41 protein-coding genes and 10 pseudogenes are annotated in these 54,851 nt (G+C 62.2%); 26 read left to right on the top strand and 25 right to left on the bottom strand.

All coding sequences use genetic code 11. The features are described from left to right. Positions 1 to 47: 47 nt before the first annotated feature. The 3 genes and pseudogenes from KUO17_RS21595 to KUO17_RS21585 all read right to left on the bottom strand — a co-directional run bounded on the left by KUO17_RS21595 (position 48) and on the right by KUO17_RS21585 (position 1,783). Positions 48 to 452 carry a DUF2946 family protein gene (locus KUO17_RS21595; RefSeq protein ID WP_217977556.1) on the bottom strand — a complete coding sequence of 135 codons (405 nt, stop codon included), beginning with the start codon at positions 450 to 452 and terminating at the stop codon, positions 48 to 50. A 256-nt stretch (positions 453 to 708) separates the two neighbouring features. Next, positions 709 to 831: pseudogene (locus tag KUO17_RS21590) on the bottom strand (LysR family transcriptional regulator); the annotation flags it as partial. A gap of 61 nt (positions 832 to 892) precedes the next feature. Further along, positions 893 to 1,783 (bottom strand): LysR family transcriptional regulator, encoded by an 891-nt coding sequence (locus KUO17_RS21585; protein WP_217977554.1) that lies wholly within the window; start codon positions 1,781 to 1,783, stop codon positions 893 to 895. A gap of 169 nt (positions 1,784 to 1,952) precedes the next feature. Here KUO17_RS21585 and KUO17_RS21580 point away from each other — a divergent pair, with 169 nt between their 5' ends. From KUO17_RS21580 to KUO17_RS27305, 11 genes and pseudogenes are all read left to right on the top strand, one after another. Further along, positions 1,953 to 3,035: a 4-oxalomesaconate tautomerase gene (locus tag KUO17_RS21580; protein ID WP_217977551.1), complete on the top strand. Its 1,083-nt coding sequence runs from the start codon at positions 1,953 to 1,955 to the stop codon at positions 3,033 to 3,035. 39 nt (positions 3,036 to 3,074) lie between these two features. Next, positions 3,075 to 3,284, top strand: a pseudogene (locus KUO17_RS21575) (cation:dicarboxylate symporter family transporter); the annotation flags it as partial. Positions 3,285 to 3,451: 167 nt separating this feature from the next. Continuing rightward, positions 3,452 to 4,755: pseudogene (locus KUO17_RS21570) on the top strand (CitMHS family transporter). Positions 4,756 to 4,840: 85 nt separating this feature from the next. Next, complete coding sequence (locus tag KUO17_RS21565) at positions 4,841 to 6,094, top strand: OprD family porin (RefSeq protein WP_217977550.1); 1,254 nt, start codon at positions 4,841 to 4,843, stop codon at positions 6,092 to 6,094. A gap of 431 nt (positions 6,095 to 6,525) precedes the next feature. Beyond that, entirely contained in the window at positions 6,526 to 8,199 is a 1,674-nt protein-coding gene (ggt, locus tag KUO17_RS21560; protein ID WP_217977548.1) for a gamma-glutamyltransferase, read from the top strand. A gap of 155 nt (positions 8,200 to 8,354) precedes the next feature. Beyond that, positions 8,355 to 9,353 carry a LacI family DNA-binding transcriptional regulator gene (locus KUO17_RS21555; protein ID WP_217977546.1) on the top strand — a complete coding sequence of 333 codons (999 nt, stop codon included), beginning with the start codon at positions 8,355 to 8,357 and terminating at the stop codon, positions 9,351 to 9,353. A 488-nt stretch (positions 9,354 to 9,841) separates the two neighbouring features. After that, positions 9,842 to 10,906 (top strand): annotated as a pseudogene (locus KUO17_RS27320) (methyl-accepting chemotaxis protein); the annotation flags it as partial. Next, entirely contained in the window at positions 10,901 to 11,764 is an 864-nt protein-coding gene (locus KUO17_RS27315) for a methyl-accepting chemotaxis protein (RefSeq protein ID WP_425274887.1), read from the top strand. The pseudogene KUO17_RS27320 and the gene KUO17_RS27315, both read left to right, overlap by 6 nt. A 19-nt stretch (positions 11,765 to 11,783) precedes the next feature. Continuing rightward, positions 11,784 to 14,381, top strand: a complete 2,598-nt coding sequence (locus tag KUO17_RS21545; RefSeq protein ID WP_255263720.1) for an EAL domain-containing protein — start codon at positions 11,784 to 11,786, stop codon at positions 14,379 to 14,381. Positions 14,382 to 14,422: 41 nt separating this feature from the next. Then, positions 14,423 to 15,199 (top strand): annotated as a pseudogene (locus tag KUO17_RS27310) (PAS domain-containing protein); the annotation flags it as partial. Next, on the top strand, positions 15,185 to 15,745 hold the full coding sequence (locus KUO17_RS27305) for a methyl-accepting chemotaxis protein (protein WP_425274886.1): 561 nt from the start codon (positions 15,185 to 15,187) through the stop codon (positions 15,743 to 15,745). The pseudogene KUO17_RS27310 and the gene KUO17_RS27305, both read left to right, overlap by 15 nt. 84 nt (positions 15,746 to 15,829) lie before the next feature. Here the strand turns inward: KUO17_RS27305 and KUO17_RS21535 are convergent, their stop codons facing one another. Further along, complete coding sequence (locus KUO17_RS21535) at positions 15,830 to 16,699, bottom strand: LysR family transcriptional regulator (protein WP_217977540.1); 870 nt, start codon at positions 16,697 to 16,699, stop codon at positions 15,830 to 15,832. Between the two features lie 170 nt (positions 16,700 to 16,869). On the opposite strand from KUO17_RS21535, the gene KUO17_RS21530 reads away from it, so the two are divergent. Then, on the top strand, positions 16,870 to 17,295 hold the full coding sequence (locus KUO17_RS21530; protein ID WP_217977539.1) for a VOC family protein: 426 nt from the start codon (positions 16,870 to 16,872) through the stop codon (positions 17,293 to 17,295). 112 nt (positions 17,296 to 17,407) lie between these two features. After that, positions 17,408 to 18,667, top strand: coding sequence for a cation:dicarboxylate symporter family transporter (locus tag KUO17_RS21525; protein WP_217977536.1), 1,260 nt, complete (start codon positions 17,408 to 17,410; stop codon positions 18,665 to 18,667). A gap of 32 nt (positions 18,668 to 18,699) precedes the next feature. Here KUO17_RS21525 and KUO17_RS21520 read toward each other — a convergent pair whose 3' ends face one another. Further along, positions 18,700 to 19,338: a TetR/AcrR family transcriptional regulator gene (locus tag KUO17_RS21520; protein WP_217977535.1), complete on the bottom strand. Its 639-nt coding sequence runs from the start codon at positions 19,336 to 19,338 to the stop codon at positions 18,700 to 18,702. A 132-nt stretch (positions 19,339 to 19,470) separates the two neighbouring features. On the opposite strand from KUO17_RS21520, the pseudogene KUO17_RS21515 reads away from it, so the two are divergent. Then, a pseudogene (locus KUO17_RS21515) lies at positions 19,471 to 19,629 on the top strand (TetR/AcrR family transcriptional regulator); the annotation flags it as partial. Positions 19,630 to 19,646: 17 nt separating this feature from the next. Beyond that, a pseudogene (locus KUO17_RS21510) lies at positions 19,647 to 20,360 on the top strand (oxidoreductase); the annotation flags it as partial. 17 nt (positions 20,361 to 20,377) lie between these two features. Here KUO17_RS21510 and KUO17_RS26800 read toward each other — a convergent pair. After that, positions 20,378 to 20,488: pseudogene (locus tag KUO17_RS26800) on the bottom strand (flavin reductase); the annotation flags it as partial. 136 nt (positions 20,489 to 20,624) lie between these two features. Beyond that, positions 20,625 to 21,008, bottom strand: coding sequence for a nuclear transport factor 2 family protein (locus KUO17_RS21505; protein ID WP_217977532.1), 384 nt, complete (start codon positions 21,006 to 21,008; stop codon positions 20,625 to 20,627). Between the two features lie 204 nt (positions 21,009 to 21,212). Here KUO17_RS21505 and KUO17_RS21500 point away from each other — a divergent pair, with 204 nt between their 5' ends. Then, positions 21,213 to 21,986, top strand: coding sequence for an ABC transporter ATP-binding protein (locus tag KUO17_RS21500; protein ID WP_217977530.1), 774 nt, complete (start codon positions 21,213 to 21,215; stop codon positions 21,984 to 21,986). A 20-nt stretch (positions 21,987 to 22,006) separates the two neighbouring features. Here KUO17_RS21500 and KUO17_RS21495 read toward each other — a convergent pair whose 3' ends face one another. The 4 genes from KUO17_RS21495 to KUO17_RS21480 all read right to left on the bottom strand — a co-directional run bounded on the left by KUO17_RS21495 (position 22,007) and on the right by KUO17_RS21480 (position 28,638). After that, positions 22,007 to 24,424 carry an efflux RND transporter permease subunit gene (locus tag KUO17_RS21495; RefSeq protein WP_341869640.1) on the bottom strand — a complete coding sequence of 806 codons (2,418 nt, stop codon included), beginning with the start codon at positions 24,422 to 24,424 and terminating at the stop codon, positions 22,007 to 22,009. Then, complete coding sequence (locus KUO17_RS21490) at positions 24,414 to 25,538, bottom strand: WD40/YVTN/BNR-like repeat-containing protein (RefSeq protein ID WP_217977527.1); 1,125 nt, start codon at positions 25,536 to 25,538, stop codon at positions 24,414 to 24,416. The genes KUO17_RS21495 and KUO17_RS21490 overlap by 11 nt, the downstream gene beginning before the upstream one ends. Positions 25,539 to 25,603: 65 nt before the next feature. Then, on the bottom strand, positions 25,604 to 26,956 hold the full coding sequence (locus KUO17_RS21485; RefSeq protein WP_217977525.1) for a DUF1329 domain-containing protein: 1,353 nt from the start codon (positions 26,954 to 26,956) through the stop codon (positions 25,604 to 25,606). 26 nt (positions 26,957 to 26,982) lie between these two features. Beyond that, the gene (locus tag KUO17_RS21480) at positions 26,983 to 28,638 is read right to left on the bottom strand and encodes a DUF1302 domain-containing protein (RefSeq protein ID WP_217977524.1); all 1,656 of its coding nucleotides are present in this window, start codon (positions 28,636 to 28,638) and stop codon (positions 26,983 to 26,985) included. A 287-nt stretch (positions 28,639 to 28,925) separates the two neighbouring features. On the opposite strand from KUO17_RS21480, the gene KUO17_RS21475 reads away from it, so the two are divergent. Continuing rightward, on the top strand, positions 28,926 to 29,612 hold the full coding sequence (locus tag KUO17_RS21475) for a GntR family transcriptional regulator (RefSeq protein ID WP_217977523.1): 687 nt from the start codon (positions 28,926 to 28,928) through the stop codon (positions 29,610 to 29,612). A gap of 354 nt (positions 29,613 to 29,966) precedes the next feature. Next, positions 29,967 to 31,550, top strand: coding sequence for a methyl-accepting chemotaxis protein (locus tag KUO17_RS21470; protein WP_217977522.1), 1,584 nt, complete (start codon positions 29,967 to 29,969; stop codon positions 31,548 to 31,550). A 47-nt stretch (positions 31,551 to 31,597) separates the two neighbouring features. Here KUO17_RS21470 and KUO17_RS21465 read toward each other — a convergent pair whose 3' ends face one another. From KUO17_RS21465 to KUO17_RS21455, 3 genes are all read right to left on the bottom strand, one after another. Then, positions 31,598 to 33,163: a bifunctional 3-(3-hydroxy-phenyl)propionate/3-hydroxycinnamic acid hydroxylase gene (locus tag KUO17_RS21465; RefSeq protein ID WP_217977521.1), complete on the bottom strand. Its 1,566-nt coding sequence runs from the start codon at positions 33,161 to 33,163 to the stop codon at positions 31,598 to 31,600. A 75-nt stretch (positions 33,164 to 33,238) separates the two neighbouring features. After that, on the bottom strand, positions 33,239 to 33,796 hold the full coding sequence (locus KUO17_RS21460; protein WP_217977519.1) for a VOC family protein: 558 nt from the start codon (positions 33,794 to 33,796) through the stop codon (positions 33,239 to 33,241). Positions 33,797 to 33,836: 40 nt separating this feature from the next. Beyond that, positions 33,837 to 34,688, bottom strand: coding sequence for a fumarylacetoacetate hydrolase family protein (locus KUO17_RS21455; RefSeq protein WP_217977516.1), 852 nt, complete (start codon positions 34,686 to 34,688; stop codon positions 33,837 to 33,839). Between the two features lie 119 nt (positions 34,689 to 34,807). Between KUO17_RS21455 and KUO17_RS21450 the strand changes: the two genes are divergently transcribed. The 4 genes from KUO17_RS21450 to KUO17_RS21435 all read left to right on the top strand — a co-directional run bounded on the left by KUO17_RS21450 (position 34,808) and on the right by KUO17_RS21435 (position 37,739). Next, positions 34,808 to 35,389: an amino acid synthesis family protein gene (locus tag KUO17_RS21450; protein ID WP_217977514.1), complete on the top strand. Its 582-nt coding sequence runs from the start codon at positions 34,808 to 34,810 to the stop codon at positions 35,387 to 35,389. A gap of 69 nt (positions 35,390 to 35,458) precedes the next feature. Continuing rightward, positions 35,459 to 36,574, top strand: a complete 1,116-nt coding sequence (locus KUO17_RS21445; protein WP_217977512.1) for an alcohol dehydrogenase catalytic domain-containing protein — start codon at positions 35,459 to 35,461, stop codon at positions 36,572 to 36,574. Positions 36,575 to 36,630: 56 nt separating this feature from the next. After that, positions 36,631 to 37,161, top strand: coding sequence for a cupin domain-containing protein (locus KUO17_RS21440; protein ID WP_217977510.1), 531 nt, complete (start codon positions 36,631 to 36,633; stop codon positions 37,159 to 37,161). Between the two features lie 26 nt (positions 37,162 to 37,187). Next, the gene (locus KUO17_RS21435) at positions 37,188 to 37,739 is read left to right on the top strand and encodes an NADPH-dependent FMN reductase (protein ID WP_217977509.1); all 552 of its coding nucleotides are present in this window, start codon (positions 37,188 to 37,190) and stop codon (positions 37,737 to 37,739) included. A gap of 86 nt (positions 37,740 to 37,825) precedes the next feature. Here the strand turns inward: KUO17_RS21435 and KUO17_RS21430 are convergent, their stop codons facing one another. The 4 genes from KUO17_RS21430 to KUO17_RS21415 all read right to left on the bottom strand — a co-directional run bounded on the left by KUO17_RS21430 (position 37,826) and on the right by KUO17_RS21415 (position 40,332). Next, on the bottom strand, positions 37,826 to 38,209 hold the full coding sequence (locus KUO17_RS21430) for a hypothetical protein (protein WP_217977507.1): 384 nt from the start codon (positions 38,207 to 38,209) through the stop codon (positions 37,826 to 37,828). A gap of 240 nt (positions 38,210 to 38,449) precedes the next feature. Next, on the bottom strand, positions 38,450 to 38,635 hold the full coding sequence (locus KUO17_RS21425) for a hypothetical protein (RefSeq protein WP_217977506.1): 186 nt from the start codon (positions 38,633 to 38,635) through the stop codon (positions 38,450 to 38,452). 268 nt (positions 38,636 to 38,903) lie between these two features. Then, positions 38,904 to 39,599 (bottom strand): tRNA (adenine(22)-N(1))-methyltransferase, encoded by a 696-nt coding sequence (locus KUO17_RS21420; protein ID WP_217977501.1) that lies wholly within the window; start codon positions 39,597 to 39,599, stop codon positions 38,904 to 38,906. A gap of 142 nt (positions 39,600 to 39,741) precedes the next feature. After that, a complete protein-coding gene (locus KUO17_RS21415) occupies positions 39,742 to 40,332 on the bottom strand; it encodes a hypothetical protein (RefSeq protein ID WP_217977499.1) in 591 nt (196 codons plus the stop codon). A 328-nt stretch (positions 40,333 to 40,660) separates the two neighbouring features. On the opposite strand from KUO17_RS21415, the gene katG reads away from it, so the two are divergent. Beyond that, positions 40,661 to 42,931 (top strand): catalase/peroxidase HPI, encoded by a 2,271-nt coding sequence (gene katG, locus KUO17_RS21410; RefSeq protein ID WP_217977497.1) that lies wholly within the window; start codon positions 40,661 to 40,663, stop codon positions 42,929 to 42,931. 52 nt (positions 42,932 to 42,983) lie between these two features. On the opposite strand, the gene KUO17_RS21405 is transcribed toward katG, so the two are convergent. Then, positions 42,984 to 43,610: a LysE family translocator gene (locus KUO17_RS21405; RefSeq protein ID WP_217977495.1), complete on the bottom strand. Its 627-nt coding sequence runs from the start codon at positions 43,608 to 43,610 to the stop codon at positions 42,984 to 42,986. A gap of 80 nt (positions 43,611 to 43,690) precedes the next feature. After that, positions 43,691 to 45,103 carry an aminotransferase-like domain-containing protein gene (locus tag KUO17_RS21400; protein WP_217977494.1) on the bottom strand — a complete coding sequence of 471 codons (1,413 nt, stop codon included), beginning with the start codon at positions 45,101 to 45,103 and terminating at the stop codon, positions 43,691 to 43,693. A gap of 360 nt (positions 45,104 to 45,463) precedes the next feature. Between KUO17_RS21400 and KUO17_RS21395 the strand changes: the two genes are divergently transcribed. Next, entirely contained in the window at positions 45,464 to 46,879 is a 1,416-nt protein-coding gene (locus tag KUO17_RS21395; RefSeq protein WP_217977493.1) for an amino acid permease, read from the top strand. A 55-nt stretch (positions 46,880 to 46,934) separates the two neighbouring features. On the opposite strand, the pseudogene KUO17_RS21390 reads toward KUO17_RS21395, so the two are convergent. From KUO17_RS21390 to KUO17_RS21380, 3 genes and pseudogenes are all read right to left on the bottom strand, one after another. Then, a pseudogene (locus KUO17_RS21390) lies at positions 46,935 to 49,350 on the bottom strand (TonB-dependent siderophore receptor). A 110-nt stretch (positions 49,351 to 49,460) separates the two neighbouring features. Further along, the gene (locus tag KUO17_RS21385) at positions 49,461 to 50,423 is read right to left on the bottom strand and encodes a FecR domain-containing protein (protein WP_217977492.1); all 963 of its coding nucleotides are present in this window, start codon (positions 50,421 to 50,423) and stop codon (positions 49,461 to 49,463) included. Further along, positions 50,420 to 50,938: a sigma-70 family RNA polymerase sigma factor gene (locus tag KUO17_RS21380; protein WP_217977491.1), complete on the bottom strand. Its 519-nt coding sequence runs from the start codon at positions 50,936 to 50,938 to the stop codon at positions 50,420 to 50,422. The genes KUO17_RS21385 and KUO17_RS21380 overlap by 4 nt, the downstream gene beginning before the upstream one ends. 220 nt (positions 50,939 to 51,158) lie before the next feature. Here KUO17_RS21380 and KUO17_RS27300 point away from each other — a divergent pair. Then, positions 51,159 to 52,184, top strand: a pseudogene (locus KUO17_RS27300) (HAMP domain-containing protein); the annotation flags it as partial. Between the two features lie 30 nt (positions 52,185 to 52,214). Beyond that, positions 52,215 to 53,042, top strand: coding sequence for a methyl-accepting chemotaxis protein (locus KUO17_RS27295; RefSeq protein WP_425274885.1), 828 nt, complete (start codon positions 52,215 to 52,217; stop codon positions 53,040 to 53,042). Between the two features lie 10 nt (positions 53,043 to 53,052). Here KUO17_RS27295 and KUO17_RS21370 read toward each other — a convergent pair whose 3' ends face one another. Together KUO17_RS21370 and KUO17_RS21365 are read right to left on the bottom strand one after the other, a co-directional pair. After that, positions 53,053 to 54,105, bottom strand: coding sequence for an NAD(P)-dependent alcohol dehydrogenase (locus tag KUO17_RS21370; protein WP_217977489.1), 1,053 nt, complete (start codon positions 54,103 to 54,105; stop codon positions 53,053 to 53,055). 267 nt (positions 54,106 to 54,372) lie between these two features. Next, on the bottom strand, positions 54,373 to 54,513 hold the full coding sequence (locus KUO17_RS21365) for a hypothetical protein (protein ID WP_217977488.1): 141 nt from the start codon (positions 54,511 to 54,513) through the stop codon (positions 54,373 to 54,375). Positions 54,514 to 54,851 lie beyond the last annotated feature (338 nt).

Genomic DNA, 54,851 nt, shown 5'->3' with positions numbered 1-54,851 from the left:
AATAGGCTCGGGCCGCACAGCGGCCCACAAAGGTGTCAACGACAGCTTCAGCTCAGGGGCGGTGCGCGCGGGCTCAGGTCAGGCCATTGCTGGCGGGGCAGGGGCAGCACATGGGCATGGCCGAGCAGCAGAGCCTCGGACCAATAGCGGGGGAACAGTTGCTTGGCGTAGTGGCCGGGCACGAACGCCTGGCCGGCATGTCCGCAGCAACAATCACCGGAGGGCTGCTTGCTGTGCTGCGGTGCGCTGTCTTCTGGCAGGTCGAGGTCGGCGTACAGTTGCTTCACTACGGCCGCGGGGACAGTGTGCAGGCTGCAGAAACTGCCCAGCAGCAATGACTGGCTATCGAAGCTGGGCACACGCAAGGCACGGTCAAGCGGCATGGCGAGCAGGTTGAACAACACTGCAAAGCATGCCAGCCACCAGAGCTGTGTGCGGAAGGATGAAATCATGGCCGGGGCCCAGCGAACGAGGTGGGCATTAAGCCTTATCCAAAGTGGTCTGTAAAATGGTTGCCGTTGAAATGTTGGGCGTCCGTTCCCCCACCCCAAGGTGAGTCTTCTTAGCCGATGGTCATGCCGCGTTGCAAGGGGCTCCTCACGGGCAGAGGACGATAGGCTGTGCTCCAGGGGGGGCGACAGGGGCGTTGCGCGAGGGGGTGTTCAGTTTTGCTGAAGGCCTGCTGCCCTGTCACTGCTGCGTGCAGGGCTCATCGAGCAGCGGCGTTACCGTCCAGCGCTTGCTGGTGTCGCGCTGGAACAGGATCGCCAGGTCCAGCTGGCGAGCGCTCAACGGGCCTGCCAGGTGTCCGGACAGCATTTCAACCAGGTGCGCCGATGGTCACGACATAACGCAGTTGTCTGAGTTCCACTACGACCTCCGGTTGCTGACGTTACTGCGGCCACTGCTCAAGCAGGATCGAGACGAATTTTTCTGCTGCCGGCGACAGCGAAGCGCCGCGACGGTACACCAGGCCCAGCGTGCGGTTGACCACCGGATCACTCAGTGGAATGCTCACCAGCGTGGGGTGATCGGCCCCCGGCATGGCCAGGCTCGGCATTGCCGACACGCCAAGGCCAGCCTCGACCATCCCCAGTGAGGTCGACAGATGCTGCACCTCGTAGAACCACTGCGGGCGCCAGCTCAGCCCCGATAGCGCGTGGTCCAGCAGCATGCGGTTGCCGCTCAGGCGCCCCACGCCGATCAGCCGATAGTCACTGAGTTCGGACCAGGTGATCGCGGTGCGGCTGGCCAGTTCGTGGTCGCGACGGCAGGCCAGCACGAAGGGTTCGTTGACCAGCGGCACGAACTCGATGTCCGGGTGCTGGCCACTCATCATGTTGATGCCGAAATCCGCCTCACCGCGCAGTACGGCTTCCAGGCCTTCGTTGGCACTGAGGTCGAGCAGCCGGATGCGGATCTTGGGGTAGCGCTCGTTGTACAGGCGGATCACCGACGGCAGAAAGTAGAACGCCGCCGTGGGGATGCAGGCGAGGGTGACCTGGCCCACCTGACGCTCGGCAAGCTCGCGAATGTTCAGGATCGAGTCGTCAAAGTCATCCAGCAGCCGCCGCGCCTTGGGCAGGAAGTCGCGCCCCACGCTGGTCAGGCTGACCTTGCGCGTAGTGCGGTCAAGCAGGGCAGTGCCCAGGCCCTCCTCAAGCTTCTTGATGCGCCGGCTGAGGGCTGGCTGCGACAGGTGCAGGGCGTCTGCCGCTTCATGGAAACTGCCCAGTTCGGCGATTTTAACGAAAGATCGGATGTCCTGAAGCTCGTATTCCATGATTTCACCTTGGTCGCAACGTCATCTCGAGAGCACGCCGTACCTTAGTTTAATCATGCGCAAATCGCAATAATCGCTCCGATCTTTGCATTTTACTCGACCGAAGTTCCCTGACACTCTTGCTTCCAGAACATCAAACAACCCGATTGATTAGCAAGAGTTAGTAGTCATGCAACGAGTGCCTTGTGTGTTGATGCGTGGTGGTACCTCCAAGGGCCCGGTCTTCCTGGCCTGGGACCTGCCGGTGGGTATCGAGGAACGCGACGAACTGCTGCTCAACCTGATGGGCTCCGGCCATGAGCTGGAGATCGACGGTATCGGTGGCGGCAGCCCGCAGACCAGCAAGGTTGCGATCGTCAGCCCCTCGTTGCATGCCGAGGCCGATGTCGACTACCTGTTCGTTCAGGTGATGGTGGCCGAGCGGCGCGTCGATACTGCCCCCAACTGCGGCAACATGCTGTGTGCGGTTGGCCCCTTCGCCATCGAGCAAGGCCTGGTCAAGGCCAGGGGCAATGTCACCCAGGTACGCATTCGCAACCTCAATACCGGTACGTTCGTGAATTCGGATGTGCAAACGCCCGGCGGCGTAGTCAGCTACGAAGGCGATACGGCCATCGACGGCGTGCCTGGCACGGCTGCCCCGGTGCAACTGACCTTCCTTGACGCGGCGGGCAGCAAGACCGGCAAGCTTTTCCCCACCGGGCAGCCCCAGGATGTGATCGCTGGCATCCCGGTGACCTGCATCGACATGGCGATGCCGATGGTACTGATTGACGCCAGCCAGTTGGGCAAGCGCGGCGATGAGACGCCGGCAGAACTGGACAGCGACAGCGACTTTCTCGACCGTCTGGAAAGCCTGCGCCTGCAGGCGGGCCTGGCGATGGGCCTGGGTGATGTGAGCAACAAGGTGATTCCAAAACCGGTGCTGGTGTCCAGGCCGTTCGTCGGCGGTACCGTGTCGGTGCGCTATTTCATGCCGCACAACTGCCACCGGGCCTTGGCCATCACCGGCTCCATCGGGTTGGCCACCGCTTGTGTCTCGGCCGGCAGCATCGTGGCCCACTTGCTGGGTGACAGCGCCGCACCCCGTTTGAAAAACGTACGCATCGAACACCCCAGCGGCAGTATCGATGTGGTGCTGGCCTACACCGGGGCCAACGGCGAGACGATTCGCGCCTCTGTGGTGCGCACCGCTCGCCGGCTGTTTTCAGGCGTGGTCTATGCGCCTGATTCGCAACGTCTGGCCAGCTAGCCGAGGCCATGCGGTGGCTGCATCAGCACAATTCTAAAAATGGGTGATGCCATGAAAGTTGTTAAGTCGCTCTACTTCCAAATGGTCTGCGCGGTAGTGCCGGGTGTGCTGGTTGGGCACGCCTGGGCACAGCAGGCGGTTGCCTTGAAGCCGCTGGGTGATGCGTTCATCAAGCTGATCAAGATGATGATTGCACCGGTCGTGTTCTGCACCATCGTCACCGGCAACGCCTGGCGCTGCGAGTACCGCTGATGAGGCCTGGGGCGTGCCGCCTGCGCCCAGACACGTCTAGACCGCCTTACTTACCTGCTGCGTGAACGTCAGCGCCGGGCACCGTCAATCGGAACGCCCAGCGCTCAGGAGGTCGTGCGCCCGAGCGTCGACCAAGCTGCCAATAACAACAAGAGAATCAACCTATGCTCGCTCTACTCGGCCTCGCCATGGTGGTGGCCTTCACCTACCTGATCATGACCAAGCGTCTTTCACCGATTGTGGCCCTGACGCTGGTGCCGATCGTGTTCGCGATCATCGGCGGCTTCGGCGGCACCACCGGCAAGATGATGCTCGATGGCCTGAAAATGGTCGCTCCCTCGGCAGCGCTGCTGCTGTTCGCCATCCTGTTCTTCGGCCTGATGATCGACGCCGGGCTGTTCGACCCGCTGATCCGCAAGATCCTCAAGCGGGTCAACGGCGACCCGATCAAGATCGCCATCGGCACCGCGCTGCTGTCGCTGGTGGTGGCCCTGGACGGTGATGGCACCACCACCTACATGATCACCTGCGCGGCCATGCTGCCGCTGTACAAGCGCATCGGCATGAACCCGATGATTCTGGCCACCATCGCCATGCTGTCGCTCAGCATCATGAGCGGCATGACCCCCTGGGGCGGCCGGCCACACGTGCCATCGCAGCCCTGGGCCTGGACGCCGGCGAGTACTTCGTAGCGCTGCTGCCGACCATGATCGGCGGCGCACTGTGGGTAGTGTTCACCGCATTCCTGCTGGGCCGCGCCGAGCGCAAGCGCATTGGCAATATCCAGCTGAAAAGCGGCGGTGGCGACTGCTACATCAAGGCGATCCTGGAAGACACGCCGCACAAGCGTCCAAAGCTTGCCTACATCAACCTGCTGCTGGTGATCGCAGTGATGGTTGCACTGGTGATGGGCCTGATGCATTCGGCCATCCTGTTCCTGATCGGCTTCGTCATTGCACTGATGATCAACTACCCGCAACTGGACATTCAGAAAGAGCGCATCCTCGCCCACTCGGGCAATGCCATGACCGTGGTACTGCTGGTGTTCGCCGCGGGGATCTTCGCCGGTATCTTCTCCGGCACCAGGATGGTCGATGCCATGGCGCAGACCCTGGTGGAGTGGATTCCGCCGTCGTGGGGGCACCTGTTCCCGCTGGTGGTGGCGATCACCAGCATGCCGCTGACCTTCGTGCTGTCCAACGATGCCTACTACTTCGGTGTGGTGCCGATCCTGGCCAACGCCGCCGCAGCCTACGGCATCGACCCGCTGGAAATCGCACGGGCTTCGATTCTCGGCCAGCCCGTACACCTGATGAGCCCACTGGTGGCCTCCACGCTGTTGCTGGTGGGCATGGTCGACCGCGATATCGGTGACTTCCAGCGGGCCACGGTCAAGTGGGCGGTACTCACCTCGCTGGTGATAACCGCACTGGCCTTGCTCACCGGGGCGATCAGCCTGTTCGTTTGAACCCCTGCACCTGTTCCATGCTGGCCCCCCCTCAGCCCGAGGGGTGGGCAGTTGCGTCCCCAATAACAACAACGAGTTACCTGCCATGAACACTTTGCTGACCCGCGGGGCCGTGCTGCCCCTGTTCGTCTTGTTGCCCCTGGCCACTGCCAGCGCAGAAGGCTTTGTGGATGACAGCAAGCTCAAGCTGCAGCTGCGCAATGTCTACTTCAATGAAAACTTTCGTGACGAACACGGCATGAGCGCCCGTGCTGCGCGCAACGCCAAGAGCGAACGGAGCGAGTGGGCGCAGGGCTTTCTGCTCGACTACCAGTCCGGCTTCACCCCCGGTACTGTCGGTTTCGGTGTCGATGCCATGGGCTTGCTGGGCGTCAAGCTCGACTCCGGCCGTGGTCGCAGCGGCACCGGCCTGCTGCCGGTGCACGACGATGGGCGCGCCGCCGATGAGTTCGCCAGCGCCGGCGTGACGGCCAAGGCGCGGCTGGCCAAGACCACGCTCAAGTACGGCACCTTGCTGCCCAAGACCCCGGTGCTGATCTACAACGACGCGCGCCTGTTGCCGCAAACCTATCAGGGCGCGCAGGTCACCAGCGCCGACATCGACAACCTGACCTTCACCGGCGGCCACCTGGACCGCTTCAAGCTGCGTGACTCCAGCGACAGCGTGCCCCTGGTGCCCGATGGCTACGGCGGTGACAAGAGCGGCGACTTCAATTATGCCGGGGCCGATTACACGCTGGGCAAACGCGTGCGCCTGAGCTACTTCTACGGCGAGCTGGAGAACTTCTACCGTCAGCACTTCGCCGGTATCCAGCACGACCTGCCGTTGGGGGCAGGGGTACTGACCAGCGATCTTCGCTACTTCAACAGTGTCGACAGCGGCTCTGCCTACGGCGGCAAGGTCGACAACCACATGCTCAGCGGCCTGCTGTCGTATGCGCTGCCGGGGCACACCTTCAACGCGGGTTATCAGACCCTCAGCGGTGATGCAGGCCTGCCGTACATCAGCGGCGCGACGGTGTATTCCTTCAGTAACGTGGGCATTGGCAAGTTCATCGAAGAAGACGAAAAAACCTGGATGCTCGGGTATGGCTACGACTTTGCCAGGGTTGGCGTGCCGGGCCTGACGTTTTCCACCCGTTACCTGAGCGGCAGCGACGGCAAGTCCCAGAGCGCGGTCAATGAATGGGAGCGCGATGCGGAGCTTGCCTACGTGGTGCAATCGGGCACCTTCAAGGGGCTTGGGGTAAAACTGCGCAACTATGTGTACCGCTCCGACTTCTCCCGCGGCCGAGACAGCAACCGCCTGTACCTGACGTACGACATCGCCCTCTGGTAGGCCGCTGGAGGCGGCGTGCAGGTGTGCGCGTCGCCCGTGCGTCCACGCATTCATACGCTCGGGTACAGGACGTGGCCCAGACGCGCGAACGCCTGCTTGAGGAGAGCCGTGCCAGGCTCAAGGACTACGCCAACATTGCCCGTACGACGGTTGCCGTCGTCAGGTACCGCCTGCATCCTGTCTGCCAGCGCAATGTCGTGGGCGGCGAAAAGCGTGGATACTCGCCAGGGCTGCCAAACTGGCGAATCGCTAACGCAGGGATAGGGAGTTGGTCTTGAGCGATCTCACGGAAAAAAAAATACCTGGTGCAACGGGTTGGGCTTGCAGCGCTGTGCGCGCTTGTCGCCGGATGCGGTACTCAAACGCCATCGCAGCCTACGCGCGCAGCGTTGCCGCCAGCGCCGGAAATAGCCTCCGGATACCGCTCGGGCATGGTGCCGGTGCACGCCCAGCGGCACATGGCAGCCGCCGCCAATCCCCTCGCGACGGCGGCGGGTCAACAGATGCTGCGCAGGGGCGGCTCGGCAATCGACGCAGCGATCGCCATGCAAGCCGTGCTGACGCTGGTCGAACCTCAGGCCAGCGGTATCGGCGGTGGGGCATTCATCCTGTATTGGGATGGGAAGCGGGTTCAGGCCTTCGACGGGCGCGAGACGGCCCCGAGCGGTGCGCACAGCCGTACGTTCCTGAAACCCGATGGTACGCCCATGGCCTTCGCCCAGGCACAGATCGGCGGCCGTTCGGTGGGGGTGCCGGGTGTACTGCGGGCATTGGAGATGGCCCATGAACAGCACGGCAGATTGCCCTGGCGTGATCTGTTCCAGCCCGCGATCACGCTGGCCCAGGAGGGGTTTGCCGTGTCCAGGCGGCTTCACGCGCAAATCGCGGCGGATACATTCATCGCCCAGTCACCGGACCTGGCGAAGTACTTCCTGACAGCCGCCGGGCAGCCGCTACCCGTGGGCACTGTTCTGAAAAATCCCGCGCTGGCGCAGACACTGGCGTCGATCGCCACGCAAGGCGCGCACGCGTTCTATCACGGCGCGGTTGCCCGGTCGATGGTCGAGAAGGTCAATGCTCACCCCAACCCAGGCACGCTGTCGCTGAGCGATATCAGTGGGTACCAGGCCAAGGAGCGAGCCCCCGTCTGCGGCACCTACAAGCAATGGAACGTGTGCGGCATGCCGCCACCTTCATCAGGTGGTGTGGCCGTGCTGCAGACGTTGGGGATCCTTGAAGCCTTGCAGCGCAAGGCGCCGGCAAACGATCTGGCGCACATGCTGCCTGGCACACGTGACAGTGGCGCCGGCATCGAGCCGGCGGCTCAGGCGGTTCACCTGCTCGCCGAGGCCGAGCGCCTGGCGTATGCCGACCGTGCACTGTATCTGGCAGACAGTGACTATGTGCCCGTCAATGTCTGGGGGCTCACCCACAAACGCTACCTCGCTGAGCGCGCAGCATTGATCGGTGACAAGAGCATGGGCGTGGCTGCGGCGGGTGTGCCCCCTGGCATGAACACCGTGTTGGCACCTGATCGCTCTGCGCTGCGGATCTCCACCTCCCAGGTCGCCGCTGTGGACGACCTGGGCGGGGCGATATCCATGACGACCTCGGTGGAGGCCGCATTTGGCGCGCACATCATGGTCAACGGCTTCCTTCTGAACAACCAGTTGACCGATTTCTCATTCATCCCGAGCGAGGACGGCAAGCCGGTAGCCAACCGTATCGAGCCCGGCAAGCGACCTCGCTCCTCGATGGCGCCGACCCTGGTGTTCGACAAGGACAGTGGCCGGCTGGTCGCCACGCTAGGCTCGCCAGGCGGCTCGCAGATCATCACCTATGTGAACAAGGTATTGATCGGCATGCTGGATTGGGACCTCGATGCGCAAGAGGCCATCAACCTGCCCAACTTCGGCAGCCGTAACGTCGGCACCGAGGTCGAGGCCGGCCTGGTCAGTGCCGAGCTTGTTCGGCAGCTCGAGGACCGAGGCCATGAGGTGACCCCTGTTGAGATGACGAGCGGCACCCAGGTGATTGCCCGAGAGGGTGACGGATGGGTCGCCGGTGCTGACCCCCGCCGTGAAGGCACTGCGTTGGGCGACTGAGTGTGCTGACGCGGTCAGGCGCACGGGCGCCAGGTCTGGATCGATGCCGGCGGGCAGCCTGATGCATGTGCGCATGTCTGCTGCCGGGCGTCGTGTTGCGAGGTTTTTGACAAGCATGACATGATGCGCGGCCAGACAGGCAGAGGCTCCCGCGAATGGCTTCAGTGAAAGATGTTGCACGGCTGGCTGGCGTGTCCTGCATGACCGTGTCCAGGGCGCTCAATACCCCGGGCAAACTGAACCCTGAAACCTTGATTAAAGTTCGTCAGGCGGTCGAGGCCCTGGGTTATGTGCCCAGCCTGTCAGCCCGCAAGATCCGCGGTGGGCATTCCAGTGGCAAGACCATTGGCGTCTTCGCGTTCGATACGGCCACAACCCCGTTTGCCGTCGAAATGCTCCTTTCAGTGGAGCGTACGGCGCGAGAGCACGGCTGGAACGTTTTTATCCTCAACGTGTTCGAAACGCCGCCAAGTCAGCAATCCGTCGACTTGATGCTGTCGCATCAGCCCGACGGGATTATTTTCAGCGCCATGCAGTTGCGCACAGTCGAAATCCCCCCGTTACTGCGCAGCCTACCCCTGGTGCTCAGCAACTGCGTGAGTTCAGAGCCCGGTGTTGCCTGCTACATACCCGACGATGCGCAAGGTATGTATCACGCTGCCCGGCAGGCGCTGAAAAAAGGCTACCGGCGGCCGTTGTGTATCAACCTGCCCCGAAGCAGCCTGGCATGGGGGCCGCGACAGCGTGGGCTGGTTCGTGCACTGACAGACGTTGGGATAGGCGCAGACACTGTCCTGCAGTATGACCTTTCCACCCATGATGCGTACCAGGAGACACTGGTTGTGCTGGAACAGTATCTGCAGGGTTCGAGCGGCAAGCCGGCGTTCGATCTTCTTGTTTGCGGTAACGATCGTATTGCCTTGGTCGCCTATCAGTACCTGCTTAGTCGTGGCCTGTGCATACCAGATGACATCGCGGTACTTGGCTACGACAACATGATCGGCATTGCCGAGTTGTTCTATCCCCCGTTGAGCACCGTGCAACTGCCGCATTACGCGATGGGGCGTTGCGCGGCGCTACATGTCATCGAAGGCAGGGACGAGCCCACTGTTCACGCGCTTGCCTGTCCGCTGGTTGAGCGCAAGTCCTGTTGAATCGCGACTGAGCGTCGAGCAGGCTTACCCTGTCCCTGGAACAATGGGTGCCCATCAGCCGCTTTGATTCGAACCACGATGTCCCTGCTCAGAGCGTGTGGTGTGTCTTGATATCGTAATGTTAACGTTACCATTGTATGCCATAATTCGCTCTGGACGGGCTCGCGGGCATAGGCCGTTCCCCATGCACGCGTCGGGGGGGGGGCTGGCGGGCCAAGGTTTACCGATCACGGTTTAGCACATAGCGGCACTTATCGCCGCAAGCGGCGACAGGCTACGCGTGGGCCTTGCGTGCACTACAGAGGGGCGGGTGCGCTACGCGCGCGCCACCGCCCAGCGTCCAATTGCCATTCCACTGGCGGCCAATAACGGGCGCAGTAAACATTACGGATTCAAGACGCCATCACACGGGCGCTTTGTCGATAAAAGCTGAAACGTTTCATCTTGATCGGCACAGGGCGTGCGATTGCGCGTGAAGAGGAGCTTCAATGAGCAGGTGGTTCAGCAACATGGCGGTAACATGGAAGTTGGCGCTCGGGTTTGGCGTGGTATTGCTACTCACGTTGGTCATGGCATTCACGGGCTGGCAAAGTTTGAGCAGCGTGCTCTATCGCACCGACCGCATGGACGACATCCAGCAACTCGACAATGCGATGACCAATTTACGCATCACGCGCCTGAATTACATGGTGTCCAGAGGGGATGAGCGCCTCGCTGAACACATGCAAAAGGCCTATGAGCTCTATGAGCGCGAGTATGCAGAAGCGGCTGCCGTTTTTACACTGCCAGCCAATGCGGTCCTGCTGAGAAAACAGGGCGAGATGCTGCGCGTGTACGCTCAGATGCTGCACAAGGTTCGTGAGGCTTACACGGCAGCAACTGCGGATCGTGGTGACATGCGGGTGCAGGCGGAAAAAATCATGACCGCCGTGGCGAAATTGGAGGCAGAGACTCAGGGCCTGGATGCACATGATGAGCGCAAGTTCGAACGCTATCAGGCGATCGTGCGAGCCAAGCACGCAATACTGCTCGCGCGTTATGACGTGCGTGGTTACACAACCGACAGCACTGCAGAAAATGAACGCGCGATGGTGAGCCGAATCCAGCAGGCGGTGGTGAGCTTCAAGGCGTTGTCGGGGGTGTTGGACCCCCATCATGCGTCTGATATCAGGCAGATTCTGGACGCTGCTACAGCTTACCAGGCCGCAGTCGATGATTTCAGAGTAGCCAACGATGCCAATGCCCAGGCCCGGGAAGCGCTGGAGACCCTCGGCACCGAGATGATCAAGATCAATGATCAGTTACTGCAGAATCAGTTGGTGAGTCTGGATGAGGAGAGTGGTTCCGCCCGTGTCCTGCAGCTTGTCGCTGCACTGTTGGCATTACTTGTCGGGACGTTCGCCGCCTGGGTGATCACTCGGCAGATCACCGGCCCCTTGCGTGAAACACTGGGGGTGGTCGAGCGTATCGCTTCTGGTGACTTGAGCCATACCGCGCAGGTGACTCGCCGAGATGAAATGGGTGAGTTGCAACAAGGCATCCAGAATATGGGCAGCACGCTGCGTAACCTGATTGGTGGTATTCGCGACGGTGTCACCCAGATTGCCAGCGCTGCCGAGCAACTGTCGGCGGTGACCGAGCAGACGAGCGCAGGGGTCAACAGCCAGAAGGTGGAGACCGACCAGGTCGCCACTGCGATGCATGAGATGTCTGCCACTGTGCAGGAGGTCGCCCGCAACGCAGAAAGTGCCTCCCAGGCGGCTACGCTGGCTGATGCCGAAGCAAGAGAGGGGGACCGTGTGGTGGTGGAGGCGATCACGCAGATCTCACGATTGGCCGACGAGGTGAATCGCTCCACTGAATCGATGAGCCACTTGCAGCAGGAGAGTGACAAGATCGGCAGTGTGATGGATGTCATCAAGGCCGTGGCGGAGCAGACGAACCTGCTGGCCCTCAACGCGGCGATCGAAGCAGCCCGCGCAGGTGAAGCTGGGCGCGGATTTGCGGTAGTGGCTGACGAGGTTCGCGGGTTGGCCCAGCGAACACAGACATCCACGGAAGAGATCGAAGTCCTGATCGACAGCCTGCAGAAGGGTACGCAGGAGGTGGCTAGCATCCTGCAGCGGAGTCGCGACCTGACCGAAAGCAGCGTGGCGTCAACTCGCAAGGTCGAGACTTCGCTGGGAAGCATCACCAGTGCCGTATCTAACATCCAATCGATGAATCTGCAGATTGCGGCAGCCGCGGAGCAGCAGAGCGCAGTAGCGGAAGAAATCAGCCGCAGTATTCTCAACGTGCGTGACGTGTCTGAGCAGACGGCTGAGGCGAGTGACGAAACGGCGGCTTCCAGTGTGGAGTTGGCGCGCCTGGGTAACCAGTTGCAGACAATGGTCAGTCACTTTCGTATTTGAGTGCAGCACGGTCTTTGCCATGTTCAGCGTAGTGGCGCTGTGCGCGACAGCTTGGTCTTTCGGATTAGAATCAATGCCCATTGCCAAAAATCTCTCTGCTATTTTTATACAAACGCTTGAGCAAGCTGTAGACGGTGTTGTTGTGATTGATACCCAGAACTGTGTGGTTCTTTTTAATCGTGCAGCAGAAGGGTTGTGGGGGATCAGCAGGGAGGAGGTGATCGGGCAAGATGTCAGTGTGCTGGTTCCAGAAAGCATGCGAGAAAAGCATGATGAGTATGTTTCTTCGAGTCGGCGTGCCGGCGTCAATAAAATGGTGGGTGCCACGCGGGATGTACCTATTCATAGAAAGGATGGCAGTCATCGCTGGGGGGCGATGTCTATTTCTCGGGTTGAGAGTGAAGGGCAGGTTCTATTTACCGCTTTTGTAAAGGATGTAACTGTCTACCGTAGAGAGCAGAGGCGAATTAAATTATTGTCGTTGGTGGCCGATCAGACGGACAATGCGATAGTTATAACGGATGGCAGTGGGAGGATTATCTATGTAAATGGGGGGTTTGAAAGAGTTTTTGGCTATGCGTTCAGTGAAGTTGAAAATTCACGACCTGTTGCCCTGCTATCGCCGCATGTGCCTGAGGTGAGTGTCGGTCTGATATATGAACGGCTGTGTAGCGGGCATTCGGTGAGAATCGAGGAGTTGACGCAGGCTAAAAGTGGTGAGCGCATGTGGTGCAATGTCGCTATTAGTCCAGTCCTTTCGGGTAATGGAGAGCTTGCCAATACGGTGACGGTGCTTGCGGACATAACGAATTCGAAGATTCATGAGGTATTGCAGTTTTGTATTCTGGATGCGATGGTTCGCGAAATGCCGTTGGAAGCGGTTATGGACCTTGTGTGCAAGGAGGTAGAGCGCATAGCACCAGAGGTCATGGCAACGGTCATTCAAGTTGATGAAGATGGACGTATGCATCCACTCTGCGCGTCAACTTTATCCGAGGTGTATGCACATTTAATAGAGGGCAGGTTGGTAAGCGATTGCACAGGGGCGTCCAGCGCTGCTGCCTTGCTGGGTGAGCCGGTGGTGTGTGGCGATATCGAGACGGATACTTGTTGGGCGGGTGTGTGTGATCACCTGCTGAGGCGGGGGCTGAAAAGTTGCTGGTCGATTCCGATAAAAAGTGCCAGGGGAGCCTCTATAGGTGTTCTCACGTTTTACTATAATGACAAGCGTATGCCTTCCGCCCTGCACCAACAGTTGGTTGATGTGGTTATCCCGCTGTGTGTGCTTGCAATGGAAAGAGAGGTCAATCAGGAAAACATCAGGCAGCTTGCGTTCTACGATAGTTTGACGGGGCTTCCTAATCGTAGCCTGCTGCATGCCAAGGCCGACCATGCGCTGACAGAGGCAAGGCGTACAAAGAGCGCAATGGCCGTATTGTTCATTGATTTGGATCGTTTCAAACAAGTCAACGACTCGTTGGGGCATCCGGCGGGCGATGAGTTGCTGAAAGTGGTTGCTGAGCGTCTGCGTTCACATCGTAGGCCGGCGGATATTGTCGGAAGGCTATCGGGTGATGAGTTTGTTGTAGTGCTGCCGAACTGTGACAATGAATGCGTGACAGAGGTGGTCGAGGAAATAAGGCTTTCTATTTCTGAAGTGTGTCAAATAGCCGGTTCTCTGGTGTCACCCTCGGCAAGTATCGGGATCAGTGTATACCCGCAAGACGGTCATGATATGGGAACGCTGGTACACCGAGCGGACATGGCCATGTACCAGGCAAAAGGCGGAGGGCGCGGACGCTTCAGTTTTTTCAGCTACGAGTTGAATCAACTGGCACAAGAGCGCCAGGCACTGGAAGGTGCGTTGCGGCATGCGATCGAGAACCGTGAACTGACGCTCAGCTATCAACCACAGGTCAATATGGATGATGGGAAACTCTATGGCGTCGAGGCGTTGGCACGTTGGACACATCCTAAATTTGGAGAGGTCTCACCGGCACGTTTCATCCCCTTGGCGGAAGAGTGCGGCTTGATTGGTCAACTCGGCAATTGGGCTATTCAGGAGGCCTGCCGACAATTGGCCGTATGGCGTAAAAAGGGACTAGGGATTCCGTCTATTTCCGTCAACCTGTCACCGAGCAATTTTCATAATCTTGACCTCGGCGGAATGATCATGAGGACACTTGATCAGCATAGTCTGATTGCGGGTGATCTGACGCTTGAGTTGACGGAAAGTGTGCTGCTTGACACCAATCCAAACACGACGAAGGTGTTGCATGAAATTCATGCGCAAGGTGTCAAGTTGGCGATGGACGATTTTGGGACCGGGTACTCAAGTTTGAGCTATTTGCGAAAGCTGCCGATTCATGAGCTAAAGCTGGACCGTAGCTTTGTGATGGACCTTGAGGTCGATGAGACAAGTCGTGCGCTGAGTGATGCGGTTCTTCATATTGGCGACAGCCTGCAGTTGAGGGTGGTGGCTGAAGGTGTGGAGGAACAAGGGCAATATCAGATTCTTAAAGACCAGGGTTACCATGTGGTGCAAGGCTATCTTCTGTCAAAGCCATTGGCGCCGAAGGATTTTGAAGTGTGGATGGATCAGTATCACGGTTACTAGTTTACGGGGTGGGTGGGTTTTTACGTTAAAGGTGGCACAGTATGTTTTTCAAGGTCAGGCAACTCAAGAAAGAATTGCAGGAAGTCAGTCATCGGCTTTTTTCGTTGGAGCAAATCAAGGACAGCCTTGATAGTGAAATGCTTGTGTTGAAGCTAAGCGCGCAGGGTACTGTCGTTTGTGTGAATTCTAAGTTTTTACAGGAGATGTGCTTTGTCGCTGACGCAGTGATTGGGCAAGCACTCTTTGATCTTGTTCCTCACTATGCGCAGAGCACTGAACACTTCAGTCGCATGAAAAATGCGATTGGCAGCGGTCGGCACTGGGTCGGTGCTTTGCAAATGATACGTGGCAACGGGAAGGACGCCTGGTTGCGTGCGGTGGTACAACCCGTCAAGGACAATGCCGGGCAGGTCGTTGAAATTTCTGTCTATGCCAGTGACTTGACGCGGACAATCGAGACCTCTCGAGAACATCAAAACTTGATCGAGGCGTTGCAGTGCTCGACGGCGGTTATCGAATTTGACCTGGCGGGTAGCGTACTGACCGCCAATGATCGATTTCTGAGTGCAATGGGCTATACACTTCAGCAACTCAAAGGTCAGCACCACAGGATCTTTTGCGAGCCGGGCGAATACAGCTCCCCTGATTACGACTATTTCTGGGAGAAACTGCGCCGCGGAGAATACATCGCTGACCGATTCAAGCGCATCGATAGCCAGGGGCGGGTGGTGTGGCTGGAAGCCACCTACAATCCGATATCGGACTCCCATAACACCTTCTACAAGGTCGTCAAGTTTGCCACCGTGATCACTGATCAAGTGAATCGTGAGCTGGCCGTGTCGCAGGCTGCTGATATTGCATACACCACGTCTCAGCAAACCGATGCCAGTGCCAGGCGTGGTAGCAGTGTGGTTCAGGAAACGGTGAGTGTCATGCGAGCGCTGGCCGTTCAGATGGAGTCTGCAGTCGAGGGTATTGCTGCGCTGGACGAGCAGTCGCAGATCGTCGGCAGTATTGTTAAAAGCATTGGGGGTATTGCCGATCAAACCAACTTGTTGGCACTGAATGCTGCGATCGAGGCTGCCCGCGCTGGAGAGCAAGGACGAGGTTTCGCGGTGGTCGCCGATGAAGTCAGGCAACTTGCCTCACGAACGACTAAAGCAACGGAAGAAATTGTTGGCGTTGTGTTGCAGAACCAGAAGCTTGCGCAGGAGGCTGTTCACATCATCGAGCAAGGCAAGCAACGGGCAGAGCAGGGGTTGGAGTTGTCAGCACAGGCAGGTGCTGTAATTCTCGAGATTCAAGAGGGCGCCCAGAAGGTCGTCAGTGCCGTAGGGCAGTTTTCCAATAAACTGTCCGGTTAGTTTTGAACGAGCGGGTATGCGGCCGGGGCGTATGGCATCCGCAACGGTGGGCAGTGGGGCCATCACGCTGCCACATACACCCGGCTACCTCGTGGCAGACGACGCAACGATGAGGTCTGCCAACACTTCGACCGTGGTGCTGAGGCTGGTTCTGGCGCGATGAACCAGCCCCACATCACGGTGGAACGTGTGTTCCCCCAGGTCCATCACACGCACCGATGCCGGCCATGCCTTGCGCATCGTTTCGGGTACCAGTGCCACGCCAACGCCATTGGCGACCAGCTTGACGATCGCTTCCTGCTCGTCCAGTTCGCACACCTCGCGCGGGACGAAGTGCATCTGGCGCAGAAAGCGATCCACTTGCCTGCCGCCGAATGAGGAGCGGTCGTAGCGGATGAACGGCGTGCTGGACAACAGCGCTATCCAGTCATCGCCCTGCATTTTCTTCGGGGCGATCAGGCGATAGGGCTCCCTCGCCAGAGTGGTCCAGGTCAAATCGCTTTGCAGCGAAAACGGCGGCCGGATAATGGCGGCCATGTCCAGCTCTCCGGCGTCCACCATGTTCACCAGCTCCATTGACAGCCCCGGGATGATCCGGGTGCGGCACTGTGGGAACTGCCGGTGGAACTGCGCCAGCGCGTTCGGCAGCAGGCTGCGCTGAATGGAGGCAATGGCACCGATCGTAAGCAGCGTGGAGGCCGGCACCCCCGGCTTGCTGTTGCCCAGCTCGTTGTACATCTGGATCAGCGCCTGCGCCTTCACCAGCATTTCCTGACCGCGACGGTTCAGGTGTGCCGCACGCCCGGTGCGGTCGAACAACGCAAAACCCAGCTCTGCCTCCAGGCGCTGCATTTGCGCACTGACCGCCGCCTGCGTGAGGCCAATGCGGTGGGCAGCGGCGGCGAAAGTGCCTTCCCGTGCCACGGCAACCAGGGTCTTGAGCTCTCTGATCATGTACAAATTTCCTTTGTGCTAACCACAAAATCATATTGTTTTTTTTTATTGTTTTGCGAGGTTTAACATTCCTTCCATCCAGCCCTCTACCTGCTTTGGTGGGCGCTGGGGTACCTGATCCTGTTGCTTGCACCCGGTGACCAAAACACTATAGCCAGTGGAGTTCTCTGATGAGCCTTTCACCTTTCCACCTCGCAATCCCTGTTTACGACTTGGCCGCTACCCGTACCTTTTATGGCGAAGTGTTCGGCCTGCAAGAGGGGCGGTCCAGTACGCAGTGGGTCGACTTCGACTTCTACGGTCACCAGTTGGTGATCCACGAGCACCCCAAGACGGCCTCCCAGGAAAGCGTGCACAGCAACCCTGTCGACGGGCACGATGTGCCGGTTCCGCACTTCGGCATCATCCTGCAGTGGCAGCAGTGGGAAGCGCTGGCCGAACGCCTGAAGTCCTTCGGCACCCAGTTCGTGATCGAACCCTACATCCGCTTCAAGGGCCAGGTAGGCGAGCAGGCCACCATGTTCCTGTTCGATCCGTGCGGCAATGCGCTCGAATTCAAGGCCTTCAAGGACATGAGCCAACTGTTCGCCAAATAGGTGCACAGAGGCACAACTCGAGTTGTGCCCAGCCCCGTTCAATGAGCTGGAAGCTCATGAATCTAGCTACTGCCCTTGACGCAGACCTCCTACTCCAACAAGAAGGCTAGACATGAAACGTATACCTCTGGTTTGGCAAATCGTTGCCGGGCTGTTGCTTGGCGTGCTCGTCGGTTGGTACCTCAATACCCACCCCCTGTACCAACAGTGGGTGAGTGCAGAAATACTCAAGCCCTTGGGCGATATCTTCATCAAGATGATGAAGATGGTCGTGGTGCCCATTGTCTTCTGTTGCATGATCCTGGGTATTGCCGGTGACGGTGACAACAAATCGTTTGGTCGCATGGGCGCGAAGGCGCTGGCTTATTTCTTTGCCATCACCAGCCTGGCCATTGTGCTGGGGCTGTGTTTCGCCAACCTCTTCGAACCCGGTGCCGGGACCGATATTTCCGGTGTCTCGCACACCGCCGCGACCCTGAATACGGAGCCCTCCAAGGGCGCGCTGGTTATTCTGCAGAACATCGTGCCGGACAATATTTTCGTCGCCATGACTGAAGCGAAGTTGTTGTCGATTCTGTTTTTCTCCGTGCTGTTTGGCATGGCGCTCAATGCAGTGCCGCGTGAAAGAAGCGCACCGGTGATTGCCGTGATCCAGGGCATTTCCGATGCCATGTTCAAGGTGGTCAGTTTTGTCATGGCGTATGCGCCGATCGGTGTGTTCGGGATGATCGGCGCGACCGTCGCAACGTTCGGTTTTGCGTCGTTGTTGCCGTTGCTCAAATTGATCGGTGTGGTGTACCTGGCATTGATCGTGTTTGCCCTGGTGGTACTGGGTGGCATCTGCTACCTGCTGGGTGAAAACATTTTCAAGTTGATCAAGTACTTCCGAAATGAGCTGATACTGGCGTTTTCCAGCGCGGCATCGGCAGCGGTGATGCCGCAGTTGATGAACAAGCTGGAAGCCTACGGCGTGCCACGGCGAATCGTCAGTTTCGTGGTGCCGGTGGGCTATGCCTTCAACCTGGACGGTGCTTCGATCTTCCTGGGGGTTGCCACGATTTTTGTGGCGCAACTGTATGGCATCGACCTGTCGCTGTCCCAGCAGATCCTGCTGGTGGTAACCATGGTGCTGACCTCCAAGGGCGCCGCCGGCGTACCAGGGTTCGCCATCATCATCCTCTCCGCCACGCTGGCGTCGGCGGGTCTACCACTGGAAGGTGTTGCGCTGATTGCCGGTATATTCCGCGTGATCGACAGCGGCACCACGACCTTGAACGTGCTGGGCAACGCCGTTGCGCCATTGGTCATCGCCCGCTGGGAAAAGGTCCCGCTGCTGCCTCCCGCACCCTTGAAGGCTCAGCAGCAAGCCTGATGCGCCGTGGCCCGTCCATCACGATGGATGGGCTATCGTGCAGCGGCCAGGGCAGGTGCAAGCATTGCGACGGCAGTTGCGCCGATGCCCTGCAGGTCTTCTCGGCTCGCACCATCGTGAGCCTGCAACGACATGCCTTCGAGCAAGGTGTTCAGCGCACTGGCGAGCAGGCGAGCATTGGTCTTCGGCTGCAGTTGGCCACTTTTCACGGCGCGTTCCAAGCGCCGCTGCAGGTAATCCCGGCCCTCCTGGCGCAGTGCCTTGAGGGCCGCGGTCACTTCTTCTGCGTCGTCCGACACGTTCACCGCCCCCAGTACCACCATGCAGCCGCAGGGTGCTTGAGGTTCCGTCAGGATGGACGCCGAGGTATGGAAGAAGTCGCCGATGGCATGTACCACGTCAGGGTCGCTGTCCATGCGTTCCCAGGTCGCGTCCCAGAAGGTGGCTTCGTAGTAGGCAACCGCTTCGAGGAACAGCTTGGCCTTGTTGCCGAACGCGGCATACAGGCTGGGCGGGTTGATACCCATCGCCGAGCATAGCTCGGCCACCGAAGCCGGCGCGTAGCCGCGCTTCCAGAACACCGTCAGGGCCTGGAGCAAGGCTTTGTCGCGATCGAAGGTGCGAGGACGCCCTTTGCTGCGAGGCACAGAAGGGGAGAGGGAATCGGTCATGGGGTGACTACCTTGAAACGTATCGTCCGATGATACACGCAATGCACGTTGCAGGCCGACCGGGGGAAGGCTCGCATGAGCCGCGGTCGGCATACCCACGGCCAGGACCTTTTTTGGTAGCATTCGCGCACTATGAAGAAACCCCAACACGACATGCGTCAGCACATCATCGATGTCGCGCGATCGCTGATGACCCACAAAGGCTATACCGCTGTGGGCCTGGCCGAGCTTCTGGGCGCCGCAGGTGTGCCCAAGGGCTCCTTCTACCATTACTTCCGCTCCAAGGAAGAGAGGCACCGGCATGATCGTCGGAGGGAGACACCTACACCGTAGAGGGCTTCGTCCCGGTATCGATGCCCCGTGCGCTGGAGACCGACGAGATACCCGGGATCATCGAGCAGTACAAGCGGGTGGCCGCAAATGCCAAGCGCGCGGGCTTCGATGGCGTAGAGGTTCACTCGGCCAACAGTTACCTGCTGGACCAATTCCTGCGCGACGCCACCAACCACCGAACCGACCGGTACGGCGGCTCGATTGAAAACCGCGCGCGCCTGACGCTGGAAGTCACCGAGGCCATCATCAAGATCTGGGGCAATGAGCGAGTCGGCATCCGCCTGTCGCCCGTCACTCCGGATGCCGGCAACACGCCGCCGGACAGCAACGTGATGGCGATGTACGGCTATCTCATCCAGCAACTCAACGCATTCGACCTCGCCTATCTGCACTTCGTCGAGGGCGCGACGGCTACCTCGCGTGAAGTGCCGGCAGGCGTGGACATGGATGCGTTGAGCGCACAGTTCAATGGCCCGTTCATTGGCAACAACAACTATGACCTGGACATGGCCATCGAGCGCCGGGCGCAAGGCAGGATCGACGCCGTCGCATTCGGCCGCCTGTTCATTTCCAACCCTGACCTGGTCGAGCGCCTGCGCCGTGGTGCCGAGCTCACCATCGCCCCCCGCGAGTCCTATTACGGCGGTGGCGCAAAGGGTTACACCGACTGGCCTGTGGGCAACTACTGAGGCGCATCGCGCCGATCAGCATCCACGTTCTTTACGCCCGCATGCTGAGCAGACACCAGAACCGTTGGGCCGTGATTGAGGAGTCGGTAGGCCTTTTCCAGAGGGACGGCGGCAGTATGTTGTTGCATTGGGGCTCCTGAAAAATGCCCCGTCTCCATCGTGGGAGCGGGGCAGGGCAGATTCATGTTGTGGCTGTGTGGTTCAGATGAAGCTGCAGGGCTTCATGATCCCCGATGATTATTGCTGGGCCACGGCGCAGAGCGCTCAAGGGGCGACGTGGGTGTGGTAGATCTTGCTGACCACGCTCCACTTGCCGTCAACCTTCAGCAGGTTGAAGAAGTCGGTGAAGCAGAAGCCGGAAATATCGTTGGTGTCGATGCGCGCACTGGCGGCAGTACCCACTATATCGATGTTGACGATGACGCCCTGGGCTTCAGGGGACGGGCGAAACGCGGTGTCGATGATGTCGAACAGCCCCTGGATAGGGCCGCCGGTCAGCTTGCCGTCGGCGTCGACGCCGAAGATCGTCGCCTGCTCGCTGAAGGCCGGTTTCATCAGGCTGCTTTGGGCCTGCTTGCCGCCTTCGTTGTACTGATTGAGCACGGCGACGATGGCGTTGTAGTCCTGGATGTAGGTGGGTTTGCTCATGTGACGCTCCTTGGTGAGGGATTGGAATTTATTTGTAGTGGCCGATACATATTTTGCGCATTCTATAGTGATCACTACGTTTTGTGTCAAGCGTTTCGTCTGTGCACAACGGGTCGAAAAATCGGATGCAGCCGGCCACAGATAACTTCATCATGCCGGGTCACGGCGCTGCGCCTTCCTCCACTGCCTGATGATGAGTTGCACATGATCGATTTTCACAACGTCACTGCCTTCCAGCAGCAACATCGCGTGCTGCACGACTTCTCGCTGCACATCGGCGACACGGAGAAAGTGGCCATCCTGGGCCCCAACGGTGCCGGCAAAAGTACCCTGCTCAAGTTGATGACGCGGGAGATCTATCCTGTCGAGCGTGCAGGCAGTCACCTCAAGCTCTTCGGCAGCGACACGGTCAACCTGTGGGACTTGCGCAGCCGTATCGGCTTCATCTCCCAGGACCTGCAGGAGGACTACACGCCCTTTACCCCGGCGCTGGAGGTGGTGACATCGGGGTTCTTCGGCTCGATCGGTGCGCACGGGCACCTGCAGCCCAGTACCGAGCAGCTCGACAAGGCCCGCGCCTTGCTGGCCGCCGTGGAAATGGCGGGTTACGAGCAGGTCATGTTCCAGCGTCTCTCGACCGGCCAGAAACGCCGACTGCTGCTGGCCAGGGCGCTGGTCCACACCCCCCGTGCGCTGATCCTGGACGAGCCGGCCAATGGCCTGGACATGGGCGCCAGCCTGGGCATGCTCAAGCTGATGCGCAGCTTCTGTGCGGCGGACCATGCGGTGATCATTACCACCCATCACATCGACGAGATCATCCCGGAGATCGAACGTGTGGTGCTGCTCAGCGAAGGGCAGATCATTGCCGATGGCCCTAAGGCAGAGGTGCTGACCAGCGAATCGCTGTCCGAGCTGTACAGGACCGACCTGCGCATCAGCCAGCAGCAGGGGTGGTATCGCTGCTGGCACGCATGAAGTGATGCCGGGCACTCAGGTCAATGCGCGGCCGATGCGCGCCCGACCTTGCCCTGGGCCGGTGCGAGCAGCAACCGCGCCAGCGCAGGCGTGAGAATCAAGGCGCCGAGCATGTTCCAGATGAACATGAACGCCAGCAGAATCCCCATGTCGGCCTGGAACTTGATCGGCGACAACACCCAGGTCGCCACCGCAACGCCCAGGGTCACCCCCGTCAGCACCACCACCTTGCCGGTGGACAGCAGCGCGGTGTAATAGGCGTTGGACAGGCTTGCGCCCTGGCGCAGGTTCGCCAGGGTGATGCTGAGGATGTACAGCGAGTAATCCACGCCGATCCCCACGCCCAGCGCGATCACCGGCAGCGTCGCCACCTTCAGCCCGATATCCAGCCCGACCATCAGCGCCTCGCACAGGATCGAGGTCAGCATCAGCGGCAGCACCGTGCACACTACCGCGCGCCATGAGCGGAAGGTGATGAAGCACAGCACGATCACCGCGGCATACACCATCATCAGCATCTGCAGGTTGGCACGCTTGACCACGATGTTGGTGGCGGCCTCGATGCCTGCATTGCCGGCCGCCGACATGAACTGCAGGTCGGCCGTGTTGTACTGCGCGGCAAACTGTTCGACGGCCTGGGCCACCCGCGTCAACGTGTCGGCCTTGTGGTCGCTGAGGAACACGTTGACGGTCAGCAGATCGCAGTTCTGGTTGAACAGCTCGCGCGGTGCACGGGTGATGATCGCGTTCAGCAGCCCCTGGTTCATGGGGATTTCATACCAGCGCAGGCTGCCTTCGTTCATGCCCGCTGCGGCCTGTTTGCTCAGCGCGGCCAGGGAACTGGTGGAGACCACGCCCGGCAGTTGCTGCAGGCGGGCTTCCAGCGCATCCACGCTCACCAGGGTGTCGTAGTTGGCGCAATGGAAGGCGGGGGTCTTGACCATGACCACGTACTTGTCGCTGCTGGCGGCGTAGTTGCCGACCATGAAGGCGTTGTCGCGGTTGTAGCGCGAGTCGGCGCGCAGCTCCGGTGCGCCGGGGTTCAGGTCGCCGACCTTGACGTGCAGGCTGATGGCAAAGCCCACCGCCCCCAGTACCGCGGCAATGCCGATGGCCAGGCGTGCCCACTTGAGTTCGGTGAAACGGTCCAGAAACGACCACAGCGGATGGCGGCGGTGCTGCAGGTCGCCCAGGGCCAGGCGTTCGGCTTCGGCCTCGCGTCGGGCTGCCTTCAGGCTCACGCCGGTGTAGGAAAGCAGGATCGGCAGCAGCACCAGGTTGGTCAGGATCAACACCATCACCCCCACCGTGGCAGTCACTGCCAGGTCCTGGATCACCGGAATATTGATGATCATCAGCACGGCGAACCCCACGGCGTCGGCCATCAGCGCCATCAGGCCGGTGAGGAACAGGCGGCGGAAGGTGAAGCGCGCAGCGATCAGCTTGTCGGCGCCACGGCCGATGTCCTGCATGATGCCGTTCATCTTCTGCGCGCCATGGCTCAGGCCGATGGCGAACACCAGAAACGGCACAAGGATCGAGTACGGGTCCAGCGCATAGCCCAGGGTAGGCAGCAACCCCAGCAGCCACACCACCGCAATCAGCGAGCAACTGAGCACCAGCAGGGTGCTGCGCACGCAGCGGGTGTACCAGAACAGCACGAGGGCACAGATCAGCAGGGTGGCGGCGAAAAACACCTGCATCAGCAGCAGGCCGTCCATCAGGTCGCCGACCACTTTGGCGAAGCCGGTGATCACGATCTGGTAGTCATCACCTTCGTACTGCTGGCGCAACTGCTCCAGGCGCTGCGACAGCGCGTGGTAGTCCAGCGGGGCAGCGCCTTCGGCACTGGTGTCCTGCAGTGGCAGCAGGATCACGCTGGAGCGCATGTTGGAGGCCACCAGCCGGCCGATTTCGCCGGAGCGCTCGATGTTCTGGCGCACCTGGTCGATGCTCGCGCTGGAACCGTCGTAGTCGTCGGGGATCACCGGGCCGCCGTCGAAACCTTCCTCGGTGACGCCGATCCAGCGTGTGGCCGGGGTCCACAGCGACTTCATGTAGGGCCGGTCGACGCCCTCGAGCAGGAACAGCTCGTCATTCAGGCGCCGCAGGGTGTCGAGGTACTTGGCGTCGAACACGTTGCCCTGCTTGCTGTGGAGTGCAATGCGCAGGGTGTTGCCGCCTTCGCCAAGCTGAGCGCGGTACTTGAAATAGTTTTCGATGTACGGGTGGCCGACCGGGATCATCTTCTCGAATGCTGCACTCAGGCGCAGGTCGGTCGCTTGCCAGCCGAGTATGGCGCTGATCAGCAGGCCCAGCGCGACCACCAGGCCCCGGTGGTTGAACAGCAGGCGTTCGACCAGGCTGCCGGAATGCTTGTCGAAGGCGGTGAGGTCCAGCACGGTGGTGCTGTCAGGCGCGGTCACTTTACTGTTCACGGGCGCTGCTCCGTTGGCCATCTTGCAGGGAAAAAGCGCTCAGGCCACGTGCACCGGCCAGCATGAAGCGACCGTCGCCGGTGGTGCTCAGGCTGGTCAGCGAGCTGGCCTGGGTGGGGGCGGCGCTGAAGTGTCGGCCGTCATCCTGGCTGATCAGCACGCGGCCGGTCTCGTCCACCAGCAGCAGGGTGCCGTCGCTGGCACGCGTACCGGCAGTCAGGGTCACCGGCTGGTCATTGGCGATGCTCTGCCAACTGGCGCCCAGGTCCTCGGAACGCAGGATCTTGCCGCGCAGGCCGAAGGCCAGCAGGCTCTGCCCGCCACCGGCGAGCAGGCCGAAGAAGGTGCCGGTGGTGGGGGTGTCGATGGCGCTGAAGTGCTCGCCTTGATCGGTCGAACGCAACAGCAGGCCCTGCTCGGCAGCGATGAACAGGGTGCCGTTCACCTCGAGAATGTCGTACAGGTGCAGCGCCGACGGGTTGTCGATTTGCTGACTGATCGAGCGCCAGTGCTGGCCGCCATCGACGGTCGCCAGGGCCAGCCCGTAGGCGCCGACCACCAGCCCGCGTTGCGCATCGAAAAAATGCACGGCCAGAAACGGTTTGTCCGGGCCGTCTTCCACCAGTTGACGCGCCTCGTCCACATGTCGCTGGCGTTCTTCATCGGGCTGCTCGGCCAGTGCGGCGGTCGCTGCGTCAACCGCCAGTTGTGCGGCCTGGTTGCCGTCAAGCTGCTTGACCCAGCTGCGGCCGCCATCACTGCTGTGCAATATCACTCCGGCATGCCCCACGGCCCAGCCCTGGGTCGGCGTGGCGAACGTCACCTGGGTGAGGGTCACGCTGACCGGGGAGGGGACCTGCTGCCAGCTGTGGCCATTGTCTTGCGAGCGCAGGATGAAGCCGCGCTCACCGACCGCCAGCAATTGCTCGCCGGCGTGGGTGACGTCCAGCATCAGCGAACGGGCCGCCAACTCGCTGTGCAGCGCCGGGCGTTGATACAGGGCAGCATCGGCCTGCGCCGCGCTGGCGGGCGCTGCGCCCAGGCTCAGGGCGCACAGTGCCAGCGGCACGAGGGTGCGTGCGGCGAGGGCGTTTAGCGTTATAGGTGTGGCCATCTCTACCTCGGCAATCTGGGGATACGACGGGCGCGTAGCCCGCCGCCTGTGGTGCGTGCCCGGGCTCAGCGCACCGAGCCGGAGGCCACCGCGTTACCGGTGAAGAAATTCTCCGGCTTGCGCTCGACCACCTTGTAGGTTTCTCCGTTCAGGCCTTGCACCATGCTGTAGGTCTTGGCCTGCAGGTTGTAGATGACCACCGGCTTGACCACCACGGCCGGGATCGCCGGGACCACGAAGGGCAGTGCCTGGGTCACGCGCCACAGCTTGCCTTGCGCGTCGTAGCCATCCACCAGCGACACCGTCCAGCTGTCCTCGTCGATGTAGAAGCGGCGTTTGGGCACGGCGTGGCGCTTGCCCGGCGCCACCGTGGCTTCCACCTCCCAGACCCGGTGCAGCTCCCAGCGCATCTTGTCCGAATTGAGGGTTTTCTCGGTGTACACCTCGTCCGGCCTGGCCGCATGGAAGGCGTTGAGGTTGTAGGGGATGTACATCTCCTTCTTGCCGATCAGCTTCCACTGGTAGCGGTCCGGGTGGCCGATGAAACCGTGCACCTCGTCGAAGTAGTTGGCCCCCGAGGCAACGAAGTCGGGAGTGTCGTAGCCCACGGTGGGCGCGCGCCGCACCCGGCGCTGGCCGACCAGGTACTGCCAGGCCTGGCGTGGGCTGGCCGCGTCGATACTGTCGTGGGTCACCAGCGATTCACCAGCCTTGAAGGGCGGCTCGTTGGTGAGAAAGCGCAGCAGTACATACTGGCCCGGCCAGCTCTGGGCGTTGCCGTCCTTGTAGTAGTAGGGGTACTGCCAGTTCTCCACGCCGCGGCTGGCCAGGGTGCGGCTACCGTCGGAGTTGCCGATCATGTTGCGGTAGCCGTGCTGGATGGACTCGGCCTCGGTGCGCAGCAGGAAGTTCCAGATCACTTCGCTGCCATTGGTCGGGATCGGGAATGGCACGCCGCCGTAGCAGCCTTGTACCGACAGGCCGTTCTGCGTCAGTTGGCAGTCGGTGGCGTTCTTCAGGGTGTTGGCGTAGGTCCAGTCGGGGGCGGCGGCGCTGCGGTGGGTGGGGTAGACGTTCAGGTTGAAGGTGTCGGGGTATTGCTGCAGCAGCGCACGGGTGCCTTCGCTGAGCTTGTCGGCGTACTGCGCGGCATTGCTGGCGTTGATCTGCAACAGCGGGCGCTCGCCTGGGAACGGGTCGACCGGCACGTCACCGAACTTGGCACCGGGCACGTCCCTGGTCAGGCCACCGGTCCAGGCCGGGATGCTGCCGTCGGCGTTGCCGGCCTTCTGCGCGCCCATGGGGGTCAAGGTGCTCTTGAGCGTAGCGGCCTGCTCGGCGCTCACGGCCGCGACGGCCTGGCCGCACGCCAGGCTGAGCAGGGTCAGCAGGGAAACGAGGGGGGCATGCTGTTTCATGGTGATTCTCCGGGGCAGGGCGAGCATCAGAACGTGCGTTGGATCGAGAAGGCGACGAAGTCGCGATCCTTGAGGGTCTGTTTGAAGGTGTAAGCGTTGTTCTGGTCGATGATCGGCCCGCCATCGCCAAAGAAGTTGGTGTAGCTGAGCGAGGCGTACCAGGTTTTCTGGTAGTCGGCCTTCAGGCCCAGGGTGATGTCGCCGCCGTGCTCGGGGGCGAACGCCTGCGGGGTGACCGACGAGCGCCCGTAGGGGGTGTAGCCGACGGTGATGGGCAGTTGCAGGTCCACACCCGGCATCACCTGGAAGTACTGCGGTTCGAAGGTGAAGCGCAGCGAATAGGCGTCGCGGGTGGTGTTGGGGTCGAGTTGGTCGGCGTTTTTCTTCACGCTCAGGCGGCGGTTGAAGGCCAGTTCGCCGACCAGCGAAGCGCCATCCCACAGGCTGTTGCCGGCATAGATGTTGATCATCGAGACCTGCGCATGCAGCGAGTCGCCGACCGGGTAGGCCGCGTGCTTGTCGTTGTCGGCGCCCATGCCGGCGACCACCACCCCGCCGGTGGGCGCCAGCGGCGTATCGACCCGCATCGACAGCTCGCCGGCCACGTTGGCTTCGCCCACCAGGGTGCTGAAGCTGGCGCCGAACACCTTCACGTCTTCGGCGTAGACGTTGACGTAGCTGTCGTCGTTGCCGGGGATCAGGGCGGCGGGGCGGAAGTAGAAGATCGGCGTCTTCTCGTGGTACTTGGCCGCGTAGAGGCCGAACTCCCAGTCGTCGACGGCGAACTTGAGCTGCGCACCGAACTGCCCCGAGTCCTTGGCATTGATGCTGGGGCCGCGGGTCAGGCGGCCGGTGGGGAAGTACACGCTTTCGGCGCCGTCACCGACGAAGTCGCCGCCACTGAAGTAGCTGCCGGAGCCTGGCAGGCGGGTCCTGTTCCATTCGAACTGGTAGTAGGCGCCCACGCTGATGGTGTCGGTCAGTTGCCAGTTGCCCGAGACCTGCTGGGTGGGCAGGAGGATTTCCTTGAACTGTGAACCGGGGACCGATTGCAGCTTGACCAGGTCGACCGTGGACTGCGCGTTGGCGATGCCGTTGGCGCCGAAGAACAGGCTCTCGCCGTAGATCTGCGTGAACTGCCCCACACGCCCCGACAACCGAGTGCTGCCTACATCGCGTGCGCCGTAGACAAAGGCGTCGAGCAGTTCGCCCTTGCGCCCGTGCAGGTTTCGGGTGTCGTCGGTGAAGCGGTCATTGCGTACGCTCAGGGCGTTGGCGGTGCCCGGCGAGTCGTTGTCGTTGCCCTCGTTGTACACCGAGTCGTACCAGGCGGCGCCGCTCAGGCGTGCCCCCACATCCTTGTAGCGAATGTCCAGCTCCGAAAGCAGGTCGAGGCGGTTGGAGATCAGCCCGGTGCTGAAATTGCGGTCGCCATCGTCCATGTTGGGGTTGGGCACCGAGGTGCCGGGGCCGGCGGCGACGTTGTCTTCGCGGCCCTTGAGGCGAAACGCATTGCTGTACTTGAGGGTGTTGTCCCAGTTGGTGGTGAGCTCGGGGATGCCGGTCTCGAACTGGAACGCGGCGGCGTTGAACGAGGAGCACAAGGCAAGGGCGGCGCCGACGGAGCCGGCAAGGCGGGTGATGCGCTCCGGGTGAGCGGGGCGGCTGTGCGGCATTTTCATGAAAACCTCTTCTGCTTTTTTATTGTTGTTGAAGCGAATCGATTTACGTCTGCGGCAGTGGTGGGTGTCAGTCGAGGGCAAGAATACAGCTTTGTGCACGATTCATTTTAATTTGCTCTAAAAATGAATTTGTGCACAAAAAGTAAGTCCGTGCTTTTTCAAAGTCAAGGAAAAAGCGTCGGCATTTGTCGAGGGCGTCGAAGCGACGATTGGGCAGGGTTAAAATTGCACAAAGGGATTTTTGCGCATAAAATCTTGAACAATGCACTGTTTACCGGACCCTACCCATGCTCAGCAATCAAAGCGGCTCGTTGATCGAGGTCGCGCTCCAGCAGATGAAGAAATCCATCATCTGCTGCGAGCTGCCCCCAGGCGAAAAACTCAAGGTGGCGGAACTGTCCAAGGCGTACGGGCTGAGCAGTTCGCCGATTCGCGAGGCGCTCAACCGCCTGGCGCAGGAAGGCATCGTGGAGGCCAGCGAGAACAAGGGCTTTCGGGTCGCGGGCCTGTCGGTCAAGGACTTCCAGGAAATCACCCACCTGCGCAGCCTGCTCGAACGCGAAGCGCTGGCCGATGCCATTGCCCATGGCGATGACGCCTGGGAGGCCGATGTGCTGGGCGCTTATCACCGGCTCGGCCTGGTCGAGAAGAAGCTCGGCAGCCTGCCGGTGGCGCTGGATGACGACTGGTCAGAGCGCCACAAGGCGTTTCATTTCGCCTTGTTCTCCGCCTGCCGCTCAAGCCTGCTGCTGCGCACCATCGACTCGTTGTTTGACCGTGCCGAGCGCTATCGGCGCTTTTCGGCGTTGCGGCGCAAGGTCGAGCGGCACAAGAATGATGAGCACAAGCAGTTGATGGACGCGGTGCTGGCCAGGAACAGCGACAAAGCGCTGGATCTGCTGGGTCGGCATATCGGTGAAACCCTCAATCGGGTCACTGATGCGGTGCTGGGGCAGCATTGCACGGTGCAGTGAGCAGGTACCGCTGCACGGTTTTCCAGGTAACGGCTCGCACAATTTAAGCTGCAATTGGTCACAAATTAGTACTTCATCTGTTGTCGCGGTTTTGCCGTGGCTGTATATTCCCGCGCCATTGATGGCCTAGTGCCATTTTGCGTGCCGCGTCGTCTCGTACCTCCAGGCCGGAGCGTTGAATTTACCCCTACGCTTTCAATGGCTTAGTGCAAGGTGTTGCACGTCACCCCGCTTTTGAGTGTCTTGCCGTTGCCCCTGCAGGCGCGGCGCTACCCCCTACCTCGTGCAACCGGGCCCCTTCGGGATCGCCCGGTAATAACTATTTCAAGATCTACCAATAGAAGGGTTACACGGATGTTCGATGCAATTGCGAAAGTGCTGGCCGATATAAGTGTGCGGTCGAAACTGACCCTGGGCTTTGCACTGGTTTTACTGCTGTCAGTCATCATCGCAGGGATCGGCTGGAGTGCGCTGAGCAGCCTGGGAGAGCGCAGTGCCAAGCTCAGCAGCATTGCCAGTATCAATGAGGTGGCACGTGACATGCGCATCGCGCGCCTGAACTACACGGTGTCAGCAGATACTGCGCAGGCAGGGCTCGTGGTCAAGGTGATGGATGACCTCAACCTGCAGATCGATACGCTTGCGACGCAATTCGCCGATCCCAAGGACTTGCGCTGGATAGCCCAGGCTGACAGCGCGGTTGAGCGTTACCGCGCGCATTTCCAGGACTACGCCCGTGCTGTTGAGGCACGCAACGATGCCCAGACGCGTCAGGCCTTGTCCGTTCTGGACGCCGATATCAAGAGCCTGATCGAAGCCTGCGGGCAGTTGTCGGACAGTCAGTCGACAAAGCGTGACAATGAAGTGAGTGCCTCGATCGAGCGCTTGATCTTCGCGGCGGTGCTGGCCTTGATGATGGGCACGCTGGCCGCCTGGTTGATCACCCGTTTGATCGTGCTGCCGTTGAAAGAGGCGCTGCTGAGCGCCGAGCGAGTCGCCGATGGCAACCTGAGCCAGGACATCCGCGTGTCGCGGCGTGACGAGTTGGGCGCGTTGCAGGTCAGCATGCAGCGCATGACCGTGAACCTGCGTGACCTGATGGGTGGCTTGCGTGACGGTGTGGTGCAGATCGCCAGCGCAGCCCAGCAGTTGTCCGCGGTCACCGAGCAGACCAGCGCCGGGGTCAACAGCCAGAAGGTCGAGACCGACCAGGTGGCGACGGCCATGAACCAGATGGCAGCGACCGTGCAGGAAGTGGCACGCAGTGCCGAACAGGCCTCCAATGCAGCGGTCAACGCCGGCCTTGAGGCACGCGAAAGTGACACGGTGGTCAATCAGGCCATCGAGCAGATCTCCCATCTGGACATCGAGGTGGGCCATTCGACGGACGCCATGGCCGGGCTCAAGCGTGAAAGCGACAAGATCGGCACGGTACTGGATGTGATCAAGTCGGTCGCCCAGCAGACCAACCTGCTTGCCTTGAACGCGGCCATCGAAGCGGCGCGAGCCGGTGAAGCCGGGCGCGGCTTTGCCGTGGTTGCCGATGAAGTGCGCAGCCTGGCGCAGCGTACCCAGACCTCCACCGAAGAAATCGAAGGGCTGATTGGCGGCTTGCACCGGGGTACCCAGCAGGTGGGCGATATCCTGGAGCGCAGCCGCGCCCTTACCACCAACAGTGTTGAACTGACGCGCCGTGCAGGCACCTCGCTGCTCAACATCACCCGCTCGGTGGCCACCATCGAGTCGATGAACCTGCAGATCGCAACCGCATCGGAGCAGCAAAGCGCGGTCGCCGAGGAAATCAATCGCAGCGTGCTCAACGTGCGCGATGTCTCCGAGCAGACGGCGGCCGCCAGCGAGCAAACAGCGGCCTCGAGTGTCGAACTGGCCCGCCTGGGCGCGCACCTGCAGACGCTGGTGGGCAAATTCAAGCTTTGACACGTTAAGGGGGCCCGCGCAGGTCGTGGCTGCGCGGGCCCCTCGTTTCAGCTGTCCAGCGCGGCGAGCAGGCGCTGCACCAGTGCCAGGGCCTGCTCGCTGCACACGGCAGAGCCGTAGACATAGTGATCCGGGCGCACCACGAGCACCTTGCAGTCACGTTCTCGCATCCATGCGCCGAGCACCCCTTCCTGTTCCTGATACTGATGTGCCCAGGGCGCTGGCGCAGGCGCTGTGTCCACCAGTTGCACGATGTGCAGCGGCAAGTGCGCGCAGGCGCGTTGCACCTGTTCGAGCAACTGCGGGTCAGCCACATCGGGCGCCAGCACCAGGCGCAGGCTTTGCCCGGTGAAGCGGTCCAGCAGTGCGATTTCACCGGTGTGGTTGCGCACCCGCGGCTGCGGGAACAGTTCACCGGCGCCCGTGGACGTGTCGATAAAGCCGCTGTTCAGGCCCGGAATCAGCGATTGGCGGGTCATGATGCCATCGGGGCGCGCCTGCAACTGCAGCTCCAGGCGCTTGTCGCGCTCGGCAGCGCGCCCTGCGTCACGTTCGCAGATGGTCTGCCCGAATGCCTTGGCCACCTCCGTGGTGCGCCGCACATGTGGGGCGCGTTCGCGCTGGTAGCTGTCGAGCAGGGCCGGTTGCGCCAGTTGCCGGCGTACCAGCGCAAGCTTCCAGATCAGGTTCATTGCATCGCGAATCCCCTGGCACATGCCCTGCGCGAGGAAGGGCGGGGTCATGTGCGCGGCATCGCCCAGGAAGAAGGTCTGCTTGTGGCGCCACTGCTGCAGGATCAGCGCGTGGAAGCGGTAGCTGGAGGCGCGCCAGATGTCATAGGCGTCGGCCGGCAGCCAGCGCGAGATCAGGCGCTGGATCGACTCGGGGCGGGCGATGTCCACGGGGGACTCGTCGTCATTGATCATGAACTCCCAGCGCCGATGGCGCCCCGGCCCGACCACGAAGGTGCACGGGCGTTCGACCTCGCAGTACTGGATATTGGTGCTCGGCAGGTCGGCGCCGGCGCCGTCCTTGAGCATCACGTCCACCACCAGCCAGGGCTCGTCGAAGGCCAGGTCGTCCATGGGCAGTTCCAGGCGCGTACGGATCGGGCTGGTGCCACCGTCGCAGGCCAGTACGTAGTGGGTGTTGTGGCGATGCTCGTTGCCGTGCCGATCACGTACGCGCACGCTGCTCAGCGCCCCGTCCTGCTCTACCCCCAGCACTTCGCAGCCCAACTTCACCGTGACCGTTTCGAAGTCGCCGATGCGCGCGCGCAGGGCGCGCTCCACCGGGGGTTGCGAGAACACGTAATTGGGCGACCAGCCCAGCAGGTGGGGCGGTTTTGCCGCATCGATACGCTTGATCAGGCGCGCCCCGCCGCTGAGGTAGTGCGATGCCCGGTAGGGCATTACATGGCTGGCGATTGCGTCGGCCAGGCCGATGTTGTCGAAGGTGCGCATCACTTCGTGGTCAAGGCCCATCGCGCGGGGGTTTTCATAGATGTGTTCGGCCTTGTCCAGGGCCAGCGCATTCAGCCCCCACAGGCCCGCCAGGTTGGCCGCCGTGGCGCCCACCGGGCCCATGCCGACGATGATCAGATCGTAAATCATTGTGTGCTGCCTCTTGTTTTTATGCGTTCCAGGCCTGGCTGCTGCGGCCTGCCGTGGCAGGCCGCCACCGCCTGGCTACCCGCGTACGCGCTGTTCGGCGATGCGCTGCGCAATCGATTCCATCCACTGCTCGCGGGTCTGGAAGCCCGGGCGGCGTTGGCACATGGCCAGGGTCTGGGCCTTGATCTGTTCGGTACTCTGTTCCAGGTCCAGCGGCTCGCGGCAGGGCTGGTTGGTGTACCAGGGCGCGTCGACATACATCTCGATCGGGTTGCCCTCGGGGTCCTTGAAGTACAGCGACCAGGCATTGCCATGGTCGACCTGATCGATCGGGGCGATGCCGCTGGCCTTGGCAAAGGCGTAGTAGCGCTGCAGGTCTTCGAGTGAGTCGAGCAGGAACGACAACTGGTTGATCGGGTTGAACGGCAGGTCGACCGGCTTGCCGTCGAACAGCACCAGTTGGTGATGCACCTCGGGGTTCTGGGTCATGAAGAACAGGCGGTGACCGGTGGACGCGACGCCCTGGTCGCTGACGATGAAGCCCAGCTTGCTGCAATAGAAATCGACCATGTTGTCCAGGTCGGCGCAGAAGGTTCCGGTGTGGGTGAAATTGATGCGCGGTAAGGTGTTCATGCAATTGCCCTCTTCTTGTAATTGTCGGCGCGAAGGTGCTTCAGGCTTCGTCTGCCACCGGATTGGACAGGGTGCCGATCTGCGAAATGACCACCTCGAATACATCGCCCGGGCGCAGGAACACCGGCGGCGTACGCTTGAAGCCGATGCCGCTGGGGGTACCGGTGGCCAGGATATCGCCGGGGTTCCAGGTCAGGGCCTTGGACACGTAGGCAATCAGCGTGGGAATGTCGAACGCCAGTTCCGCCAGGGTGCCTTCCTGCATCTGTTCACCGTTGAGAATGCCGTGAACCTGCAACTGGCGATAGTCCTCGATCTCGTCGGCGGTCACCAGCCACGGGCCCAGCGCGCCGGTGCTGCGAAAGGTCTTGCCCATGCCGTACTGGTGGGTGTGGAACTGCCAGTCGCGCACGCTGGCATCGTTGAAACAGGTGTAGCCGGCGACGTGTTCCATGGCGTCTTCGGGCGCGATGTGCGCGCCGCCCTTGCCGATCACCACAGCCAGCTCCGCCTCGAAGTCGAAGGCTTCGGAGACGCGCGGGCGCAGCAGCGGTTCGCCATGGGCCAGCAGGGTTTCGGCAAAGCGCTGGAAGATCACCGGGTGCTGCCCGACCTTGCGCCCGGCCTCTTGGGCGTGGGCCACATAGTTGATGCCCACGCAGATGATCTTGCCCGGCGCCGGAATCACCGGCTCCAGCTGCACGCTGCCCAGCGGGTAGTCCGCCGTGGCGCTGGCCACATGGGCGCGGGCCTGCTTGAGCAGCTGTTCATCGGCCAGCAGCGTCGCCAGGTCATTGATACCCCGGAACTGCGCTGTCAGCTCTACCACGTGCTCGCCTACCACGGCGCCGAAGTGCGCCTGCTGGTTGTGTCGATAGGAGATCAGTTTCATCGGCCTCGCTTCCTTTTTTGTGCATAAAATGTAACTTCTTGCACCATACATTACAAAATGCATATTATGGAAGCCCGCCCTGAAACTTCTTGCAGGCGGACCTCTGTCGGAGATCGAGCATGGCGTTGGTGAAGATCCGCAAAATCAAACTGGATGTGGAAGAAGTGCATCACGAGGGTGGGGTGGTGGTCGCCGAGCCCCTGATAGTGGCCGTGGCCCTGGCCGTGGTGGACAACCCCTACGCGGGTCGGCATGTCGACGACCTGCTGCCCTTCATGCAGGCGCTGCGCGCCCTGGGCACTGAGCTGTCGCAGCGGCTGATCACTGCCCTGGGCGGAGTCGAACGCGTACAGGCCTATGGCAAGGGCGCCATCGTGGGTGAGGATGGCGAGTTGGAGCACGGCGCGCTGTGGCACGAGGCCGGCGGCTGGGCCATGCGTGAAGCGCTGGGCAACCCGAAGGCGATCGTGCCGGCCGCCAAGAGTATCGCCGGGCTCGGTTCCCGGGTGATGATCCCGTTGGGGCATATTCAGGCCGCCTATGTGCGCAGCCACTTCGGCGTGGCCGAGATGACCGTGTGGGACGGGCCGCGGCGCAACGAGATCGCCTTCGGCCTGGCCATGGCCACGGGCGGGCGCATCCATGCGCGCATCGGCGGCCTGAGCGCAGCCCAGGTCAAGGGCGAGGACGGTTTGCGTTAAGGCTCACGCTTGATTGCGTGTTCTACGGTTCGGTACCACGACTACAAAAACAATATGTTGGAGAACATCATGACTGCAAAAACGATGCGTGCCGCTCGCCTCTACGAAGGTGGCAAACCCATGGTCATCGAGCAGCTGCCCGTCCCGCGGATTCGCCCCACCGAAGTGCTGGTCAAGGTCAAGGCCTGCGGCATCGTGCCCAACCTGCACAATATCCTGACCAACTGGGTGCACTGGTTTCCGCACAACCCGCTGCCCAAGCTGCCGGCGGTGTTTGGCCTGGACCCGGCCGGCGTGGTCGAGGCCGTGGGCGAGCAGGTCTACGACTTCAAGGTCGGTGACCGGGTGTATGTGAACCCTGGCCGGCACTGTGGTTCATGCCGGGCGTGCCGGGCCGGCAACACCATTGCCTGCAGCGCCTACACCTTCAACGGCTACTTCGGTTTCACCCCCAAAAGCCCGCGCATGTTCGAGGACTACCCCTATGGCGGGTTGTGCGAATACATCCCGGCGCCGCAGTACAGCCTGGTGAAACTGCCCGACAACCTCAGTTTCGAAACCGCTGCGCGCCTGGGTTACCTGGGCACGGCCTACAAGGCGCTGCTGCGGGCAAATGTCGGCCCAGGCTCCACCGTGCTGATCAACGGCATCAGCGGCACCCTGGGCCTGGGCGCCGTGGCCCTGGCCCTGGCGATGGGTGCGCGCAAGATCCTCGGCACCGCGCGTAACCAGGACCTGTTCCAGAAAGTCAAAGACCTGGCCGCACCGGGGCGCATCGAAATCCATACGCTGGGCACGCTGCCTACTCAGCAGTGGGTGCATGAAATCACCCAGGGTGAAGGGGTGGATGTGGCCATCGATGCGCTGGGCCCCGGCGCGCCCCACGAGAGCCTGATCCAGGCACTCAAGTCGGTGCACCGCGGCGGCCACCTGGTCAATATCGGCGCGATCGCCGGTGACGTGCCGATCGACCTGCACTGGATCATGGACAACGACATCCACATCAGCGGTTCCGCCTGGTTCACCACTGCTCAGGGCCAGGCAATGGCCGACATGGTCGAATCCGGCGTGCTGGACCTGTCGTTCTTCGAACACAGCGTGTTTGCTTTGGAAGACGTGAACCAGGCCATCAGCGGCATCGAGAACCGCAACGGCGGTTTCGGCAACTTCGTCATTCGCCCCTGACCCGTTACCGGGGGCCTGGGCCCCCGGTTCGCACCCATTCGTCAAGAGGACGCAACATGCATGTACGCAGAGTTGTAACCGGTCACGATGCGCAAGGCCGCTCGGTGTTTGTCAGTGATGCCCCGGCACCGCGCGCCAGGAACTTCATCGATATGCCGGGCTATGGCATCACCCAGGTCTGGAGCAACGACACGCCCAGCACCCTGGGCGATACCGATGACCGTACCCTGGGCAACGGCTCGTTGATCCCACTGCCGGGTGGGGCAAGCCTGCTGATGATCAGCCTGCCACCCGATACCGTCATGGCCGCACCGCTGGACCAGGCACGTGCGCTAAGTGAGATGAGCGCAGCCATGCCCGGCCTGATGGCGTGTTTCGAGGCACAGGACCCGGCCATGCACCGCACGCCGACGGTGGATTATGTGGTGATCATGGAAGGCGAACTGTGGCTGGAGCTGGATGACGGCCAACGACGCCTGGTGCGTGCCGGCGATGTGGTCATCCAGAATGGTAACCGCCATGCCTGGCGCAACACCTGCGACATTGTGGCCAAGGCTGCCGTGTTCATGCAGGGCCTGGCCCGGTGAGCAGGGGCCGCAGGGGTGCGAGCATCATGGGCAATAGCCTCAACCTGCTGGGCCTGTCAGGCAGCCTGCGCCTGCAATCGTCGCACACCGCGGTGCTGCACACGGTGGCCGAATGCCTGCCCGACAACATCCGCCTGCACGTGCATGGGCTGGGGAACATACCGCCCTACAACGAGGACTGCGACGGCGCCAACGCGCCGCTCGAAGTGCTGGCCCTGCGTGAGGCGGTAGCGCGTGCCGATGGCGTGCTGATGGGTTCGCCGGAGTACAACCACGGCATGTCGGGCGTGCTCAAGAACGCCCTCGACTGGTTGTCCCGCCCGCACGGCCAGTCGGTGCTGAGCGGGTGCGCCGTACTCACCTTCACGGCGTCGCCTGCGTTCACCGGTGGGGTGAGGGCGCATCAACAGCTCAATGAAACGCTTTGGGCTATTCAGGCCGTGCAGGTGGTGTATCCGCAGATTGTCATTGGCAACGTGGCTGGCAAGATCCGAGACGGGCGCCTGGTCGACGAAGCAGCACGCAGTTTTCTCATGGGCGGGGTTGATCGGCTGATCGAGTGTGCCGTGTCGCGATGAACCATGCCTGACCTGGAAATGCCCGGCAGCCCGATGGTGCATCCTGGGGAAGGGGGCGACGCACCGGGTGCTGCAGCCTGGCAACCTCAGGCGTCGAGTTCGAATGCGAATGCCCTGATGTTGCCGACCATGCAGAAGGCAGTGACTGTTTCGTTGGAGCGGTCTGAAGTGTTCACGAACACGCTCTGCAACAGGTCTTTGAGCTCTCCTTTGATCCTGGAGATCATCTGGCCCTGGCTGTCACTTTCCAGGCCTAGAACGGATTGCCAGTAAAGCGTGGTGTTCACACACTCGACCTTGCTGAGGTAATTGCTGTTCTCGACGGCTTCGCTGACAAGCCGATCGATTTTGCTGCGGTCTCCTGTGATGTCATACGAGATCGTTACATGTGTGAACTGCCCACCCAGCTGGCTAAGTGTTTCACCGGGTTGGTAGTGGGTATCTTTCAGTTGTATCTCTCGTATGCTCATGACGTCGCCTGCACTATTCAATTGATTGATAACGCGTCTGTTACCGTCCGGCTTTAGACCGGGCGCGGTAGTGTCAGGAAGCTATCATCGTGAGTTCGTAGGACGCTGTAGGAAAGTTATATCCGAGGCGTAGTTACTCGCGGTGCCAAGGCGTAACTCATTGAATTTAAATGCTGGTTTAACTTTGCTACAAATTCTTTCCAATGCCTATACGCACGGTTGGGAGGGTAGCCGTGGGGCTCAGAACCGCGCGTTTTCCTTGATCGCCGTGCACAGGAACCGAACCGCGATGCGGTCTTCTTCGGACAGGGTGCGAAAGTGCTCGATCAGGTGGGCCTCTTCACGGCTGAGCCGGTGCGGGATCATCGAACTGCTGAGCGCTGCCAGGCTCGAAAATGCCCGCACGAGGGTCGATGAAAATGCCATGAGCAGAACTCCCTGTTATGTGCAGCACAGGGTTGCTGCCCGATGAACCGCACGCCTGCATCACTGTCGGCAAGCAGCGACCCCACGAGATGACATGAACCCGGTAGCGCGTTTCATATGGTGTCCCAACAGACTATGGCATTTTCATCGCAACTGACAACGGCACCGCCCTGCAAGGTACTTTTCTGATAATTCGCTATGACTGCTCGTGATAGTGGCGTCGTCACGGGTAGCGCAGAGCGTGAACGGGCCTACCGTCGACGCGGGCTTACCCCAGCAATTCGCTGATCCAGCGTGCCTGGCGAGTGAGGTCCTGCACCTTCTGTTCCGGCACGGCTTGTCGTGCCTGGGCGAAGTGGCGCAGGGTTCGTTGCTTGAGGCGCAAGCGGCGCTGCCACTTGAGCAGGAACGCCGGGCTGCGTGCCTGCATCTGCAGCGGGCCGAAGTACAGCTCCCTGGCGGTGTACTGCACCGGTTCGGCACGCTCGGCGACGATGATCTCGTAGTCGAAGCGGTTTTCGCGCAGCACGTGCTCGTAGAGGATGCGGTAGCTGTTGTCCATCAGCCATTGGCGCAGGGGCTGCTCGCCGCCGTTGGGTTGCAGGATCAGGCGTTCCTGGCCGCCGAGGCGTGCCTTGCCGGTTTCCAGGATGTCGCGGATGGTTTCGCCGCCCATGCCGCAGAGCGTGATCGCGGTGATCTGGTCCTGCGGTTCGATGGCTGCGAGCCCATTGGCCAGGCGCACGTTGATCTGCTGCTCCAGGCCGTGCTCGCGCACGGTACGTTCGGCTGAGCGGTAGGGCGTCATGGCCACCTCGCCGGCCACGGCGGCCGTGATGGCGCCACGTCGCATCAGGGCGACGGGCAGGTAGCCGTGATCGGAGCCGATGTCGGCCAGGCGCGCACCTGCCGGCACCTGCGCTGCAACGCGCTCCAGGCGCATGGACAATGTGTGTTGGTTCAACTGCAGCCCCTTTCGCCACGAACGTACGGCGCCTGTGGCCGCAACGGGCCGCGACTTTATAGCGCAATGCGGTGTATTTCAAATGCCTGTAGCCACAGTCATCCGGGGTTCTGCTGTGGGTCGCATGCAAGCTTGAGCCGCCTCACCGGTCCAGTGCGTGCAAGTCACCCCTGCGCCGCGCGGGCCACTCGCCGGTCACGGCGCTCAACAACCTGGTGATGTCTTCACCGTCTACCACCCCGCGTACCTGCAGCAGATCTGCCACCGCCGTCACTGCCGCCCAGTAGCGCTGCACCAGGCAGCGCGAGCGGGCGATGGCCAGCCGTTCGGCGTCCAGCAGCTTGTGTGCCGGCAGCAGGCGAATCAACTCATGCCCGCGGCAGCGGTCACCGCGGCCACTGCCATTGATCACGCGGTCTGCCGGCACCCCCTTGTACATCGCTTCGGCCACCGGCCCGGCAAAGCAATGAAGCAGGTCGCGTTCGATCGGGTCGACCAGGGAGGGCAGGTATTCGGCAATACGCGCGGCGGCGAAGGCGGGCTGCACGATCAGGTAGTCAGCCTCTACCAGGCCCTCTGCACCATGCGCATTGCCCTTGAGGTCGATCAACGGGCCGCTGCTGGCCTGGGCGTGGGTGAGCACGGTCACGCGGGCAATGGGCTGGCCGTTCCACCACACGGCCAGGGCGTGGCCGGCTTCGTGGATGGCGGTGCAACGCGGGCGCTTGTCCATGGGCGGACCTCCCGTGCGGTGGCTGCTCGCCCAAGGCCTGAGGCGTCGGCGGCAAGGCCCGCGAGCATCGTTCTACCTTCCACCCGCTCGCGGGTTTCGTATAAGAGATTCTGGCTATCACCTACCAATACTGCGGCTATTTGCCGACCCTTCAGGTGCGGACTAGCCTTAATTCCGTGCTGGAAGTTCGGTGCTGGCCAACGCTGGCAGGCAGTACACCTGATGAGAAGAGATAAGAACGCGTTGTGCCAGGCCTGCCTTGGGTTGCCCGTTCAGGGGCCTGCGGGAGCGGCCTGCTGACATGAACTCGACCAAAGGTAGCTCTCCCATGGCAACTGAATCGAAATGCCCGTTCAACCACGCTGCTGGCGGTGGCACGACGAACCGTGACTGGTGGCCCAACCAACTCAACCTGAAGATCCTCCACCAGCATTCGTCGCTGTCCGATCCGCTGGCGGCGGGCTTCGACTATGCCGAGGCATTCAAGCGCCTGGATTTCCAGGCCCTCAAGCAGGACCTGCACGCGCTGATGACCGACTCGCAAGACTGGTGGCCAGCCGACTTCGGCCACTACGGTCCGTTGTTCATCCGCATGGCCTGGCACAGCGCCGGCACCTACCGCACCGGCGACGGGCGGGGCGGGGCGGGGGCTGGGCAGCAACGCTTTGCACCGCTCAACAGCTGGCCCGACAACGTCAGCCTGGACAAGGCACGCCGGCTGTTGTGGCCGATCAAGCAGAAGTATGGCCAGTCGATATCCTGGGCGGACCTGATCGTGCTGACCGGCAACGTCGCGCTGGAGTCGATGGGCTTCAAGACGTTCGGCTACTCGGGAGGGCGCCCGGATGTGTGGGAGCCGGACGAGGATGTCTACTGGGGTTCTGAGAACAAGTGGCTGGGCGGCGACACACGCTACGGCAAGGACCCCGAGGCCATGCAGCCACCGGGCGAGGGTACGCTGGTGGCCGAGCCTGAGCAGCATGGCAACGAGCAAAGCCGCACCGACCAGGGCCGCAACCTTGAGAACCCGCTGGCAGCGGTGCAGATGGGCTTGATCTACGTGAACCCGGAGGGTCCTGAAGGCAACCCGGACCCGGTCGCCGCCGCGAAAGACATCCGTGAAACCTTTGCGCGCATGGCCATGAACGATGAGGAAACGGTGGCACTGATCGCCGGCGGGCATGCCTTTGGCAAGACCCACGGCGCAGGGCCTGCCGACAACGTGGGGGCGGAGCCGGAGGCGGCGGGGCTGGAAGAGCAGGGGTTTGGCTGGAAGAACAGCTTTGGCAGCGGCAAGGGTGCCGACACCATCACCAGTGGCCTGGAAGTGACCTGGACCACCACGCCGACGCGCTGGAGCAACAACTACCTGGAAAACCTGTTCGGCTTCGAGTGGGAGCTGACCAAGAGCCCGGCCGGTGCCCACCAGTGGACGCCCAGGGACGGTGCTGGCGCAGGCACCATCCCGGATGCGCACGACCCTGCCAAGCGGCGCAACCCGACCATGCTCACCACTGACTTGTCGCTGCGCTTCGACCCGATCTACGAAAAGATCTCGCGGCGCTTTCTGGCGAACCCGGATCAGTTGAGCGACGCTTTCGCGCGCGCCTGGTACAAGCTGATCCACCGTGACATGGGGCCGCTGTCGCGTTACCTGGGCCCCGAGCTGCCCAACGAAGAGCTGCTGTGGCAAGACCCCATTCCTGAGGTGGACCATGCGTTGGTCGACGACAGCGATGTGGCTGCGCTCAAGGCCAAGGTGCTGGCATCCGGTTTGTCGGTGGCGCAGCTGGTGTCGACGGCGTGGGCGGCGGCATCGACCTTCCGCGGTTCGGACAAGCGGGGTGGCGCCAATGGCGGTCGCCTGCGCCTGGCACCGCAGAAGTTCTGGCAGGCCAACCAGCCGGAGCAGTTGGCGGGCGTGCTGAGTACCCTGGAAGGCATACAGGCCGACTTCAATGGTGCGCAGGCCGGTGGCAAGAAAATCTCGCTGGCTGACCTGATCGTGCTGGCCGGCAGTGCGGGGGTCGAGCAGGCGGCGAAAAATGCCGGGCATAGCGTCACGGTGGCGTTCGCGCCGGGGCGGATGGATGCCAGCCAGGAGCAGACGGATGTAGAGTCGTTCGGCTTTCTGGAGCCGATTGCCGATGGTTTTCGCAATTACCTGAAAGGGCGCTATCGCGTATCGGCTGAGGCGTTGCTGATCGACAAGGCGCAGTTGCTGACCTTGACGGCGCCGCAGATGACCGTGCTGCTGGGGGGATTGCGCGTGCTGGGTGCCAACGTCGACGGCGCTGCGCATGGCGTGTTCACGCAGCGGCCGCAGGTGCTGAGCAATGACTTCTTTGCCAACCTGCTCGACATGGGGGTGGAGTGGAAGCCGGTGTCGGCGGCCAACGAGGTGTTCGAGGGGCGTGACCGCAAGACGGGTGAGGTGAAGTGGACCGGCACCCGTGTCGACCTGGTATTCGGCTCCAATGCGCAGTTGCGGGCGTTGGCCGAGGTGTATGCCAGTGCCGATGCGCAGGAGCGCTTCGTGCATGACTTTGTGGCGGCGTGGACCAAAGTCATGAACCTGGATCGCTTCGATCTGAAGTAGGTAGCTGCTGCAGGTGCGTGCGGCGCTCGGTCTTGAGGGCGCCGCAACTGCATTACCGCCACACCATCACCCCAATCACCCCCAATGCCAGTACCACGAGCATCACCCCCGACGCGCGCTCCAACCACGGCAAGGCCCTTGAAAAACGTCGGCGCACGCGCTGGTTGCCAATCACCACCGCTACCAGCACATCCCATAACAGCACCACGCTGAACATCCACGCGCCATAAATCAGCTTCCAGCCCGCACTGGCATACGGCCCACTCAACATGGCCGCCAGGCTCGCATAGAACAGCGCATTCTTCGGGTTCAGAATGCCCGACACAAAGCCCATGCCGCAGGCATTCACCCAGGTGGTCGCAGGCGCTGCAGGCGCCGCTGGGTCAAGCTCCAGCGTGCTGCCGCCGGCATGGCGGATGAACAGCACGCCCAGGTACAGCAAATAGCCACAACCGGCCAACTGCAGCAGCATGAACAGCACACTCTCGGGCTGCAGCACCGATACCCCGCCAAACGCAGCGACGATAAACACCCCATTGGCCAACGCAATGCCCAGGCACGCACCGCTGGCCACGCGCCAATTGACGGCAAGCGAGGTGCGTGCCACCAGGAAGAAATCCGGCCCAGGCGACAGCAATGCCAGGAAATGGGCCGCGGCAATCATCAGGAACTGCTCCATGTAACCTTCACTTCAGTGGATGTAAGTCCATGAAGTGTGGGGTGACCACACGGGCGCTGTATTGAATAAAATTGCGCAGCTCAGGCCGCGTGCCGGCCGAACAGTTTTTCCAGTTGCAACCACAACGCCGGGTCGGTGCTGAAGGCCACGTTGAAACGCATCCAGCCAGTCGCCTGGGAGTCGACCATGAACAACTGCCCAGGGCCGAGCATGATGCCGCGCTCCAGCGCATCATCCACCAGCGCGGCGCTGTTGGCGATGTGCGGGTGGCGAGCCCACAGGTACATGCCTTCGTCAGATTCGACGAAAATCTCGAAGCCCAGCCGCTCCAGCTGCCGGCTGACCTCCTGATGGGCCTCGGCCAGGCGCTGGCGCAAGCGCTTGAGGTGCTTGCGCCAACGCCCGTCGGTGATCGCGGCGTATACCACGCGCTCCATCACCTGGGAGGTGGTCAGGCCCGAACGCATCTTGAGCTGCAGCAATTGCTGGATCAGCTCAGGGTTGGCCAGCATGTAGCCCACGCGCACGTTCGGTGAAATGCTCTTGGAATAGCTGCCCACGTACACCACCTGTTGCAGGTGGTCCAGGCTGCTCAGGCATGGTTGCGGCTCGGCCACCATGTCGGCATACAGGTTGTTCTCCACCAGGCGAAAGCCATGCTGGGCCGATAACTGCAGCAGGCGGTGCAACTGCGCCAGCGGGGTACGCGAACAGGTCGGGCTGTGCAGGTGCGGCTGGGTGAAGAACACCGTGGGCCGGTGATGCGCCAGCAGCCGCTCGAGGTGCTCCAGGTCGTAGCCGTTCGGGGTACGCGGCACACCGACCAGGGTGGCGCCCTGAAAGCGCAGGATACTCATCAGGTTCGGGTAGCCCGGATCATCCACCAGCACCACATCCCCCGGACGCACCAGGGTGCGCACGGCCAGGTCCAGCGCCTGGCTGGCACCATGGGTGAGCATCAGTTGGCCGGGGCTGGCGACGATGCGCTGGTCCTGCTCCAGGTTCTGCGCGGTCAGGGTGCGCAGCTCCAGCAGACCCATCGGGTCGCCGTAGCCGCTCAGTTCCATCACGCTGCTGGCCACCTGGCGCATGCCGCGGCGCAACCCGTCTTCGAACATCCAGTCATTGGGCAGCCAGCCGCAGCCGGGTTTGAAGGTCAGTTGGCGGCTTTCGAAGATCTGTTGCAGGTACCACTCGGAATTGAACGCCGGCTTGCCGGGTTCGGTATCGCTGGCCTGGCTTTCGATACGCTCGCTGACGGTGCGGTTGACGAAGAAGCCGGCGTTGCCCCGGCTCACCAGCAAACCCTGGGCCACCAGGCGATCGTAGGCCTCCACCACGGTGAAGGTGCTGACGGAGTAGGTGGCGGCAAACGCGCGAATCGACGGTACCTTGGCGCCGGGTTTGAGGGTCTGGTTCTCGATCAACTCACGCAACCCGTTGATGATCTGGTTGACGAGCGGGGGCGAAGAGTCGGGTCGTAATTCAAGCATGTGTGGCTGTGCCTTCAGGGGTGCGTAACGCCAGGCGCCTGCAGGGGACGGGGTGTACTGCATCGGCGGCCTGTACAGTGCAGTGCATATTTCACGGCGCTGTGCATGGCTCTCTGTGTCGTACATTTTTACATTAGGGGTCTGTTATCGCCAGCTAAAGCATGTTGAGAGGCCAGATCAATCGCGCACAGGGCCAGCCCCTGGCGTGCACAGCACGATTGCAGACCCTCAAGGCCACTTGCCGCCTGCCGGGTTGTGCGATCCATCCCGTACACAATCAGACACTGACGAGCATCGCAGCCCGGCAATTGCCGGTAGTGCGTGTTCGCAGGAAAAAGAAAAACAAGGGGTAGACTACTGATGGACGCAACATCCAATTCCACAGCCTCCAAGGTGGAGCACGAGAGCAAGCTTAGCGCTTCGCTCAAGTCGCGCCACCTGACCATGATGTCCATCGCCGGGGTGATCGGCGGTGCACTGTTCGTGGGCTCGGGGAGCGTGATCCACAGCGCAGGCCCCGCGGCCATCCTGGCGTACCTGGCCGGTGGCATCCTGGTGGTGCTGATCATGCGCATGCTGGGTGAAATGGCCACTTCCTCGCCAGACACCGGCTCCTTCTCCACCTATGCCGAGCGCGCCATCGGGCGCTGGGCGGGCTTCACCATCGGCTGGCTGTACTGGTGGTTCTGGGTGATCCTGATGGCCTGGGAAGCCTACGTCGCCGGCAAGATCCTGCACGGCTGGTTCCCGTCGGTCAGCGTCAACGTGTTCGTGCTGGCCACCACCCTGGTGCTGATCAGCGTCAACTTCTTCAACGTCAAGCACTATGGGGAGTTCGAATTCTGGTTCGCGCTGATAAAGGTGGTGGCGATCATATGCTTCCTTGTGGTGTGCGGCATGGCAGTGGTCAACCTGTGGCCCACCGGTGAGGTCCACGGCCTGAGTAACCTTACGGCCCAGGGCTTCATGCCCAACGGCATGGAGGCTGTGGTGGTGGCCATGCTCGGGGTGATGTTCGCCTTCCTGGGCGCCGAAATCGTCACCATCGCGGCCGCCGAATCGAAGAACCCGTCCGAACAGATCGTCAAGGCCACCAATTCGGTGGTGTGGCGTGTGTGCCTGTTCTATGTCGGCTCGATCTTCCTGATCGTTGCCCTGGTGCCGTGGAACGACCCGCTGATGGGCCAGTCGGGCTACGGCTCGTACCGTCGTACCCTGGAACTGCTGGGTATTCCGGGCGCAGAACTGGTGATGAACTTCGTGGTGCTGACCTCGGTGAGCAGTTGCCTGATCTCGGCGCACTACACCGCCTCGCGCATGCTCTTCTCGCTGTCGACCCGTGGCGATGCGCCGTCGTTCTTCAAGATCACCCGTGCCGGTACCGGCGTGCCGGTGTTCGCCATCATCGGTTCGTGCTCGGTGGCAGTGTTCGTGGCCCTGATCAACTTCAGCGACACCCTGCGGCCAAAAGACGTGCTGGATGTGCTGATGAACACCACCGGCATGATCGCCTTGCTGGTGTACCTGGTGATTGCCTTCTCGCAACTGAAGATGCGCCGCAAGCTGGAAGCCGAGGGCAAGCAGATCCGCCTGAAAATGTGGTTGTTCCCATGGCTGACCTACCTGGTGATCGTGTTCATCATCGGCTGCCTGGTGACCATGGCCTTCGTGCCGGACTACCAGGTGCTGGTGATTTCCACCGGTGCGGCGGCGGCAGTCGTGGCGCTGATGGGCGGCTACATGCACATTCGTGCGGCCAAGCAGCTTAAAAACTGACGGGTAACCCCGCCGACAAAAAAACCAGGGCCTTGGCGGCCCTGGTTTTTTTTGCTCAGAAGTCGACGCTGGCCGACAGCTGCAAGGCGCGTGGGGCGCCCAGCGAGATTGCGCCGTAGGACGCCACGCCCGACCAGTACTCGCGGTCGAACACGTTCTGCAGCGTGGCGCGGAACGTGGTGGGGTGCTGCGCGATGCGGGTGCTGTAGCGTGCGCCCACGTCGAAGCGGGTCCAGGGGTCGAGTTCCTGGGTATTGGCCTGGTCCACGTACTGGCTGGCGGTGTAGAGGGCGCCGCTGGTGAGGGTCAGGCCCTCGACCCAGGGAGTGTCCCATTCGGCCCACAGGTTGGCCTGCACCTGGGGTACGCCCACCGGTGTGTTGCCGCGGTTGGCGGCGGTGCCGCTCTTGGTCAGCTCGGCATCCAGCAGCGTGACCCCGCCCAGCAGGCGTGTGCCCTCGGCCACTTCACCGAACAGGTTGAGCTCCACGCCGCGGTTGCGTTGCTCGCCCTGCACCGAGAACACACCGTTGGCCAGCTCGCCGCTGGGTTTCTTGATCTGGAACAGGCTCAGGGTCGAGGTGAAGGTGCCGTAGTCGACCTTCACGCCGACTTCCTGCTGGCGCGAAATGTAGGGCGCGAAAATCGCCCCGGCATTGTCTGCGGTGGCCGGCGCGGTGTCGCCCTTGCTCAGGCCTTCGATGTAGTTGTAGTAGAGCGACACATGCTCCCACGGCTTGATCACCACCCCTGCCATCGGGGTGGTTTCGCTCTGGTCGTAGCGCGTGGTGACGGCGCCGGCAGGGTTGTAGTTGTTCGACTCGATGCGCTGGTTGCGCAGGCCCAGGGTCAGCTGCAGGCGCTCGTCGAGTACCGACAGGGTATCGGCCAGGGCCACGCCGGAGAGTTCGGTGGCCGACACCTTGAGGGCGTCGGGTGTGGCGATCGACGGCCTGGGCCGGTCGCTGGGGTGGTACAGGTTCGACAGGATCGGCGGGCCGGAGAGGATCCCGCGTGACAGCTCGTCGCGGTAGCGGGTGGCCTGCAGGCTGGTGCTGTGGTGAATGGGGCCGGTCTCGAACTGCAGGCGCGCGCCGGCGTCGACGGTATAGCGCTCGACTTCGAACTTGTAATAGCCGGGGATGGCCGAGGTATCGCCGGCGTCATTGAGCAGGGTCGGCAACTGGTCGGACAGGCGCGCCACGTCGGACCGACCGCCACCGGCATGGGCGAACACGCTCAGGGCGTCGTTGAGGTCGTACTCCAGGCTGAGCAACGCAGCCTTGTCACGGGTTTCGGACCAGCCCCAGTCCTGGGTCACGTTGCTGCGGCCGTTGGCGGCAGAGGGCACCTCGATGCCGCGCGCGACCTGGAAGGGGCGCGAGGGTGCATCGAATTCCTCGACCTGGCTGATCAGGTCGAGGCTGGCACGCAGGCGCTCGCCACGGTAGTCCAGCGCGATGGCGCCGACATCCACTTCACGCGACTGCTTGTCGATGGCGGTGTCGCCTTGCTGGGTGCTGCCGTTGATGCGCACACCAAACTGGCGTTCATCACCGAAGCGTCGGCTCACATCCACATGCCCGCCCAAGTGCGCGTCGCTGGCGTAGCTGGCGGTGAAGCGGGTCAGGTCCTGGTCCAGCGCGCGCTTGGGCACCACGTTGATCACGCCGCCCACGCCGCTGTTGGGCGACATGCCGTAGAGCAGCGCGCCGGGGCCCTTGATCACCTCGATGCGCTCGGCATACTCGGTGAACACGCGGTAGTTGGGGGCTACGCCGTACACGCCGTCGAAGGCCAGTTCGCCCAGGTTGCCTTCGCCGATGGGGAAGCCGCGAATGAAGAACGAGTCGACGATGCCGCCGGTCTGCCCGGTGGAGCGTACCGAGGAATCACGTTCCAGCACGTCGGCCACGGTCACCGCCTGCTGGTCCTGGATCAAGGTCGAGGTGTAGTTGCTGACACTGAAGGGGGGCGTCCATCACGTCGGTGTTGCCCAGCAGGCCCAGGCGGCCGCCACGGGCCACCTGGCCGCCGGTGTATTCGGAGGGCAGGTCGCTGCTGCGTCCTGGGGCGGCGCTGACGGTGGTGGCCTCCAGGGTCAGGCCTGCGGCGCTGGTGTCGCTGCGCGGGGCCAGGGTGAAGCTGCCGTCACTGCGGGCCTGCAGTTCGAGGCCGCTACCCTGCAGCAGGTGCTCGATGGCGTCGCTGACCGAATAGTGGCCGGCCAGCCCCGGGCTGTTCCGGCCGTCGGTGAGGGCCGGCTGGAACGACAGGGCGATGCCGGCCTCCACGGCGAAGCGCGACAGGGTGGCGCCCAGCGGGCCGGGCGCGATCTGGTAGTCGCGGCTGGTGTGGGCGTCCCGTGGCTGTGGGCTGGCGGCGTGGCTGAGCGGGCTGGCGACAGCGGCCAGGGCAAGGCTCAGCAGGGCGGCGCGGATGGCGCCAGGCAGGGGGCGTGCAATGAACATGGAAGGTGGACCCTTTCGACGAGGTGGGAGTGCTGATATCCCTTGCCAGTCGAGAATGGAAAAAGTATCACGCCTATCGATGTTTTTTTTCTGCTGGGGCCCATCGCGGGTCACGCCGCCGACAAGGTGATCCAGTACCCGTTCAGATGCCCGCTGACCACCACCGGGTAGGTCTGCACCAGCATCGCCAGGGTGCGCTGGCTGTCGCTGATCGGAAATGCCCCGGACACCCGCACCTGGGCAATTGCCGGGTCGCAGCGTACAAAACCGTGGCGATAGCGCCCCAGCTCTGCCACCAACTCCGCCAACGGCAGGTTGTCGGCCATCAGCATGCCCTGGGCCCAGGCGCTGACCGAAGCGTCCACCGCCTGCAGCGGCCCGAAGTCATGGTCGGTGAAATCGCTGCGTTGCCCGGCCGTGATCACCCGAGCGCTGGCCGAAGGCTGCCGCGCCAGGTCAACCCGCACCGCACCCTCCAGTACCGCCAACTGCGTACGCGCCGGCCATTCGCGCACACTGAACCGCGTGCCCAGGGCCTGCATGCGGCCCTGGTCGGTGCTGACCACGAACGGCCGTGCCAGCGGCGAGGTGTCTGGCGCCGTCTGCACCAGGATTTCGCCTTGGCGCAAGCGCACCAGACGCTGCCCGGCGTCGAAGCGCACGTCGATGGCGGTAGCGGTGTTCAGCGTAAGCTGCGAGCCGTCCGCCAGGGTCAGCTCGCGCTGCTGACCCACCCCAGTGTGGTAGTCGGCCGACCAGCCCTGCACCTCGGCCAGCTTCCAGCTGGCCCACCCCGCAGGCAGCAGCGCCAGCAAGGCCGCCAGCTTGCCCAGCGCCACGCGCCGCTGCGGGCTGTCGGGGCGCTCCAGCGCCGACATCGCCACGCTCGAGGGCAGCCCGCCGAGCTTGGCCTGCAGCACCTGCGCCCGCGCCCAGGCATCGCTGCGCGCCGGGCTGCTGCGCCGCCACTGTTCCCATTCGGCGTGCTCGTCAGGGGCGAGTTCGCTTTCACTCATGCGCATCAGCCACTCGGCAGCTTCTTCGAGTACCTGCGCCGGTACGGGCGCGCTCATGCCTGCACCCGCATCAGGCACTGCACGAAGGCCTGCTTCATGTAGCGCTTGACGGTGATCAGCGATACGCCCAGTTGCAGTGCGATGTCGTCGTATTTGAGGCCGCTGAGCTGCGACAGCAGGAACGCCCGTCGCACTGGTGCCGGCAGGGTGTCGAGCATGGCGTCGATCTCGTGCAGGGTTTCCAGGACCAGCCAGCGCACCTCGGGTGACGGCGCCTCGGGAGCTGGCAGGCGTGCCAGCGCCTCCAGGTAGGCGCGCTCCAGGGTCTTGCGCTGGTACCAGTTGACCAGCAGGCCCTTGGCCACGCAGCTCAGGTAGGCGCGTGGGTGCTCGATCACCGTGACCCGCGAAGCCAGGATGCGTGCGAAGGTATCCTGCGCCAGGTCGGCGGCATCCATGGCGTTGCCCAATCGCTTGCGCAGCGTGGCGTACAGCCAGCCGTGGTGTCCGCTGTACAGGGCCTGGACGGTGTGCAGGTGAGGTGCATCGGGCACTGGCACGCTATCGCTCATCGACTATTTTTTTGCAATTGAGAAGTATTAACAATGGTAGTGGGGCAGGTGGCTCGTAGGCAAGTGTCGTTTTTTTGCGCTGAGGCGTAGGGCATTACTGCGGTAGGCCAATGAAAACCCTGACAAAAGCCCATGCGAATCACCGAATCGTTGATTGCATATGGCCATCAAACCTGTCTAGGATGCCCTTTGGCGTTCAGTTAGTGCACGGAGTGCAGGCATGAAGATTGTTCACAAGGCGGGTCTGGCTGCAGCCACGCTGTTATTCATCACCACCGGTTTGCTCTCGGTGGCCCAAGTCAGCCAGGTGCGCGAATCCCTGCACAAGCAAGTGTCGGCCAACATTGCCGAGTCGAGCGGCGCCCTGGCCAGGCAGATCGAGAACTGGTTGAACGCCAAGCTCAAGCTGATGAGCCTGGTAGGGCAGAACATCGACGGTCAGTACAGCCCGCAGAAGACCCAGCAGGTGATCGAAAGTCCCGTGCTCAAGGACGAGTTCATCCTGATCTTCGGTGCCTTGCAAAGCGATGGCAAGCCCATCAGCAACACCTCGTCCTGGCAACCCAAGGCCGACTGGGACGGACGTACACGCCCCTGGTTCGACTTGGGCAAGCAGGCCGACAAGGCGGTACTTACCGAACCCTACATCGACTCCACCACCGGCGAGACGCTGATTTCTGCGGTCACCCGGTTCAAGGACGGTGACCGCGTCGTCGGGGTGCTGGGGGGGGACATTCGCCTCAAGACCGTCGCCGACGCTGTCAACACGCTCGACTTCAACGGTGCCGGCTATGCGTTCCTGCTCAGCCGCAGTGGCAACATCATTTCCCACCCCGACAGCCAGTTCAACGGCAAGCCCTACAGCGACCTGTTCGAGGGCCAGAGCCCGGCGCTGGAAAATCGGTTGCAGACGCTCAAGGCCGGCGACCGCGAGCTGCTGGTGTCGTTCACCCCGCTGAGCAACCTGGCCGGCATGGACTGGTACATCGGCGTGGTGCTGGACAACCGCATCGTCATGGCCGAGGCCGACAGCCTGAGCTGGCGCGCGGTGCTGGCGACCCTGCTCGGGGTGCTGGTCAGCCTGGTGGTGCTGGGCGTGCTGCTGCGCCGCCTGCTGCAGCCGCTGGACCTGCTGCACCGCTCGTTCCACGAAGTGAACCAGGGCGACGGTGACCTCACCCGGCGCCTGCCCGCCACTGGCAATGACGAAGTGGCACTGGTGTCGCGCGAGTTCAACGGGTTTCTGGGCAACCTGCAGAGCCTCATCGGCCAGGTCATGGGCAGCGCCGACCAGGTACGTGAAAGCACTCGCCTGACCTCGGCCGAAGCCAACCAGGCGGACGGTCGCCTGCAGCGTCAGTTGCAGGAACTCGACCAACTGGCCACGGCCATGCAGGAGATGGCCTCGACTGCCGAGGACGTCGCGCGCAATGCACAGGCTGCGGCGCAGGCAGCGGTCGCTGCGAATGACGAAGCCGAGGATGGTGAGCGTGTGGTACAGCGTTCGACCGAGGCGATCCGCCATCTGGCCAGCGAGATGGACCATACCGGCCAGGCGATCAACGAGCTGTCCAGGCTCAGCGACAATATCGAATCGATCCTGTCGGTGATCACCAGCATCGCCGAGCAGACCAACCTGCTGGCGCTCAATGCGGCGATCGAGGCGGCGCGGGCTGGCGAGTCGGGGCGTGGTTTTGCAGTGGTGGCCGACGAGGTGCGCACGCTGGCCTCGCGTACCCAGCAGTCGACCCAGGAAATTCGCCAGATGATCGATCAGTTGCAGTCCGGTGTGAAGCACGCCGAGTCGCGCATGCAGCAGAACCGCGACAGCGCCAGCAAGACCGCCGAAGAGGCGGGCGCGGCCAACGACATGCTGGTGCGCATACGGCAGGCGATCACCCGCATCAACGACATGAACGTGCAGATCGCCACGGCGGCCGAGCAGCAGAGCGCCACCAGCGAAGAGATCAACCGCAACACCACCACATTGCGCGACATCAGCCATGAGGTGGCGCAGGGGGCGCAGGTTCAGGTGAGCCAGTGCGCGGTGATGGTCGAGCAGGTGGGGCAGCAGCACCACCTGCTGGGGCGCTTCAACGTGTGAAGCGCCTGCCTCAGGCCTTGAGGGTGGCCATGTCGATGACGAAACGGTACTTCACGTCACCGGCGATCATGCGGCTGTAGGCTTCGTTGATGTGCTGGATGTCGAGCATCTCGATGTCGCAGTTGATGCCGTGCTCGGCGCAGAAGTCGAGCACTTCCTGAGTTTCGGCGATGCCGCCGATCAGCGAGCCGGCCAGTACGCGGCGCTTGAGCACCAGGTTGGCGGCGTGCAGTGGTGGCTCCACCGGTTCGATCAGGCCGACCAGGATGTGCACCCCGTCGAACTTCAGGGTTTCGAGGTAGGGGTTGAGGTCGTGCTGCACCGGGATGGTGTCGAGCAGGAAGTCGAAGTGCCCGGCCACCGCCGCCATCTGTGCCGCGTCGGTCGACACCACCACGTGGTCGGCGCCCTGGCGGCGGGCCTCTTCGGCCTTGCTTGCCGAGCGGGTGAACAGGGTGACTTCGGCGCCCATGGCCTTGGCCAGCTTGATACCCATGTGGCCCAGGCCGCCCATGCCGAGGATGCCGACCTTGTGCCCTGCCTTGACGCCGTGGTGCTTGAGCGGCGAGTAGGTGGTGATGCCGGCGCACAGGATCGGCGCTGCGCTGGCCAGGTCCATGCCGGTGGGGATGCGGACCACGAAGTGCTGGTTGACCACGATGCTGCTCGAGTAGCCGCCCATGGTGTTGCTGCCGTCCACCCGGTCGGGGGTGGCGTAGGTCATGGTCGGGCCTTCGAGGCAGTATTGCTCAAGGTCCGCGGCGCAGGCTTCGCAGTGGCGGCAGGAGTCGACCATGCAGCCGACGCCGACCAGGTCGCCGACCTGGTAGCGGCTGACCGCTGGGCCCACAGCGGTGACTTTGCCGACGATCTCGTGGCCTGGCATCAGTGGGTAGACGGCGATGCCCCACTCGTTGCGGGCCTGGTGGATATCGGAGTGGCACACGCCGCAATAGAGGATCTCGATCGCCACGTCGTCGGCGCGCGGGCTGCGGCGCTGGAAGGTCATGGGGGCGAGGGGCGTGGTGGCCGATTGGGCGGCGTAGCCGATGGCGGTGTACATGGTGAACCTCGCAATGCAATGACAGTAGAGGCTGCGCATTGTCCGCGCGAGGGGGCAGGGTGCCCACCGGCAATCCTCTGGGTGTCATGCCTGATCCTCCGGATCATGCGTTTGTGCCGACTGGGCTGCCTCCCTCGCTGGCAAGCCCGCTCCCACAGGTTCTGCACGGTTCTTGAGGGCAGCGAAAACCCTGTGGGAGCTGGCTTGCCAGCGAAAAGGTCACTGCGCAGTCAACCCGTTTCCCGTTCCAGCAACGGGTAGATCCGCTCATCCTGCGCATGCGCCACATTGAAGCGCAGCCACCGCCAGTTCCTCGGCAATCGCCGAGGTGGTCAGGCCGCTGACCAGCTTGAGCGGCACCAGCTCTTCGATCAGGTCCTGATGGACAGCGAGTTCTGGGTCAACCATGGCGAGGATCTGGAGCAGCGCTTCAATGCGTGGGTGGCCAAGGCCAACTGATACGGTGCTGCAGCCCTTTCGCTGGCAAGCCAGCTCCCACGGCCTTCGGCCAGAAGCGGATGTTCGGCGCCTGCATATATCGGTTTCTGCCCGCAGGGCGTGGGAGCTGGTCTTGCCAGCGAACGAGCGCGAAGCGGTCGCAAACCCTGCACTGCACGGTGCACGAGGCATACCGCGTGCACTGAGTTCACTGGCGCTGCGCCCCCTTTCGCTGGCAAGCCAGCTCCCACGGCCTTCGGCCAGAAGCGGATGTTCGGCGCCTGCATATATCGGTTTCTGCCCGCAGG

It is taken from the genome of Pseudomonas aegrilactucae (assembly GCF_019168305.1).
Classification (GTDB): Bacteria; Pseudomonadota; Gammaproteobacteria; order Pseudomonadales; family Pseudomonadaceae; genus Aquipseudomonas; species Aquipseudomonas aegrilactucae.
The sequence above is the reverse complement of the archived record's forward strand: the minus strand, read 5'-3'. Positions and strand labels throughout refer to the sequence as shown.

Excerpts from the sequence above, each read along its gene's own strand:
- KUO17_RS27315 (WP_425274887.1), top strand. The coding sequence starts at position 10,901 with ATGGGCAGCACGCTGCGTAACCTGATTGGTGGTATTCGCGACGGTGTC.
- KUO17_RS21415 (WP_217977499.1), bottom strand. The coding sequence starts at position 40,332 with ATGGACAAGCGCCCGCGTTGCACCGCCATCCACGAAGCCGGCCACGCC.
- KUO17_RS21535 (WP_217977540.1), bottom strand. The coding sequence starts at position 16,699 with ATGATCAGAGAGCTCAAGACCCTGGTTGCCGTGGCACGGGAAGGCACT.
- KUO17_RS21555 (WP_217977546.1), top strand. The coding sequence starts at position 8,355 with ATGGCTTCAGTGAAAGATGTTGCACGGCTGGCTGGCGTGTCCTGCATG.
- KUO17_RS21500 (WP_217977530.1), top strand. The coding sequence starts at position 21,213 with ATGATCGATTTTCACAACGTCACTGCCTTCCAGCAGCAACATCGCGTG.
- KUO17_RS21525 (WP_217977536.1), top strand. The coding sequence starts at position 17,408 with ATGAAACGTATACCTCTGGTTTGGCAAATCGTTGCCGGGCTGTTGCTT.
- KUO17_RS21530 (WP_217977539.1), top strand. The coding sequence starts at position 16,870 with ATGAGCCTTTCACCTTTCCACCTCGCAATCCCTGTTTACGACTTGGCC.
- KUO17_RS21365 (WP_217977488.1), bottom strand. The coding sequence starts at position 54,513 with ATGGTTGACCCAGAACTCGCTGTCCATCAGGACCTGATCGAAGAGCTG.
- KUO17_RS21545 (WP_255263720.1), top strand. The coding sequence starts at position 11,784 with ATGTTCAGCGTAGTGGCGCTGTGCGCGACAGCTTGGTCTTTCGGATTA.
- KUO17_RS21485 (WP_217977525.1), bottom strand. The coding sequence starts at position 26,956 with ATGAAACAGCATGCCCCCCTCGTTTCCCTGCTGACCCTGCTCAGCCTG.
- KUO17_RS21445 (WP_217977512.1), top strand. The coding sequence starts at position 35,459 with ATGACTGCAAAAACGATGCGTGCCGCTCGCCTCTACGAAGGTGGCAAA.
- KUO17_RS21400 (WP_217977494.1), bottom strand. The coding sequence starts at position 45,103 with ATGCTTGAATTACGACCCGACTCTTCGCCCCCGCTCGTCAACCAGATC.
- KUO17_RS21475 (WP_217977523.1), top strand. The coding sequence starts at position 28,926 with ATGCTCAGCAATCAAAGCGGCTCGTTGATCGAGGTCGCGCTCCAGCAG.
- KUO17_RS21425 (WP_217977506.1), bottom strand. The coding sequence starts at position 38,635 with ATGGCATTTTCATCGACCCTCGTGCGGGCATTTTCGAGCCTGGCAGCG.
- KUO17_RS21565 (WP_217977550.1), top strand. The coding sequence starts at position 4,841 with ATGAACACTTTGCTGACCCGCGGGGCCGTGCTGCCCCTGTTCGTCTTG.
- KUO17_RS21405 (WP_217977495.1), bottom strand. The coding sequence starts at position 43,610 with ATGGAGCAGTTCCTGATGATTGCCGCGGCCCATTTCCTGGCATTGCTG.
- KUO17_RS21370 (WP_217977489.1), bottom strand. The coding sequence starts at position 54,105 with ATGTACACCGCCATCGGCTACGCCGCCCAATCGGCCACCACGCCCCTC.
- KUO17_RS21455 (WP_217977516.1), bottom strand. The coding sequence starts at position 34,688 with ATGAAACTGATCTCCTATCGACACAACCAGCAGGCGCACTTCGGCGCC.
- KUO17_RS21480 (WP_217977524.1), bottom strand. The coding sequence starts at position 28,638 with ATGAAAATGCCGCACAGCCGCCCCGCTCACCCGGAGCGCATCACCCGC.
- KUO17_RS21520 (WP_217977535.1), bottom strand. The coding sequence starts at position 19,338 with ATGACCGATTCCCTCTCCCCTTCTGTGCCTCGCAGCAAAGGGCGTCCT.
- KUO17_RS21440 (WP_217977510.1), top strand. The coding sequence starts at position 36,631 with ATGCATGTACGCAGAGTTGTAACCGGTCACGATGCGCAAGGCCGCTCG.
- KUO17_RS21490 (WP_217977527.1), bottom strand. The coding sequence starts at position 25,538 with ATGGCCACACCTATAACGCTAAACGCCCTCGCCGCACGCACCCTCGTG.
- KUO17_RS21450 (WP_217977514.1), top strand. The coding sequence starts at position 34,808 with ATGGCGTTGGTGAAGATCCGCAAAATCAAACTGGATGTGGAAGAAGTG.
- KUO17_RS21430 (WP_217977507.1), bottom strand. The coding sequence starts at position 38,209 with ATGAGCATACGAGAGATACAACTGAAAGATACCCACTACCAACCCGGT.
- ggt (WP_217977548.1), top strand. The coding sequence starts at position 6,526 with ATGGTGCCGGTGCACGCCCAGCGGCACATGGCAGCCGCCGCCAATCCC.
- KUO17_RS21435 (WP_217977509.1), top strand. The coding sequence starts at position 37,188 with ATGGGCAATAGCCTCAACCTGCTGGGCCTGTCAGGCAGCCTGCGCCTG.
- KUO17_RS21460 (WP_217977519.1), bottom strand. The coding sequence starts at position 33,796 with ATGAACACCTTACCGCGCATCAATTTCACCCACACCGGAACCTTCTGC.
- KUO17_RS27295 (WP_425274885.1), top strand. The coding sequence starts at position 52,215 with ATGGGCAGCGCCGACCAGGTACGTGAAAGCACTCGCCTGACCTCGGCC.
- KUO17_RS21585 (WP_217977554.1), bottom strand. The coding sequence starts at position 1,783 with ATGGAATACGAGCTTCAGGACATCCGATCTTTCGTTAAAATCGCCGAA.
- KUO17_RS21505 (WP_217977532.1), bottom strand. The coding sequence starts at position 21,008 with ATGAGCAAACCCACCTACATCCAGGACTACAACGCCATCGTCGCCGTG.
- KUO17_RS21395 (WP_217977493.1), top strand. The coding sequence starts at position 45,464 with ATGGACGCAACATCCAATTCCACAGCCTCCAAGGTGGAGCACGAGAGC.
- katG (WP_217977497.1), top strand. The coding sequence starts at position 40,661 with ATGGCAACTGAATCGAAATGCCCGTTCAACCACGCTGCTGGCGGTGGC.
- KUO17_RS21465 (WP_217977521.1), bottom strand. The coding sequence starts at position 33,163 with ATGATTTACGATCTGATCATCGTCGGCATGGGCCCGGTGGGCGCCACG.
- KUO17_RS21595 (WP_217977556.1), bottom strand. The coding sequence starts at position 452 with ATGATTTCATCCTTCCGCACACAGCTCTGGTGGCTGGCATGCTTTGCA.
- KUO17_RS21470 (WP_217977522.1), top strand. The coding sequence starts at position 29,967 with ATGTTCGATGCAATTGCGAAAGTGCTGGCCGATATAAGTGTGCGGTCG.
- KUO17_RS21385 (WP_217977492.1), bottom strand. The coding sequence starts at position 50,423 with ATGAGCGCGCCCGTACCGGCGCAGGTACTCGAAGAAGCTGCCGAGTGG.
- KUO17_RS21380 (WP_217977491.1), bottom strand. The coding sequence starts at position 50,938 with ATGAGCGATAGCGTGCCAGTGCCCGATGCACCTCACCTGCACACCGTC.
- KUO17_RS21580 (WP_217977551.1), top strand. The coding sequence starts at position 1,953 with ATGCAACGAGTGCCTTGTGTGTTGATGCGTGGTGGTACCTCCAAGGGC.